The sequence below is a fragment of the Furfurilactobacillus entadae genome (assembly GCF_045862745.1).
GTDB classification, from domain to species: Bacteria; Bacillota; Bacilli; order Lactobacillales; family Lactobacillaceae; genus Furfurilactobacillus; species Furfurilactobacillus entadae.
Genome location: NZ_BQXN01000013.1, coordinates 1 through 57671, shown reverse-complemented (window position 1 = coordinate 57671; position 57671 = coordinate 1). Strand labels below are relative to the sequence as shown.

44 protein-coding genes and 2 pseudogenes (1 of these 46 running past the window's edge) are annotated in these 57671 nt (G+C 47.5%); 26 read left to right on the top strand and 20 right to left on the bottom strand.

Features of this window, described 5'->3' with window-relative positions:
- The 8 genes and pseudogenes from ACKTR5_RS06965 to ACKTR5_RS06930 form a co-directional block, all read right to left on the bottom strand.
- Positions 1–400, bottom strand: partial view of an MBL fold metallo-hydrolase gene (locus tag ACKTR5_RS06965; RefSeq protein ID WP_407880291.1) — the 5' end (the start) only. The gene continues 839 nt to the left of window position 1, outside the view; only the first 400 of its 1239 coding nucleotides appear in the window; its start codon is at positions 398–400; the stop codon falls past the left edge of the window.
- Positions 401–498: 98 nt separating this feature from the next.
- Positions 499–1767: an ABC transporter substrate-binding protein gene (locus ACKTR5_RS06960; RefSeq protein WP_407880290.1), complete on the bottom strand. Its 1269-nt coding sequence runs from the start codon at positions 1765–1767 to the stop codon at positions 499–501.
- A 96-nt stretch (positions 1768–1863) separates the two neighbouring features.
- A pseudogene (locus ACKTR5_RS06955) lies at positions 1864–2693 on the bottom strand (carbohydrate ABC transporter permease).
- Between the two features lie 12 nt (positions 2694–2705).
- Positions 2706–3603, bottom strand: a pseudogene (locus ACKTR5_RS06950) (carbohydrate ABC transporter permease).
- Positions 3600–4700, bottom strand: a complete 1101-nt coding sequence (locus ACKTR5_RS06945; RefSeq protein WP_407880288.1) for an ABC transporter ATP-binding protein — start codon at positions 4698–4700, stop codon at positions 3600–3602. The pseudogene ACKTR5_RS06950 and the gene ACKTR5_RS06945 overlap by 4 nt, the downstream one beginning before the upstream one ends.
- Before the next feature lie 557 nt (positions 4701–5257).
- Positions 5258–6829 carry an MFS transporter gene (locus ACKTR5_RS06940; protein ID WP_407880286.1) on the bottom strand — a complete coding sequence of 524 codons (1572 nt, stop codon included), beginning with the start codon at positions 6827–6829 and terminating at the stop codon, positions 5258–5260.
- 21 nt (positions 6830–6850) lie between these two features.
- Positions 6851–7402, bottom strand: coding sequence for a PadR family transcriptional regulator (locus ACKTR5_RS06935; protein ID WP_407880284.1), 552 nt, complete (start codon positions 7400–7402; stop codon positions 6851–6853).
- A 174-nt stretch (positions 7403–7576) separates the two neighbouring features.
- Positions 7577–8041 (bottom strand): GNAT family N-acetyltransferase, encoded by a 465-nt coding sequence (locus ACKTR5_RS06930; protein WP_407880282.1) that lies wholly within the window; start codon positions 8039–8041, stop codon positions 7577–7579.
- 39 nt (positions 8042–8080) lie between these two features.
- Between ACKTR5_RS06930 and ACKTR5_RS06925 the strand changes: the two genes are divergently transcribed.
- The 3 genes from ACKTR5_RS06925 (at position 8081) to cls (ending at position 11508) form a co-directional block, all read left to right on the top strand.
- A complete protein-coding gene (locus ACKTR5_RS06925; RefSeq protein WP_407880280.1) occupies positions 8081–8731 on the top strand; it encodes an endonuclease III in 651 nt (216 codons plus the stop codon).
- Between the two features lie 12 nt (positions 8732–8743).
- Positions 8744–9970: an ATP-binding protein gene (locus ACKTR5_RS06920; RefSeq protein ID WP_407880279.1), complete on the top strand. Its 1227-nt coding sequence runs from the start codon at positions 8744–8746 to the stop codon at positions 9968–9970.
- A 92-nt stretch (positions 9971–10062) separates the two neighbouring features.
- Complete coding sequence (gene cls, locus ACKTR5_RS06915) at positions 10063–11508, top strand: cardiolipin synthase (protein WP_407880277.1); 1446 nt, start codon at positions 10063–10065, stop codon at positions 11506–11508.
- A 72-nt stretch (positions 11509–11580) separates the two neighbouring features.
- On the opposite strand, the gene ACKTR5_RS06910 is transcribed toward cls, so the two are convergent.
- Both ACKTR5_RS06910 and ACKTR5_RS06905 read right to left on the bottom strand, forming a co-directional pair.
- The gene (locus ACKTR5_RS06910) at positions 11581–13041 is read right to left on the bottom strand and encodes a DUF4097 family beta strand repeat-containing protein (protein WP_407880275.1); all 1461 of its coding nucleotides are present in this window, start codon (positions 13039–13041) and stop codon (positions 11581–11583) included.
- Positions 13028–13384, bottom strand: coding sequence for a PadR family transcriptional regulator (locus ACKTR5_RS06905; protein ID WP_407880273.1), 357 nt, complete (start codon positions 13382–13384; stop codon positions 13028–13030). Before ACKTR5_RS06905 ends, ACKTR5_RS06910 begins: the two co-directional genes overlap by 14 nt.
- 720 nt (positions 13385–14104) lie before the next feature.
- Here ACKTR5_RS06905 and ACKTR5_RS06900 point away from each other — a divergent pair.
- From ACKTR5_RS06900 to ACKTR5_RS06890, 3 genes are read left to right on the top strand one after another with little or no spacing between them, the layout of a single operon-like run.
- Positions 14105–17713 carry a PD-(D/E)XK nuclease family protein gene (locus tag ACKTR5_RS06900; RefSeq protein WP_407880271.1) on the top strand — a complete coding sequence of 1203 codons (3609 nt, stop codon included), beginning with the start codon at positions 14105–14107 and terminating at the stop codon, positions 17711–17713.
- Positions 17700–21518 (top strand): helicase-exonuclease AddAB subunit AddA, encoded by a 3819-nt coding sequence (gene addA / locus ACKTR5_RS06895; protein WP_407880269.1) that lies wholly within the window; start codon positions 17700–17702, stop codon positions 21516–21518. Before ACKTR5_RS06900 ends, addA begins: the two co-directional genes overlap by 14 nt.
- 16 nt (positions 21519–21534) lie before the next feature.
- The gene (locus ACKTR5_RS06890; protein WP_407880267.1) at positions 21535–22710 is read left to right on the top strand and encodes an NADH-dependent flavin oxidoreductase; all 1176 of its coding nucleotides are present in this window, start codon (positions 21535–21537) and stop codon (positions 22708–22710) included.
- 132 nt (positions 22711–22842) lie between these two features.
- On the opposite strand, the gene gndA is transcribed toward ACKTR5_RS06890, so the two are convergent.
- Positions 22843–24285, bottom strand: a complete 1443-nt coding sequence (gndA, locus tag ACKTR5_RS06885) for an NADP-dependent phosphogluconate dehydrogenase (RefSeq protein ID WP_407880265.1) — start codon at positions 24283–24285, stop codon at positions 22843–22845.
- Positions 24286–24612: 327 nt separating this feature from the next.
- On the opposite strand from gndA, the gene ACKTR5_RS06880 reads away from it, so the two are divergent.
- Both ACKTR5_RS06880 and ACKTR5_RS06875 read left to right on the top strand, forming a co-directional pair.
- Positions 24613–25791 carry a thiolase family protein gene (locus ACKTR5_RS06880; RefSeq protein ID WP_407880264.1) on the top strand — a complete coding sequence of 393 codons (1179 nt, stop codon included), beginning with the start codon at positions 24613–24615 and terminating at the stop codon, positions 25789–25791.
- A 347-nt stretch (positions 25792–26138) separates the two neighbouring features.
- Entirely contained in the window at positions 26139–26585 is a 447-nt protein-coding gene (locus ACKTR5_RS06875) for a MarR family winged helix-turn-helix transcriptional regulator (protein ID WP_407880262.1), read from the top strand.
- Here ACKTR5_RS06875 and ACKTR5_RS06870 read toward each other — a convergent pair.
- Positions 26582–27007 (bottom strand): GtrA family protein, encoded by a 426-nt coding sequence (locus ACKTR5_RS06870; protein WP_407880260.1) that lies wholly within the window; start codon positions 27005–27007, stop codon positions 26582–26584. The two genes, ACKTR5_RS06875 and ACKTR5_RS06870, sit on opposite strands and share 4 nt — an antisense overlap.
- A gap of 234 nt (positions 27008–27241) precedes the next feature.
- On the opposite strand from ACKTR5_RS06870, the gene ACKTR5_RS06865 reads away from it, so the two are divergent.
- Both ACKTR5_RS06865 and ACKTR5_RS06860 read left to right on the top strand, forming a co-directional pair.
- Complete coding sequence (locus tag ACKTR5_RS06865; RefSeq protein WP_407880259.1) at positions 27242–28222, top strand: choloylglycine hydrolase family protein; 981 nt, start codon at positions 27242–27244, stop codon at positions 28220–28222.
- A gap of 239 nt (positions 28223–28461) precedes the next feature.
- The gene (locus ACKTR5_RS06860; RefSeq protein ID WP_407880257.1) at positions 28462–28686 is read left to right on the top strand and encodes a hypothetical protein; all 225 of its coding nucleotides are present in this window, start codon (positions 28462–28464) and stop codon (positions 28684–28686) included.
- A 77-nt stretch (positions 28687–28763) separates the two neighbouring features.
- Here the strand turns inward: ACKTR5_RS06860 and zwf are convergent, their stop codons facing one another.
- Both zwf and glpK read right to left on the bottom strand, forming a co-directional pair.
- On the bottom strand, positions 28764–30245 hold the full coding sequence (zwf, locus tag ACKTR5_RS06855) for a glucose-6-phosphate dehydrogenase (RefSeq protein ID WP_407880255.1): 1482 nt from the start codon (positions 30243–30245) through the stop codon (positions 28764–28766).
- Between the two features lie 300 nt (positions 30246–30545).
- The gene (glpK, locus tag ACKTR5_RS06850; protein ID WP_407880294.1) at positions 30546–32039 is read right to left on the bottom strand and encodes a glycerol kinase GlpK; all 1494 of its coding nucleotides are present in this window, start codon (positions 32037–32039) and stop codon (positions 30546–30548) included.
- Positions 32040–32244: 205 nt separating this feature from the next.
- On the opposite strand from glpK, the gene ACKTR5_RS06845 reads away from it, so the two are divergent.
- The 4 genes from ACKTR5_RS06845 (at position 32245) to ACKTR5_RS06830 (ending at position 39655) form a co-directional block, all read left to right on the top strand.
- Positions 32245–32781 (top strand): RrF2 family transcriptional regulator, encoded by a 537-nt coding sequence (locus tag ACKTR5_RS06845; protein ID WP_407880253.1) that lies wholly within the window; start codon positions 32245–32247, stop codon positions 32779–32781.
- A gap of 10 nt (positions 32782–32791) precedes the next feature.
- A complete protein-coding gene (locus tag ACKTR5_RS06840) occupies positions 32792–36034 on the top strand; it encodes an MMPL family transporter (RefSeq protein WP_407880251.1) in 3243 nt (1080 codons plus the stop codon).
- 382 nt (positions 36035–36416) lie between these two features.
- A complete protein-coding gene (locus tag ACKTR5_RS06835) occupies positions 36417–37760 on the top strand; it encodes an FAD-dependent oxidoreductase (RefSeq protein ID WP_407880249.1) in 1344 nt (447 codons plus the stop codon).
- Positions 37761–38014: 254 nt separating this feature from the next.
- Complete coding sequence (locus ACKTR5_RS06830; RefSeq protein WP_407880248.1) at positions 38015–39655, top strand: hypothetical protein; 1641 nt, start codon at positions 38015–38017, stop codon at positions 39653–39655.
- A gap of 125 nt (positions 39656–39780) precedes the next feature.
- Here the strand turns inward: ACKTR5_RS06830 and ACKTR5_RS06825 are convergent, their stop codons facing one another.
- Positions 39781–41967: a Tex family protein gene (locus ACKTR5_RS06825; protein WP_407880246.1), complete on the bottom strand. Its 2187-nt coding sequence runs from the start codon at positions 41965–41967 to the stop codon at positions 39781–39783.
- Between the two features lie 311 nt (positions 41968–42278).
- On the opposite strand from ACKTR5_RS06825, the gene ACKTR5_RS06820 reads away from it, so the two are divergent.
- The 6 genes from ACKTR5_RS06820 (at position 42279) to ACKTR5_RS06795 (ending at position 47142) form a co-directional block, all read left to right on the top strand.
- Complete coding sequence (locus ACKTR5_RS06820; RefSeq protein ID WP_407880244.1) at positions 42279–43016, top strand: VTC domain-containing protein; 738 nt, start codon at positions 42279–42281, stop codon at positions 43014–43016.
- Positions 42998–43675: a DUF4956 domain-containing protein gene (locus tag ACKTR5_RS06815; protein ID WP_407880242.1), complete on the top strand. Its 678-nt coding sequence runs from the start codon at positions 42998–43000 to the stop codon at positions 43673–43675. Before ACKTR5_RS06820 ends, ACKTR5_RS06815 begins: the two co-directional genes overlap by 19 nt.
- An 11-nt stretch (positions 43676–43686) precedes the next feature.
- Positions 43687–44256 carry a TetR/AcrR family transcriptional regulator gene (locus ACKTR5_RS06810; RefSeq protein WP_407880240.1) on the top strand — a complete coding sequence of 190 codons (570 nt, stop codon included), beginning with the start codon at positions 43687–43689 and terminating at the stop codon, positions 44254–44256.
- 16 nt (positions 44257–44272) lie between these two features.
- Complete coding sequence (locus tag ACKTR5_RS06805; RefSeq protein WP_407880239.1) at positions 44273–45742, top strand: CotH kinase family protein; 1470 nt, start codon at positions 44273–44275, stop codon at positions 45740–45742.
- Positions 45743–45761: 19 nt separating this feature from the next.
- Positions 45762–46505: a DNA/RNA nuclease SfsA gene (sfsA, locus tag ACKTR5_RS06800; protein WP_407880238.1), complete on the top strand. Its 744-nt coding sequence runs from the start codon at positions 45762–45764 to the stop codon at positions 46503–46505.
- A gap of 196 nt (positions 46506–46701) precedes the next feature.
- A complete protein-coding gene (locus ACKTR5_RS06795; RefSeq protein WP_407880236.1) occupies positions 46702–47142 on the top strand; it encodes a VOC family protein in 441 nt (146 codons plus the stop codon).
- Between the two features lie 235 nt (positions 47143–47377).
- Here ACKTR5_RS06795 and adhP read toward each other — a convergent pair whose 3' ends face one another.
- Entirely contained in the window at positions 47378–48400 is a 1023-nt protein-coding gene (gene adhP, locus ACKTR5_RS06790) for an alcohol dehydrogenase AdhP (RefSeq protein WP_407880235.1), read from the bottom strand.
- A gap of 291 nt (positions 48401–48691) precedes the next feature.
- Here adhP and ACKTR5_RS06785 point away from each other — a divergent pair, with 291 nt between their 5' ends.
- Positions 48692–49870 (top strand): MDR family MFS transporter, encoded by a 1179-nt coding sequence (locus tag ACKTR5_RS06785; RefSeq protein WP_407880234.1) that lies wholly within the window; start codon positions 48692–48694, stop codon positions 49868–49870.
- 231 nt (positions 49871–50101) lie between these two features.
- On the opposite strand, the gene nrdI is transcribed toward ACKTR5_RS06785, so the two are convergent.
- Complete coding sequence (nrdI, locus tag ACKTR5_RS06780) at positions 50102–50557, bottom strand: class Ib ribonucleoside-diphosphate reductase assembly flavoprotein NrdI (protein WP_407880232.1); 456 nt, start codon at positions 50555–50557, stop codon at positions 50102–50104.
- A 126-nt stretch (positions 50558–50683) separates the two neighbouring features.
- Here nrdI and ACKTR5_RS06775 point away from each other — a divergent pair, with 126 nt between their 5' ends.
- Complete coding sequence (locus ACKTR5_RS06775) at positions 50684–51514, top strand: HAD family hydrolase (protein ID WP_407880230.1); 831 nt, start codon at positions 50684–50686, stop codon at positions 51512–51514.
- Positions 51511–52089: a TetR/AcrR family transcriptional regulator gene (locus ACKTR5_RS06770; protein ID WP_407880228.1), complete on the top strand. Its 579-nt coding sequence runs from the start codon at positions 51511–51513 to the stop codon at positions 52087–52089. Before ACKTR5_RS06775 ends, ACKTR5_RS06770 begins: the two co-directional genes overlap by 4 nt.
- Here ACKTR5_RS06770 and ACKTR5_RS06765 read toward each other — a convergent pair.
- Entirely contained in the window at positions 52081–52914 is an 834-nt protein-coding gene (locus ACKTR5_RS06765) for an MBL fold metallo-hydrolase (protein ID WP_407880227.1), read from the bottom strand. The two genes, ACKTR5_RS06770 and ACKTR5_RS06765, sit on opposite strands and share 9 nt — an antisense overlap.
- Positions 52915–53039: 125 nt before the next feature.
- On the opposite strand from ACKTR5_RS06765, the gene ACKTR5_RS06760 reads away from it, so the two are divergent.
- Entirely contained in the window at positions 53040–53564 is a 525-nt protein-coding gene (locus tag ACKTR5_RS06760; protein ID WP_407880225.1) for a dihydrofolate reductase family protein, read from the top strand.
- A 258-nt stretch (positions 53565–53822) separates the two neighbouring features.
- Here ACKTR5_RS06760 and ACKTR5_RS06755 read toward each other — a convergent pair whose 3' ends face one another.
- Positions 53823–53924 (bottom strand): putative holin-like toxin, encoded by a 102-nt coding sequence (locus ACKTR5_RS06755; RefSeq protein ID WP_407880223.1) that lies wholly within the window; start codon positions 53922–53924, stop codon positions 53823–53825.
- A 264-nt stretch (positions 53925–54188) separates the two neighbouring features.
- On the bottom strand, positions 54189–55565 hold the full coding sequence (locus tag ACKTR5_RS06750) for a hemolysin family protein (protein WP_407880221.1): 1377 nt from the start codon (positions 55563–55565) through the stop codon (positions 54189–54191).
- 536 nt (positions 55566–56101) lie between these two features.
- On the opposite strand from ACKTR5_RS06750, the gene ACKTR5_RS06745 reads away from it, so the two are divergent.
- Positions 56102–56986 carry an aminoglycoside 6-adenylyltransferase gene (locus tag ACKTR5_RS06745; RefSeq protein ID WP_407880219.1) on the top strand — a complete coding sequence of 295 codons (885 nt, stop codon included), beginning with the start codon at positions 56102–56104 and terminating at the stop codon, positions 56984–56986.
- Positions 56952–57569: a TetR/AcrR family transcriptional regulator gene (locus ACKTR5_RS06740; protein ID WP_407880217.1), complete on the top strand. Its 618-nt coding sequence runs from the start codon at positions 56952–56954 to the stop codon at positions 57567–57569. The genes ACKTR5_RS06745 and ACKTR5_RS06740 overlap by 35 nt, the downstream gene beginning before the upstream one ends.
- Positions 57570–57671: the final 102 nt, after the last annotated feature.

Genomic DNA, 57671 nt, shown 5'->3' with positions numbered 1-57671 from the left:
AGTCACCGATCTGGACTGGGGTATCGTAATGAAACGAGTGAAAGTTGAGCCCCATTGGCTTAGCGAGACCGGCCGCGGCCAAGTGCTTGTAAAGACGATAGGAATCGGCTGAGAGGTAAACGGGGATGTCCGTTTTTAAATATTGGAGGGCTGCGGTGTGATCAAGGTGCAGGTGGCTGATGAAAATCGCCTCATGGCGGTAAGGACTTGGTTCAGCTGACCGGGTAAAAAGTTCGGGTAGATCCGGCAAGAGATGGTTAGCCATTAAGGTGTCTGGATCTGCGTCATCGCTGTTAACTGCAATCCCGAAGTCCGTGATAATTCGCGATGTGGCGGTTGTGATCTCGACAATATTGCCACCAATAGTGTTTAGGCCGTTTAGAAAACGAACGTTAGTCATAAAATGGCCTCCTTTTAAAAAGAATTAAGTGCTATGTAAGTAAAGCGGCTCCTGACACCGGACCGCTCTACAAAACCTAAAGTTGATGGGAAACGTGGTTACTGCTTTTCTGTGATTTGTTTCGTTTGAGTTGCTAATTGATCGAGGGCGTCCTTTGCGGAGGTTCCTTTGGTTAGCATGTCGTTAAAGGCATTTTGTTTATCATTGTAGTACTCACTGAATCCAACAAATGTTGGTTGCGAGAAGGCTTGGGGTAATGAATTAACGGCGGCTTTGTTTTCAGGATGGGCCTTTAGAAAGTCCTGATAATCCGTGGATTTGGTTGCGCTCTTATCTAGTGGAACGTAGCCAGTTAGCTTAGCCCATTTTGTGGCCGTCGTTGGCTTCAGCAGATACTTCATAAAGTCGTAGGCACCCTGCTGTTGCTTTTTGCTGGCACCTTTAAAGAGCACAACGTCGTTACCGGCAACTTCTGTGCCGCTTTTATCGTCATATGACGGTACAGGTGCTGTTGTCCAGTGAAGGTCCTTTGGTGCTTGCAATTTTGTCTGGGTCAACCCGGCAGAGGAACCAATGTAGAAGGCTGATTTACCGTTAACAAAGTTTTTGGTCCAGTACATATCTGATCCAGCGGATTTGGCAGTGCCATCCTTAACCATGTCGAGAACAAACTTAGCAGCAGAAACGGCCTTTTTATTGTTAACATTGACTGTTCCTGCGCTGGTTACGGGGGTGACACCGGCAGCATGGGTCATGCCGTCCCATTCCATGTCAAAACTCTTATCGAATCCGTAAGCGTAGATCCCGTCTTGTTTGAGTTTAGCACCGTCTTTTTTCAGGTCGTCCCACGTCTTTGGAACGGTCAGATTGTATTTTTTAAGAATGTCCTGGTTAACGTACATGATGCGAGTGGATTTTGATAATGGCGTTGAGTAATAGGATTTCCCAATCTTTGATCCGGTCAAGAATGCGGGATAAATGTCGTTGCGTGCCTTTTTAGACATGCTACTGTACATTGGATCAAGGTTATCAATGAAACCGTGACTCTTGTAATCGGGAAGGTTTGTGTAAGTTGTCATCCCAATAACGGGGAGGCTATGTGATTTTGCTGCGGCCATAACTTTTTGATTCATCTGGGCGTAATCACCCTGAGACGTTGTCGTCACGTGATAAGTTTTTTGCGACTTGTTGTAGTCGTTGACGATGGTTTCAAGGTTCTTTTGGTACGGTCCGGTTAAGCCACTCCAAAAGGAGATGTTTGTTGGTGTCGCGTGCTTTGATGCGTGAGCCGGTTGAAAAACGGTCATGGTTAATGTTGCGGCAACAGCAAGTGTTGCCAAAATTGCAAACCCCTTGTGGATCTTCATAATGGTGAGCCTTCCTTTCTACGATAACCAAGTATGTTAAGCAAAACGCCCCTCATTTGCGAATGGCAACACCCCTTTCGGTGAGGAATGTGTGAACTAGCCTTTAAGACCGGCGTGGCTAATTCCAGCAATAATGTATTTTTGAAGGATCAGGTAGACAATGATCATTGGTAAAACGACAAACGTGGAGGCAGCCCAGCCATAAGGAGCTGAAACTGGGTGCCTGCGTCACTTGTAAAGGCGTTTAAGCCGACAGGCAACGTGCGTAATTTTGCAGAGTTGGTGACAATGAGCGGCCACATGAAGGAGTTCCAGCTCCCAATGACCTCAAGGATGCCAATGGCGGTGATGGCAGATTTAGACAGTGGGACCATCATGGTCCATAAAAAGTGCCAGTCGGACGCGCCATCAATCTTGGCGGCATAATACAGTTCGTTTGGAATGGTGTTAAACGTTTGCCGTAACGTAAAGACCGCGAAGAAACTGGCAAGCCAAGGGATGATCAAAGCGCCGTAAGTGTTGATTAACCCAAATTTCGACAAGGTAACGAAATTTGGAATGATGAGCATTTCACCAGGAACCATCATGGTGGAGAGAAATAAGCCGAATAGCGCTCGCTGACCGTAAAAGGATAGTCGTGAAAAGGCAAACGCAGCGAGGATGGTCGTAAACAGCTGGCCAATGGTTGTTACGGTGGTTACGAAAATGCTGTTCAGAAAGTAAGTGAAAAACGGGGCTGCGTGCCAAGCACTGACAAAGTTATGCCACTGAAGGTGCTTAGGGAGCCAGGTTGGGGGAACAACCATTGTTTCCGGTGCGGTCTTCAGTGCGGTGGTCAGTATCCAAATAAACGGAATTAACATGGTCACGGCACCAAGAACCAGGATGGTGAACAATAATAATTGGCTTAAACGTTGTTTTGTCATTATGACGCTCCCTTACACATAGTGAACGTGCTTTTTGCCGTACCAGAGTTGCCCAAGGGTAACGAGGAGAATCATGATGAATAACACGACACCTGAAGCGGCAGCAATACCGTACTTCCATTCAGAATAGAATTTTTGGTACAGGTAAAAGACGATTGTTAACGTGGCCTTCCCGGGTCCTGGTGAACCCGAAAAGAGAACAAAAATTTCGTCAAACACCTTGAAGCCGCCAATAACGCTGGTGATGCTGACCAAGAACGTCATTGGGGATAGGAGTGGTAAGGTAATGTGGATGAAACGTTGCCATGCGTTGGCGCCGTCGATTTTAGCGACCTGGTCGTAACGTTGATTGATGTTGTTTAACCCGACTAAGAACAAAATGATTTTAAAACCAAGGCCCTTCCAAACAGTCATCATAATGAGTGCTGGCATGGCCCAGTGGGGATCGTTTAACCAATCAATGGCATGAATCCCAAAGTGAGCTAAAACAGCGTTAAACAGCCCGTATTGGCCGTTATAAAGCCATTGCCAAACGAGGGAGATTTGCGACGGTGCTGGTCACAAATGGCAAGAAGTAGGCCGTCTTGAGAAGGCCTGCCAGCCAGTGGACGTTGTTTAGCATCATCGCGATCCCCAGCGATAAAATGACAGATAGTGGAACGACCCCTAAGACAAAGATGAGGGTGTTTCTGACGGCAAGATGAAAGTCTGGATCAATCAAAATGAAGCGGAAATTATCGAGGCCAAGTGCGCTCACCTTGTCAGTGAAAAAGTCATACTTCGTGTAAAAGCTCATCGCAAAGGATTTGACGATGGGGTAGATGTTGAAAACGATGGTGATGATCAGCATTGGTGCTAGGTAGGCTAGGGCAATTAGCGTTGATTTTAAGGTGGGTCGTTGATTAATCATGCACCGGTTGCCTCCCTGGTTGAAAATGGTGTAATGGTGGCAGATTGAACCGGTGGCCAGATGCGTTGATCCGTTTGATCAAAGATGAAGGTCCCGGTGAGCGCAAGGGCGAATGCGAATGATTGTTGGGATCGATTATGTAGATCGGCTGGAAAACTGGTTGAGATGAGATCATCGCCAGCGTAGTTAATGCGCGTCATAATTTCACGGCCAAATTGGTGTGTTGCTAAGTGAGTCCCATTAAGAACAATATCGTGAGTTCCTGGTTGCACTGGTACCAAGCTTTCAGCACGAACAGCGAGGGTGCGGCCGGCTTTTAAAATGGCCTCCGGGATGTGGCCTGCAAGGTCATGTTGCGCATCGGCTAATGGGAGTGTATTGATGATTGGGGCGCCGATGAAACGGGCTACGAAAAGGTTGGCCGGTTGTTCATAAAGTCGGTTTGGGGTGGTGAACTGTTGAATTGCCCCTTCGTTTAAGACCATAATTTGATCCGCAATGTGAGTTGCTTCTTCCTGATCATGAGTGACAAAAACCGTTGTGATGCCCGTTTCCTGCTGAATGCGGCGGATTTCTTCACGCATTTCGACCCGTAGGCGCGCGTCTAAGTTTGATAAGGGTTCATCGAGCAACAGAATGCTGGGGGACTTTGCTAAGGCACGAGCGATGGCAACCCGTTGTTGTTGACCACCAGACAGCTCGCCGGGGTGTTTGTCGAGCTCATCAGTTAAATGAACTAACGCTGCCAGTTCATGCGCCCGGGCCAACCGGGCTGCTTTTGGCATTTTCATCATCTTCATGGGAAAGCAGATGTTATCAAGAACGGTCATGTGCGGATAAAGCGCATAGTTCTGAAAAACCATCCCCACTTTTCGGGCCAAGGCATCATGGTGCGTCACGTCTTGGTCGCCAAAGTAAATTTGGCCAGCAGTTGGTTGAAGTAAACCACTGATCAAATTGAGGGTCGTTGACTTACCACAGCCACTAGGGCCGAGGAGACAAGTCAACTGTCCTTCGGGGATGGTGAAACTAATTTGATTTAAAATGTGATGATGATTGTCGTAGGCCAGTGAGACCTGTTTAAAGGTAACGTCCACAGTAAAACACCCTTTCAAAGTAAACTAACGTCAAAGCTGGAAAGTAGGATCAAGGAACATTGACGGCAACGGCAGCGAATACCATTGCTGAGATTATGTTAGTGGTTCATTTAGAATTACCCGTTGGGGCTAGTATACACGATTGAAAACGATGGTCAATCATTTTAAGGTTCGGTTTTATATTCAAAAATTAATAAAAAAATCTATAAATAACGTAATATTACATAAATTATGAACATCAGTAATTGGGCACTTGCATGTAAAGCCATCGATAGTGCCGAAATAAAGGTGAAATTGGCGAAACACACAGGGCACTTATTGATTAGTTACCAGGTGGAATGCGTTAAGAAACGGGTGAAAAACAAGTTAGTCATTTTCTTATTTAAACGTCGGTTAAATTGCGAAAACTGGTGATGGCAAATGTGAAGCAGTCATGAAACTAATGATTATTTTAAAGTGGTGGCCACCGTTTCAGCGGTCGGAAAATCTGGATGAACGAAAAGGCGGCTGCCTTCCCTAAAATGGGAAGACAGTCGCCTTTTTCGTCAGTGAAATTGTTAAGAGTTCGCGGATGAATGGTGATCGCGAACCAGTAAAATTGCTGCGAAAGCACCGAGAAGTGCAAAGCCAATGGCTAACAGTAAAAGGTTTTTGAAACCAAGATCAAACGCCGAAATAACGAGGTGGTGAACGTTATGGTAAGCAGGAAGTTGGCGCAGTGGCCCTGCTTGTTTGCTGGCAAGCACAGCTTTGCCGGAAAAGGGTCCAGCAGCGAGGAGGCCATGTTTAATCCCACCAAGGGCCTGGGTTGGTAGCCCCGTATTTGCGAGGTGGCTAGTAATGTGGTCATGATAGGCATTGGTTAACTGAATGCCCAAGGTGACGACCCCAAAGCTAATCCCAAACTGACGGAAGACGTTAACGATGCCACTTGCCATTCCAATGTGCTTAGGTTCGACGGCGCTAATGGCCGCAGCAGATAGTGGGGGATTCACGGTTGCGTTACCAAGTCCTAAAAAGACGAACGCAATGGCGAAGTTTTCGTACGTAACGGTTGGCGTAATGGTGCGGTATAACAGGTACAGGCCGAGGATAATGGAGAGCATTCCGGCAAACATTAACCAGCGATTTCCCCAGCGGTTCGTTAAAATTCCAATGACAGGGCCTAAAATAAGGCTGAAGACACTGATTGTTAATTGCCGAATCCCCGTTTGCATAGCGGAGTAATCAATGTAGTTTTGCATGAGAACGGTGAGGTACGTGTACATTGCGTAGAGCCCGGCACCAAGGCCAAAGCCGACAAGGGTTGCCCCAACAAATGATGGAATTTTAAACATCCGCACATCCATCATGGGTTCCTTGATTCGCAATTCAAGGATCACAAAGGCAACCAGGAGGAGCAAACCACCACCTAATAAGCCAGCAACATGAACGTTAAGCCATGACCAACTGGTGTGATTTTCTTTTTGCAACAAACCAAAGATGATGCAGAAAATGGCAACGGTACTAATGACGATCCCAGCGATGTCGACGTGGCCATTTCGGTTACCGTAGCTTTCATCGACAAAGAAGAAGGCCATCAACAGGGCGATAATGCCGACGGGAACGTTAATTAAGAAGATGGCCCGCCATGAAAAGGCTTGAACCAGGATCCCCCCAAAGAGTGGTCCGATGGCCGTTGCCAAACCAACAACGGAGCTCCAGATTCCAAGGGCAACACCACGTTCTTTCCCTTTAAACGTTGTGGCGACGATCGCCATGGACAAACTGAGCATGGCGGCACCACCAAACCCCTGAACCCCACGGAAAATGTTTAATTGAAGGCCGCTTTGAGCGAGTGCTGAGGCGAGTGAACCCAAGGTGAAAATGAACAAGCCCATTTGAAAAATACGTTTCCGGCCAAACAGGTCACCTAGCTTAGAAATTAGTAAAAGGCTAACGGCGTAGACCATGGTGTACGCGTTGATAATCCACTGTAAATTGTTAAACGACTCGTTGAAATCGCGCTGAATGGTTGGCAATGCGACGTTAACAACGGTCACATCAAGAAGAGCCATGAACACGCCGAGACACACTGCCACGAGGGCAAGCCAGTGGCGAATGGCTGGTGATAATTTAAATTTTTGCATGATGTAGTGCTCCTTTAAAAGTTACTTGAGGTTAGTGAGTGCGCCTGCTGAAAGCTCACGTTGAACGGTGATTGCCCAGTCGATGGCGGCTTGTGCTTGGGCCAGTCGGTATTGACCAAGGGCGGTTGAGGTAAACTTGTCAGCGTCGTCCATGTCAGCCGCCTGAATGGCTGATTTGGCAGTCTGGGCGCTATCTCTTACGGCCGTTTTATAAGCAATAAACGTCTCAAGCAGGTCGATGGCTTCCGGCGTTGTCAGATGATGTAAATTATCAAGTTTGAAAAGGTACAGCATTTCTTCATTCTTACCTGGCGTGATTGGCTTTGCCATTAACGCTTTGAAGTGGTCGCGACCATGATCGGTGAGGTGAGCGACATTTTGCTGACGACCACCGTCGTGTTGCGTATTCACTAGGGTAATATCGCCCGCTTCTTCAAGCTTATCCAACAGCGGATAAATGATCCCCCAGCTGACCGTAAATCGGTCACCGATAACGTGACTAAGAATGTCACGTAATTGGTAACCGGTTAATGGGTTGTCCATCAATTCACCTAAAACAAATAGTGTGTACATGAATTACGACTCCTTTTATATCAAAAAGATATATATCTAACAGATACATAGCATACGCGCATTTACAGAGAAGTCAACAAAAAATAAAAAAGTGCCAGTAAGCACCACCCGGTAATGATTAGCCGAAAGACGAATCATTGTGAGGGCGGTGGTCACTGGCACTAAGCGATCAAACTAAATGGTGGCGTGGCGGCCTAAATTTGGGTATTGATCAAGGCGCGTGTCTTCTAACGTAATGTTTGGCGGCGTTGCGAGCACATCACGTTTTGTTTCACGGAAGTGGTGGTGGGCATAAAAGGCGCGGGCCGCTTCATTTTGAATGACAACTTTCAACTGTAACGGTTCAGTCGCAATTGTTCGTAAGCCACCTATGAGGGCGGTCCCGACATGCTGATGATGAAATGCAGGGTCAACGAATAATAGGTGAATAAAACTGGCTAAGCGGTAAAATGAAGTGAACCCTACGACCTGCTGATTTAACTCAGCGACTAAAATGAGTTCACCGCGGCTATCACGGTCAAAATCTGTGAGGCGCGGCTGATGAACCCATGGAAAGGCACGCTGGCGGGCCACGAGGTAAATTTGTTCAAGTCTGGGATAGTCTGCCACGGTAGCAGGGCGAATGGTGATCTGTGACATGATGGACGCCTTTCTTGGATCAATGATGAGGATAATTTGATGAAGTTAAAACCACTATACAACATTTTAGAAACGAATATGGGGCCACAAAACTGGTTGGCACCCGAAACGCTGTGGGCACAGTCACCCCTTCAAGTGATGTGGACAGCGATTCTCATTCAGAATGCGAGTGCCGCCAACGCGACAGCCGCTGCAAAGGCATTACTAGCGGCAACTGATAATGATCCGGCAGTCATCCGCAACCTTGATCCTGAAGCATTAGCAACGGTGATTAAACCGGCTGGATTGTACAGGATGAAGGCAACGTATTTAATTGCGGCCGCCGAGTGGTTAGGGCGTTACGATGATGATTTGCTCGCCATTGAACGGATGGATCGAAAAACATTGCAAACAGCACTTTTATCCGTCAAGGGCCTGGGAAACGAAACGGTGGATGACATTATGATGTACGGTTTTCATCACCCACTGTTTATTGCGGATACCTATGCCCGGCGGCAATTTGGTTGGCTTGGACTTGAAGTACCAAAATCATACCGAGCGTTTCAACAACTTGTGGAGGCGGATGCTGGGCTAACGTGGTTTGAGTTTCAAGAGCTTCACGCACTGATTGACGGTCTGGGCAAACAAATTAAGACGGCCACACAGTGGGAGGCCAGCTTTATGGGGTCGTTTAAACTAAGGGAACGTTAGGGAGGTCAACCGATGCAAGAACCAGACATTATGCTGACAGATTGGGCACTCAACAAGACAACTGGGCAAACGGTGAGCGTCTCGGCGGATGACCTGTTAAACCAACACTTATTGATTGTCGGCCAAACGAGAAGCGGTAAATCAACGTCAATGGTTGCCCTGTTAATGGCACTGCAACACAAGAGCCAAACGGCAATTATTTTAGACCCAACTGGTGAGTATGTGAACCTGCCAAACGTTGTGGTGGGTCAATTAGGGGGCAATGCCTTTCTTGACTACACGGCGTTAACGGCACCAGAGCTGGCCCAGCTGGCAGGCATTACGGATCATGAGGCGATTGAAACGCTGGGCGCGGCCATTGTCAGCTTACGAATCATGAAGAATGTGGTCCGTAAACAGGGACTTTACGTGAAGATGAACCGGTTGTGGTCGGATCATGAGGATGCATTAGCACGGTTACACGCGTATCCACGGCCCTACAACGGCGCGCTATTACCAGAGCAGTTGTTAGCAGAATGCGTTAAGCCGCTAGCGGGCGCCGCAGCCAATTTTGATGTAATCGGTCAACAACCTGATTTTGAAAAGCAGACCCGCCTCTATCCAGCGGTTGTGAAGCTTCGTCAGTGGTTAAGCAATCCGGTGTACCAACGCTTACTGCGGTTGCCGATGACGGATCAGATGAAGAAGCGGTTACCCAAAACACGGTATGATGTCGGCTACTTGATGCGGTTGTTTGCCGCCATGAAGGCCGACCACCGCCACCTTGTTATAGATCTCTCAGCATTAGCTGGTGATTTACGGACAGGCCGCTTGATCGTGAGTCTATTAGCCGCGCGGTTACTTCGGTTGAAACAAACCATGAGGCAGAGTGTTCCGGTTGTTTTGACCATTGATGAAGCACATCGCTACTTGTCACAATCGACGGAAATGGCCGATGACGGCTTATCACGGCTTGCACGTGAGGGGCGTAAAGTGGGTGCGTACCTCATGCTGACGACGCAAAGTCCGCTGGATCTACCACAACAGTTAGTGGGCGAATTTGGTCAGTTAATGATTCACCGGTTAACAACAGGGGCGGAATTAGCGTTACTGCTCGCCAATCCTGAGGTGATCGCTGAGATCGCGCAGCAAAAAGTGGGTGAGGCAACGCTGGCTGGGACGCACTTTAGAGAACCGGTGCCGCTTAAAATTAGCCCCGCAAATGTCGTCCATGAAACAGCGAGCCCACGTTTTCATTAGTTAGCAGAATCCAGGAGAAAATGGTCGCGGGATGGTTAAAAAATGAGTAAGATGAATGTAGTAAATGTTGAATTATTGGAGGACGTGACCTGATGAATTGGGCACACATTATTTTTGAAGTCGTGATTTACGTCAACGCAGTGTTAGCGTTCATTACGGTGTTCCGAGAGCCCCGTGATATTGCCGCTACCTGGGCGTGGTTACTGGTGCTAGTCTTTTTACCGGTGATTGGCTTTATTGCCTACGCGTTTGTGGGTCGGCGACTACCAAAAAACCGCCTGTTTCAAATCCAGGAACAGGAGCAGTTGCAACTGGACGAGCGGTTAGCGCTTCAACGGGCCGAGTTATCATCGGAACGAAATGAAGCCGATGGTGTGACTGCCCAGGCGCTGGGAACGGTTAATCTCTTTATTGAGTCAGATCAGGCGTTTTTAACGCGGAACAACCGGGTTCATGTCATTAAGGATGGTAAAGCCCTGTTTCACGAATTATTTGAAGACATTGAACGGGCCAAACAAAGCATCCACATCGAGTTTTATACGATTTACGCGGATGACATTGGTCATGACTTACTGAACCTCCTGATTAAGAAGGCAAACGAAGGGGTGGTCGTCCGGGTATTGTATGATTCATGGGGGTCCATGGGTGTTCGACCAAAGTTCTACGACCCGTTACGAGCAGCGGGTGGTGAAGCCTATCCGTTTCTACAGACACGGAGCGCATGGGCCGATTTCCGACTGAACTTTCGTGATCACCGAAAGATCGTGGTGATCGACGGGACAATCGGTTACACCGGTGGTTTCAACATCGGGGATCAGTATCTGGGTCGGAAAGAAAAGTTTGGTTACTGGCGCGATACCCATTTGCGGATCGTGGGTGCCGGAATTTACGGCCTTCAGTCACGGTTTATTCGGGATTGGAACGCAACCAGTAAAGTTAACCCGTTAACTGTTACAAATGACTTGTTCCGTGTGACAAAGGTTAAGGGGAACACCAACATGCAGATTGTGTCCTCTGGGCCTGATTCTGATAAAGAGCAGATTAAGATGGGGTATTTACGACTCATCAACTCTGCCCAAAAGCGACTGTGGATTCAGTCACCGTACCTCATTCCAGATGACTCTGTGTTAGACGCACTTCGGGTTGCCGCAGGGAGCGGTGTGGACGTTCGCATCATGATTCCGTCGATGCCAGATCACGCGTTCGTTTACCGGGCGACGGAATATTACGCAAAGCAGCTGGCACGTGAAGGCGTTAAAATCTTTAAGTATCGGAATGGTTTCGTCCATTCAAAGACCATGGTGGTGGATGATGGTGTGGCCTCTGTCGGCTCAGCGAACCTTGATTTCCGAAGTTTTAAACTGAATTTTGAACTTAATGCGTTTATTTATGACCCTGACATTACGGCACAACTTGCGACATTGTTTGAGGCGGACAGTCAGGTCAGTGAATTAACCACATATACGGACTTTGTTTCCCAATCATGGTGGCGTAAATTTAAACAAACGTTCTCCCGGCTCCTATCACCAATTTTATAGTGAAGGCACAAAAAGACCAGCTCCTCGTCAATGAGGGGCTGGTCTTTTATTTGGTGTAACTGTGCTGTGTCTTTAGGAGAGGCGAATGGTCCCTGATTTTGCTACGGCGGTTACGTAAAATTCGGGGTCTTCGCCCACAGCGCCATCCTTGAAGGCACTCGTCTTATGATCATAAATGGCTGTTCGTGGGCCACTAACGGCACCACTTTCGGCATCGAGGTCAAAATTATATTCAGTGCCAGGTGCAAAGTGCAGTTTGATCGTCCCGGAGGTTGCGGATGTATCAAGGTTGCCAGTTAGGCCAGAAAAATCAAGGTTGATGGTTCCAGACTTCGCCTGAATGGAACCGGCACCTGCAAGCGCCGTTCCGCGGACGATGCCTGAGTTTGCAACCAGATCAAACGTCTTCGCCTTAACATCATCCAAACGGGTTGAGCCACTGTGGACACGGGAACGAAGGAGGCCGTCAACGGTCAAATGCCGGAGTTTAACGTTGCCAGAACTATTTTCGATATCGAGATCCTTCATGTGGCCGCCGTCAACTTGAAGGGTGCCGCTGTTAATGACAGTTCGAACCTGGTTCAACATGGTTAGATCAGTCAATTTAGCAACCCCAGAACGGACATTGAGCAGGAGGTCACCAGTAAAGCTCATCGGAATCAGCAGTTGTGTCCGGATGCGTAACGGAAGGAGGTGTGGCCGTTTGCCGCTTTTGATCGTTAAGGTACCGTTGTTGACGTCTGTGTGGGCAAAGTAACTGGTGTTTGCCCGGCTCATGTATTCTCTGAGGATGATTGTGTCCGTGGTGTGGTTAGGGAGCACCCGGACACTTGAGTTAACGTAATCGAAGTTGATTCGGTCGATTGTTTCCGGTGAGAACGTCACTTCGTTAACCATTGATAAACGATCTACATAAATTTCAGTATCGGTTGCGTCTGTACGGTCAAAGCTCTTATCAAAGTTAGCAAACGTGGTGTCATCAGTTGTGGTTTTCTTTGGTGAAGTTGCTTTTTGGCTCGGCACGTCTTCACGGTGGAAGCCAGTGTCATCAATGACAAGGTTTCCTAAGCGAACGCCATCGCTCGTAAAACTGACCTGGCCGTTATTGATGTCCAACCCGTTTTCATCAATGTTAATGGTTTTACCACCGTTAACGGTTAAGCCATTTTCGTCGGCCTTAAACAGTTTTCCGCCGTCGATTGAAATTTGATTATCCGTGATGTCGATGTGGTGGCCATGATGGTGATAGTGGCCCTCATGCTTATGGGTCGTGGTGTCGTCATCAGTAAATGTGGCATCATCTTCAGGATTGGTCTGATTGATCTCGTCCACGAGATCATCAAGGTCACCTAGTTGTTCAAACGCATGATTGACGGCATCCGTCATGCTTTCGCCTTGGGCCTCGCGCTCATGAGCGGCTTCACTTAGATCGGCGGTAAGTTCTTCACGCAATTCGTGCATATCCGTTGTATCTGGGTAGTCAGCAAAGTAATTATCGAGGCGTTCTTTAACCATGTTATCAATTGTGTCCATTTTCATCGATCCTTCCTGTAATCAAATCATCAATGACATTTTTAGCAAATGCCCAGTTAGCAACGTTTTGTGCAAGGGTGAGGTTCCCATCTTCGGTCAGGCGGTAGTACTTTCGCCGGCCACCCTGGGTTTCATCGCCCCAGTAACTTTCAATTTCACCATTTTTTTCCATCCGCCGAAACGCGGTGTACAATGTTGCTTCGTTTAATTCATAAGCGTCGTGACTGAGTGTTCGAATGGCTTTTGCGATTTCATAACCGTAGCTGTCACCCTGACTCAGAATGTTGAGGATGATCGTCGTGGTGTGACCACGGATAATCTCCTTTGAAATTTCGGGCGTCATGAGTAAGCCTCCCTAGATTTTTCGTTAGTTGTTTTTGTGAACGGGTACAATGTATCACGTATTACTATTTGTGTCAAAGTAATATGCGTGGAAAAATTGAATCAACCACGATAAGGACCCAACAAAAAACGCCCATTCCTAATGGAATGGGCGTTTTAGACGATTCGGTCATCGCAAAGCCAGCGGTAACATTTTCGTTACGGTGGGGCTTGCTCACAAACCGTGGCCGGATCAACCGGCTATTAAACTGTGCAACTCCGGAGTTGCTTAATTGTGACGGATTCTAGGTTGCCGCCCGCCTGTTGCCAGCTGATGAACAACTTCATCCAACTGACCTTGCAGTGCCTAGGAAGGAATCTTTCTAAGGCCATCATTTTTTCGCTGTCTTGTGATTACTCATTGGCCATTCGTCTAATCATCATAATTGATTATGGGACGTTCGCTCCCGGACGATGTTTATCAGAACAAAACCATTTCACGATGAGAATCAGCCATAGACGCGAGTGCGCCAGCCATTCAGGTGATGTGCCTGAACTGTGCTTTCGATCATTAAAGGCCAACTTCCTTCCTCACTTATGAGTATAGCAAAAGCCATTTGAAAGCGCTACCATTTAGCCTAAAATAATTCATATCGCCAAGTTTTGATGGTGTTGATTCGGCATGCTTTCGAGTAAAATAAAGGCATTAGCAAGCGAAACAGGAATACGAAGGGAGTTCGTTTTGACACTAAACTTTATTTTGGGACAGGCAAAGATGGATCACCGCCAGGCCATGATGAACGACATGTGGGCATCGATGCAAAAGCATCCAAATGACCAATACTTCATCATTGTGCCGAATCACATTAAGTTTAATGCGGAAGTGGACGCATTAAGCGCGTTAAAAGCCATCAGTGGTCAAACGACACCGGTTTTTGCCAACGGGCAGCTACAGGTCTTTTCGTTCAGCCGGTTGGCGTGGTACTTCATGAAAAATACGCCAAGTTACCAACGGCCCCGGCTATCAAATGCAGGCTTAAGCATGCTGCTGTACCACATTATTGCCATGCACCAAACAGAATTGACCCTGTTTGCGGGTGAGCTGAACCAAACGGGCTTCATCAATCAATTAGTCCGGCAATTTGCGGAGCTGAAGGTTGGTCAGGTGAGCGCCGCAGACTTACAAAGAATCGCCGGGACACTTGATGTTGCAGACCAAGCAGATCTGGGTGGAAAACTCCATGATTTAGCAATCGTGTATCAAGCGTACACCGAATCATTAGGCGATTATGTCGATCAGGCAGACTTGGTTAACCAGTTAACCGATTTCTTTGGTAGTGGTTCGAGTTTAGAACATGCCCATTTTTATATTGACGGCTTTACCGGTTTTTCGGCACAGGAACAAGCATTAATAACGACAATGATGGTTAAAGCGGCGAGTGTCACCGTTTCATTAGTGTTGAATCAAGTGCCAACAAAACAGCCAGAATTAGGCGACTTGTTTTATGAACCGGCAAATACGTATCTTAAATTAAGTCAGTTAGCGCATGAAAATCACGTTGAAGTGCTCGCTGCCATTAACAGTAGCAGTGTCCGTGTTAGTGAGACGTTAGCCCAGCTTGATGACTATTGGGTGGCGAGTCAACCTGCCAAACGTGTTCCACCGGTTAAAAGTGCGCAACCAGGCCAGTTGCAGGTGTTTACGGCGCCAACGCGCTTAGATGAACTTAATCAAGTTGCCCGGCAAATTCGAACGTTGGTGGCAGAGCAACCTGAGCGGTATCATTACCGTGATTTCTTGGTGCTGAGTCGACACTTGGCACCATATGAAAACATGGTGGGCCCAGTCTTTGATCAAATGGAAGTTCCGTACTTTGATGACTCAGATAAACCGATGGATAAACATCCGTTGATTGAATTGATTGGCGCACTCTTTGATGTTCGGGCGCATTATTATCGTTATCAAGACGTGATGCGCCTGTTGAAAACGGAATTATTGATCCCAACGATTGATGAAACGCCAATGACCATTGCGGCATTTCGGCAGGCGTTAGCACTGACGGAAAACTGGGTGTTAAAGACGGGGATTGAAGGCCACCGGTGGGTGGAAACCGCTGATTGGATGTACTGGCGCATGCGTAATGTTGATGAAGAGACGCTAACGGACGCAGACGCGGAGGTCCAACGGCAGCTAAACGTTATCCATCATTACGTTGGTAGCATCCTACCTACGTTTTTCAAGCAACTTGAACAGGCTGGTAACGGAAAAGACGCCGCGAAGATTTTGTACGAGTTTCTCCTAACAACAGGGGTGATTGACCGTTTAAATGCATGGCGGACCACGGCCACGGAACGTGGTGACCTTGCCCGAGCAACACGTAACGTGCAGGCGTGGAATACATTCACGGGGATCCTTGATGAGTACGTGGCCCTACTTGGGACTGCTGATGGGTTTGACGTGAGTGAATTCGGGATGCTATTACTGAACGGTTTCGAAGGGGTGAATTACACCCAAATTCCGGCAACGTTGGATCAGGTCATTATCTCTGAAACGGGAATTATTCAACTCGCAGATTATAAAGTTGTCTTTTTAATGGGGGCAACGGATGATGTGATGCCAGATCAAGTCCGCGAAAGTACGATTCTAACGGATGGTGATCGGGATCGTTTGACGCCACGGTTAGCAGCGGATCAGTTTATTTCACAAAATGCGAGTACCCAGATGACCTTTGACCCGTATGTAAATTACATGGGCTTTTTGACGGGGACCGAGCAACTCGTGTTGTCCTATCCACAAGGGGGGGACGGTGAAACAGGTCTCCAACCATCACGCTATGTGACCAGTATTGTGGCTCACTTTGGCCTAACGGTGATTGATTATCAAACCACGCCAACATTGGCGGCAGAGCAACCTGGAGCGTTACAACCGTTTATTGGGTCACCGCGGTTTACCCTAACAAATTTAGTTAAAATTGGTTATCAAGCAAAGGCAGAAAAAGCACCGGTTCCGCGACTATGGGTGTTCATTTATCGGTGGCTGAAACAGTCATCAATGAACCGGTTAACAGATCAGCTGTTGGGCGGGTTGGACTACCGCAATGTGCCAGAACCACTCCGGCCGGATATTGTAAGTGGGTTATATGGCGAACAATTAAACACCTCGATTTCACAATTAGAGACCTTTTACCGCAATCAGTATGAATACTTTTTGAAGTTTGGCCTGCGTTTGGCCGAACGTGATGAATTTGAATTATCCTCAGCGGGCACGGGGGAATACTTCCATATGGCCCTAGATCAGCTGATGAAACTGGTGGTTAGTCGTGGGGTGGAACTCAGTGCGTTAAACGACGCAGCGTTGAATGATTTAATTGATGAAGTGATGCCGACCATTAATGCACAACCGCAGTTTGTTATTTTAGGTAGTTCACACCGAATGGGCTATGTACGGGACCAGTTGATTGAAACAATCAAACGAATGGTGGCTATTATCGGTCAACAGCAACGGCAAACGCCGATGCGGACGTTAGCCACCGAAGTGCTGTTTGGTCACGTTGGTGCGGATCAAGGGCTTCCCGCCTTATCATTTAAATTAGCGGGTGGTCGAAAGATCAACGTTCGTGGAAAAATTGACCGGGTTGATGGAATGAACGTGGACAACCGGGAATATCTGAGCGTTGTGGATTACAAATCTGGCCGGCGAACGTTTGACTTTGAACAGGCCTATTACGGTTTATCGATGCAAATGTTGACCTACCTCGACGCACTTCGTCAGGATGCGGATGCAGTGAGTCCAAGTCAGCTAAATGAACTGGCGGGGGCCTTATACCTCCACATTCAGAGTGCGGGCGTCTCACTTAATCAGCTAAATAAGGGGAAATTGTTAGACCTTGAAAACGCGGATGTGATCAATAATGCCCTGTTAGCTTCGCATAAATATCAGGGTGTGCTGGTGGCGGACCCAACGTTACTCACAAGTCTTGATGAAGCTATTAGTGAGGGGGGAACGTCGAAGATTTATCCCGTGGCCTTGAAAAAGGATCTGACGCTCTCTGCGACGGCGAAATCAGTGATTAAACCCACGGATTTGGCTAATTTGCTGGCCTATGAAGAGACGTTAATTAAAAACGCCGGGAACCAGATTTTTGCCGGGGCGGATAAACTGAATCCGTTTCAAGATGCGCGGAAGCAAACGGGGTTGCAGTACTCACCGTACACGTCTGTGATGCGATTTGACGCGATGTTACCAGAAAATCGGTACCACGTTTTGGATAAATTAAGCCCAGCGGAAGTGTTGAAGCGCGTGGCACCTGAAGTGGCGGATGTAGAGGAGGAAACACATGGCGACAACTAAATTGGCGTTCACACCAGCACAGGATGCAGCCATTCATCATCGTGGTCATGACGTCCTCGTTTCTGCCTCGGCAGGGTCTGGGAAGACACGTGTCTTAGTGGAACGTGTTATTTCTGAACTCCTGGATGAGCAAAACGAGACGGACATTACCAATTTACTGGTGGTGACGTTTACGAATGCGGCTGCTAGAGAAATGCGGGAACGGATTCAGACGACACTCCGGACGACCATCAACGAAACAACGGGGAGTGATGACGCCAGCGCTGCCCGCAGACGGCAGTTGATGCACCAGCTGAATCTATTGGCGAGTGCCGATATCAGTACGCTGGATGCCTTTTGTTTGCGGCTGGTTCAAAAGTATTACTACGTCATCAAGCTGGACCCAGTTTTTCGACAGTTAGCAGATGAAACGGAAGCACAACTCCTGAAGGAAGATGTTTGGGGTGACCTTCGTGAACAGCTGTACGCGGATGACCCCACTGGTCAGTTTGCGGAATTGACCCGGAACTTCTCAAATGATCGGGATGACCAGGGCTTAGCTGATTTGGTCTTTCGCTTAGCGACGTTCGCCACGGCTAAGGCGGATCCAGAGGCATGGTTGACGGCGTTACCGGATCAATACCGGTTACCGGCCACACAGTTATGGCAAAGCGACCTGGTTCAAACGGCAGTGGTCCCGGATGTTATGGATACAGTTCGCCAGTGCCAAAGTGATGTTCAAACTGCCGTTAATTTGAGTGCTGGTTTTTCAACGGATGAGTATCAGAAAAAGTGGCAGCCGGTGCTGGACGGCTTACAAGCGCAGTTTGCGGCCTTGCCAACGCAGCTTGAGACGGCCGATTGGAATCAGGTGCGAACACACTTAGCCGATGTTGAGTTAGGCCGGGCGCCTGGCTTGCGGAAGCTAGAGGACGATGACAAACGGTTGAACGAAGAACTGAAGTCATTACGAGCGGGGTTAAAGAAACGGCTGGATGGCCTGATTGACCGGTACTTTACGCTAAGTGAGGCCGATGTCCTGAACGTAAACGCCCATGCGCAAACGTTGGTGACGCGGTTAGCGACGGTGACAAAACAATTTATGACGGCGTTCGCCGCTGCAAAACGACAGCGCCACCTTGTGGACTTTGGTGACTTGGAGCACTTTGCCTACCAAATTTTGCAGGATCCTGGTGTTCATGAGGCCATTACGGCAAAGTATCATGAAGTTCTGGTGGATGAATATCAGGATATTAATGAGCTTCAGGAACAAATTTTACAGTCAGCAGCGCGCCATGATCCAGGAAATATGTTCATGGTTGGTGATATGAAACAGTCGATCTATCGCTTCCGGTTGGCCGACCCCACGCTGTTTCTTCACAAATACAATACGTTTGCCACGACGCCTTCAGAAGCGGGTGAACGGATCATCTTGGCCGATAATTTTCGGTCCATGAAAAACGTCGATGCGTTTACAAACCTGATTTTCACGCAATTAATGGATGAACGGTTGGGAGAAATGAATTACGCGGGGGACGCTGAACTACAGTATGGGCCTAAAGATTACCCCGAAGATAATGTGCCAAAGACCCAGGTGATGATTTACGAAAGTGGCGAGGAGACGCCGCTGACGGACGACGATGACGAGACGGTGACGACGGATCTTGCGATTACAGATCGGGCGGAAGGCCAAATCGTCATGGTCGCTAGCAAAATTCGAGACATGGTTGAAAACCACGAGCAGATTTTCGATCGTCGGGCCGGCATGGATCGGGACATGACCTATGGTGACGTGGCGTTACTGGTGCCAACCCGTAGTAATAACCTGTTGCTTCAGGAGCAGTTTACAAAGTTGGGCGTGCCACTTCAGGTTCGCGATACCGCTAATTATTTCCAAACGACAGAAATTCAGATCATGATGGCGCTCCTGCGGTTGATTGATAACCCGTACCAGGACATTCCGTTAGCGGCGGTGCTGCGATCACCAATTGTTGGGTTGAAAGAAAACGAACTGGCCTATTTACGGATTCAAAATAAAACGAGCGACTACTTTCAGGCGTTGCTTGATTTTGAAGAGCGGGTGGTTAATCAACCCGAACAAATTGGTGATTTTGGGATGAGGATCCATGAACGAGTGCGTCACTTCCTCGGCCAGCTAGAGCTGTTTCGTGACATTGCCCGGCAAAATCAGTTGGTGACGTTGATTTGGACGATCTATCAGGAAACCGGGTTTCTGGATTACGTGGCGGGGATGCCAAGCGGCCAACAACGTGTGAATAACCTGCACGCCCTTTATGCACGGGCTGCTGATTATGAAAACAGCAGTTTTAAAGGGTTATTCCAATTTGTTCACTTCATTACCGAAATGCAAAAGCACGACAAGGACCTGGCTGAGGTTACCGAAACGACCACTGAAAACGCGGTGTCAGTGATGACGATTCACGGGAGTAAAGGGTTGGAATTTCCGGTGGTCTTTGTCATGGACGCCTCACACGGTTTTAACTTATCAGACCAGCGAAGTGCAGTGATTTTGGATGACCATCTAGGAATCGGGATTACGTGGCTTGACCAAACACGCCACGTCAAGATCGATACGTTACAGAAGAAAATCGTCGCGAGCGCATCGCTGAAAAAGACGTTGTCAGAAGAGATGCGGGTGTTATACGTGGCGTTGACCCGGGCACAACAACGACTTTTCATTGTTGGAACGTATAAAGATCAGGCAGCGTTGACGCAACAATGGCAAAAGGCGGCAAACAGTAACCGGTTAACCATAAACACGGCGTTACGTGCAGAGGGGAAAACGTTTATGGATTGGCTGGGGATGACGCTGGTTCGGGTACCGCACATTGCTGACCAACTAGGCATTAGCCATTTGGTGGTGCCGTTACCCGGGGCCTCAGAACTAACGGAGCGGTTGAACAGCTTTGAGTTAGTGTTCCAGACCCGGGCGGCCTTAGAAGCATCCGGCGTGTTAGCAGAAACGGATGATGAAGCGACAAATCACCTTGAAACGTTACGGACGGCAGCAAGTCAAAGCCTCGGCGGGTCACTTGATGTTGACGCGTTGGAGCAAGTTTTGGCGTTTAAGTATGCAAACCACGCGGCAACAGAGACAACGGCGTATCAGTCTGTGTCAGAATTAAAACGGTTGTTTGAAGAACCGGATCAAAACCAGTTTGGTTTCCTCGATCTTGATGAACAAACGAAGGCAAAATCACGGCTGCTAACAACGGATTTACGAACGCCACAGTTTATGCAGACGGTCACGGCACCCAAGGCGACCGAGATTGGAACGGCCACCCACCTAGTTTTGCAGAGCATTGATTTGACTAACGGTCAGCCCACGGCAGCGGCGTTGCAAGCACAAATTGATCAGCTGGTCGCAGATCATGTGATGAATGATGCCGTGGCGTTAGCGATTAACATGGACCAACTGAAGGCATTCTTCGATAGTAAACTTGGCCAGCAAATTGTGGCCCACGGGCATGATGTGAACCGTGAAGCCGCCTTTTCATTATTAATGCCCGCGTATGAGCTGTATCAGGGCATCAATGAACCGGCTGATCCAACACAAGCGGAACAGATCCTTGTCCACGGAATTATTGACGGCTACTTTATTGAAAATGGTGAAATAACCGTGTTTGACTACAAAACGGATCATGTGAATCCGCAGGCTGTGGATGCCGGCTTGGCTGCGTTAGTCACGCGGTATCGTGGCCAGTTAAATCTATATGGGGCGGCCTTAACAAGCATGACGGGGCTCCCCGTCGCCCATAAAGTGCTGTTTTCGCTGAGTGCTGGGCGTGCCATTGAAGTGAACTAAAGGAGACGATGGAAACATGACAAACTATAAATTTCTTCAACCACTAACGTTGGCTAATGGGATTGTGATTAAAAACCGGATCGTGATGGCGCCCATGACCGAAATGAGTGCGTATGAATCTGGTGCAATTACCAAGGATCAACTTGATTATTACGGCATGCGTTCTGGCGGGGTTGGAATGGAAATCACTGCCTGCGCAAATGTTACACCGTTAGGAAAGGGCTTTGAGGGGAACCTTAGTGCTGCAAGCGATCGAATGATCCCGGGATTATCAAAGCTAGCCCAGGTCATGAAATCTAACGGGACAAAAGCCATTCTTCAGATTTTTGATGCCGGTCGGATGACTTCGTCAAAGATTTTGAAGGGTGAACAGCCGGTTAGTGCTTCTGCAATTCGTGCTGAACGGCCTGGTTTAGAAACACCGCGCGAATTAACGAGCGCTGAAGTGCTGGCTGAAATTAAGGCCTTTGGTGAAGCTGCTCGGCGCGCAGCACAAGCGGGCTTTGATGGGGTTGAGATTCACGGGGCCAACACCTATTTGATTCAACAATTCTTTTCACCAAACTCCAACCAGCGGACGGATCAATGGGGGGGAAGTGTCGAAAACCGGATGCGTTTTCCACTTGCGGTCATTGATCAGGTTCGTGAGGCAGCCGGTCAATATGCGGCCGATGACTTTATTGTTGGGTACCGGATTAGTCCAGAAGAAGTGGAGACACCAGGAATTCGGTTGGCGGATACCCTTACTTTTGTTGATAAATTAGCTGATTCAACGTTGGATTATTTACACGTTTCAATGGGAAACGTGTGGCGGACATCGTTGAATGATCAAGAAGCGACAGCCTCGATCCTCCCACAGATCAAGCAGGTGCTTGGTGACCGGTTACCGCTGATTGGTGTTGGTGGGATTGAGACGCCCGCTGACGCTGAAAAGGTGATGGACGCAGGTGTTGATTTTGCGGCAATTGGTCGTGAGTTGATCCGTGAACCGAAGTGGGTTCAAAAAGTCATTGCTGATGATGAGGACACCATTCGGTATGTCATTTCACCGAATGACATTGATGATTTAAACGTACCTGCTCCTCTGTGGGACTTCCTGAATGCGGTCTTTAAACCAATTGCCGGGATCTCAACGGAAGCGACACCCGAGGAAACGTTTGCTAACGCAGCGGCGCCGTGGGAAAAGTTTTAACGACCATAATGGGTTTAAGTCATGCAAAAAGCGTCACCGGAATTTTTTTCTGGTGACGCTTTTTGACGTCCTGCTTGTTTGGGCACAGAAAAAACGCTGCGACCAGCAGGCCACAGCGTTTTAAGAGTGAGTCTATTGTTCTTCGTACCAGCTGTAATGGAAGTTACCAGGACGGTCGACACGTTCGTAGGTGTGAGCCCCGAAGTAGTCACGCTGTGCTTGTAACAGGTTAGCAGGCAGAACTTCTGCACGGAAGCTGTCGTAGTAAGTGATGGCTGCTGAGAAGCTAGGAACTGGAACCCCAGCTTGAACGGCCATGGCAACGACGTCACGAACAGATTGTTGGTACTTAGTGGCAATGTCCTTGAAGTAGTCGTCGAACAATAAGTTCGTCAACTTAGGATCCTTGTCATAGGCATCCGTGATGTTTTGAAGGAAGCCAGCACGGATGATACATCCGGCACGCCAGATCTGTGCAAGCTGACCGAATTGTAAGTCCCAGTCGTAGGTTTCGGAAGCAACGCGAAGTTGTTCGAATCCTTGGGCATAACTCATCAACTTACTGAAGAACAAGGCTTGACGAATCTTTTCGACGAATTCAGTCTTGTCACCAATTTCAGCCTTACCTTGCATTGCAGCAGCTGGTAATGCCTTAGAAGCCTTAACACGTTCGTCCTTCATCATTGAGATGTAACGTGCATAAACGGATTCAGTAATAACGGATTGTGGGACTTGGATGTTCAAAGCGTCTTCTGAACTCCACTTACCAGTTCCCTTGTTGTTACCACGGTCTAAGATGGCATCAACGATTGGTAAGTTCTTGTCGTCGCCTAAGTCATCCTTACGGCTCAAAATGTCGGCCGTAATTTCGATTAAGTAACTGTCCAATTCGCCCTTGTTCCATTCCTTGAAAATGTCAGCCATTTCGTCAACAGAGATTCCGGCGACGTTACGCATGATGTTGTAACTTTCGTCGATCAGTTCTTCATCACCGTATTCAATCCCGTTATGAACCATCTTAACGTAGTGACCAGCACCGTTAGGGCCGATGTAAGTGACACAAGGGGTGCCATCTTGAGGTGCTTTGGCAGAGATTTGTTCGAGGATTGGTGCAACCAAGTCATAGGCGTCTTTTTGACCACCAGGCATCAAAGAAGGTCCTTGTAAGGCGCCTAATTCACCACCAGAGACACCCATCCCGATAAAGTTGATCCCGGATTTGTCCAGTTCAGCATTCCGAGCCATGGTGTCGTGGAAGTTAGTGTTCCCACCATCGATCAAAACGTCACCCTTGTCCAATAGTGGCAAGAGTTCTTGAATAACGGCGTCAGTTGGCATCCCAGCTTTAACCATCAGTAAAATCCGCCGAGGTGTTTCTAATGAGTTAACGAAGTCTGCAACAGTATAACTAGGAACCAGCTTCTTTTCGCTGTGATCCTTCATCATATCGTCAGTCTTAGACCGTGAACGGTTGTAAACGCCGACAGTGTAGCCACGGCTTTCGATGTTCAGGGCCAAGTTCTTCCCCATAACTGCTAAACCAACAACACCAATTTGTGCTTTTTGATCTGCCATGATAAACCTTCCTTGTTCTGTATTAGCATGAAAATTGTTGTCAATTAGACAAAATGCCGTCAAAACAACAATGTTCCATAATTGTGAAAAGCGACACGAGTACAGCTATTATGGTAGTTGATGTGCCCGAATTTTTCAACTACTAGGCCACGCTTTTGGGGTAAACCAATGAAATAAATTTTCTTTACAGAGAAACAGGGATGATTGACGTGTATTAAATGATAAAAGTCTGTAACGATGGTTAGTTAACCAATCAAAACAATTGCCGGGGTCGAAGACATCGGGTAGACTGAACGTTACTGAAAACATGAAGAAAGAGGGAACATCATGGACGAGGTTGTAATCGTTAGTGCAGTGCGAACACCGGTTGGTAAGATGGGTGGTCATTTAGCTAGTTTTAGCGCGGTTGACTTGGGTGTAATAGCGGCTAAAGCGGCCATCGAACGGGCAGGGATCGCGCCGGCGATTGTTGACCAGACCATTGCCGGAAACGTGCTACAGGCGGGAAGCGGTCAAAATGTTGGTCGGCAAATTAGCATTAAGGCTGGTGTTCCGGAGACCAGTCCGGCGATGACGATAAACGAAGTGTGTGGTTCAGGATTAAAGGCGATTCGTTTGGGCCAGGCAGCCATTGCCATGGGCGACGCTGATAGTGTTCTAGTCGTTGGGACAGAAAGCATGAGCAATGCGCCATACCTTGCGAAGGGCATGCGGTTTGGAACAAAGTTTGGTGATACGACGTTTGTCGACAGCATGGAACACGATGGCCTCACGGACGCCTTTAGCGATAAACCAATGGGAGTCACCGCCGAAAACGTCGCCGCAATGTACCACGTGACCCGTGAAGAGCAGGATGCATTTGCATTAGCGTCCCACCAAAAGGCAGCACGGGCTAGCGATGACGGGCAATTTGCTGATGAAATGGTGCCACTCACAGTTACTGAACGGCATAGGCAACGCGTGGTGGATCGCGACGAAACGATTCGTGAAGATACCGACCTTGAAAAGCTCGCCAAATTAGCACCGACGTTTGAAGACCACGGAACGGTTACAGCCGGGAACGCAGCGCCATTAAACGACGGTGCCGCAGCAATGGTGCTGATGCGGCGGGAACGTGCAGAAGAACTGGCGGTTCCGATCCTTGCAACCATCACGGGCTACCAAGAAGTCGGGGTTGATCCACAAATCATGGGGTATTCACCGGTTAGTGCGGTTCGCGGGTTACTGGCGAAAACAAAAACAGCCATTGATGACATTGACCTCTTCGAACTAAACGAAGCATTCGCAGCGCCAAGCGTGGCCGTTGCGCGTGAGTTGGGAATCCCAGCAGAAAAGTTGAATCCTAATGGCGGTTCCATTGCGATTGGTCATCCGTTAGGTGCAACCGGTGTTCGTATTGTGACCGGACTTATTTATGCACTTCGTCATGCGGAGCGTCACGTTGGTGTTGCCGGGTTGTGTATCGGTGGTGGCCTAGGCATCGCACTGCAAATTAACGTTAACTAAGGATTTTTGGGGCTCAATTGAGCTTATTTTATGATTATTAACTAAAAGGCAGCACTTATGAATGAATGCGTCATTCATAAGTGCTGCCTTTTTGGAATTTGTGGGTTGATCACATGTATTTTAATGTGAAACGTTAAACAAAGTGACGCTGTTTGCTGTTATTAGGCCCTTTCTAGCAAAACGTTTATCGCTGTTCAATTAGGTTATAAAAAATTTAAATCAGAAATTAGTTAATAATGTTTCTCAAAGTCCCACACTTTGAACGGATTTATGATAAGTGCTGAGTGAGAGAGATGGTATAAATATGGACAAGACAGAAACTTGTAAACTATTTAGGAGATAAATAAATGATTAAAACAGATTTAACGACAACAGCGATTTTACGTCAGGTCGACCTTGTTCACCGTGAGATTGATGATTTAGAAAAAAACGTTGGCCGGATTTGTCAAAAACACGACTTAAACGTTTTGGATTACCTGATTTTGGATGAACTAGGTGAAGTTTCAGAAGGGGCACGCAATGAGCAGTTAGCCCACAAGCTTCACGTGTCGTCTGCGCTATTTAGTATTCGTCTTAAGCGGTTATTAACTGCCAAACTGATTCAAATTGAAACAGACGTGAAGGACCGGCGGGTTCACCGCATCTTACTGACAGAAGCAGGGGAACTCTGCCTAGACGAAATTGCGAACCAAATTGAGGATGAGGCGCCATTAACGGCTGCGTTTGACGAATTACGTTCAGAATTCGAACTTGCAACTAAGGTTATCGATAAAAGCCATAACGCAATTGCTTAGTTTTTGTTGATGGGTTGCTGTTGATCGATGTGGTTGCTGGTTGTCTTAAAAACGAGTGCTTTACTAAGAAAGTAATTAACGACAATTGCGATGGCGTGGGCAATCAACTTGCTGACCGTGGCGTTGACCGTTAGTTGTGAGATTAAGAGCCACAAGAAAATGACTTCGATGACGTAAGTTAAGACACGTGTCAGGTAGAATGAACCAATCTCAGGCCACCATCCGGTTGCGTGTGTTTTAAAGACAAGGTATTTATTAACAACGAAGGCAAAGAAAACGGACACGACCCAATCGATCAAGTTGGCTAGTTGGTATTCAATGCCTAACTTTTTATCTAAGAAATAGAACAAGAGGACGTTGAACGTGACGGTAACGGCTCCCCATAAGGCATAACGCTGTGCTTCGGACGATTCATTGTTCATGATCTAAAGTGCTCCTTTATCTGAATGGTTAAATTTAGAATAGGGGACGAACTTTGGTTCACGTTCTCATGTTTTTCGATGGTTGGCGAAATTGTAATTATTAAAGGGTTTGGCGAAGGTGAAGCGCTCACAACGTTTTCTCACACAAACTGTAAAATAATGCGATTGTGAGAAGTTATTTGGTAGATAACTTTTAGAATTGGCGGTAATCGAAATGCAAAAGAGGGATAAATCATGTGTACAAGCCTGACCTTTGAAACAACCGATGGATTACACTTCCTAGCACGGACAATGGACTACGCTTTTGAATTGGGTGGCCGTCCAGTCTTCTTGCCCCGCGGTTATCGGTGGGAAAGTGCAACGAAGGAAGCCGAATTTGTTAACCAGTATGCCTTTTTGGGTACTGGGCGTCAGTTAGGGACCTACTTTTTCGCAGATGGGTTGAATGAATTTGGTCTGTCTGTTGCTGCGCTCTACTTTCCACGTGAGGCACAATACCAAAATCCAGATTCTAGCAAAAAGAACCTGGCACCTCATGAACTCGTTTCCGTGTTACTCGGAAACTGCCGTAACTTGGAAGAAGTTCAAGCTGAATTAGATTCCATTCGGTTGGTTAACTTTGAAACGCCGTTGATTAATGTCGTTCCACCATTGCACTGGATCGTGACAGACGCTAGTGGTCGGTGCTGCGTTATCGAACCAACTGGTGAAAAGTTAACGTTACAAGACAACCCGGTTGAAGTCATGACAAATGCACCTGAACTTCAGTGGCACATTAAGAACTTAAACAACTACGTCACGTTGCAGACAGAAGCCTACGGGAACAAACAGTTTATGGGTGTAACGGCCCATGCGTTTGGTCAGGGGACAGGAACCGTTCAATTACCAGGTGGTTACACGCCACCACAGCGGTTTGTTCGGACCGCCTTTTTGAAGGAAAACATCGAACAACCAACCGGTGAAATGGCTGGTGTGAACGCGATTACCCACATTCTTCATAACGTAGAAATCCCTCGCGGTGTTAACATCAAGGAAGGCGTTCCTGATTACACGCAGTACATTGGGATTATGGGGGTTACTTCAAAGAAGTATTACTTTATTCCATATCACAACCAGAGCGTGTTCCAGATTGAATTGTCTGATGAATTATTGCAACAGACAGAACCAGTTGAATATCCATTTGTGAATGATCAACAGGTTGTGAAGTTAAATTAAGCATGAAATAGAAAGCGGTGGGCGCAAAAAAAGCGGCCATCGTTTTTGTGTACAGTCATTAATTATTGTGACGATAATTTTGCGATTAAAAGTAATTCTTCTATTGCATAAAAATAATTTACAGATTAAACTAAAGTCACTCGATTCGGAGGCTTAACGGCCACTTTAGTTGTTTGACTTTATTTTTAACATAGTTAAATAATGATTAACGAATAACTTTAAACATAGGAGGCCAGACAGTGGCTGCAGAAAAATTACGTGCATCACTTACAAAGGAAACCAAAATGCGTCATGATCGTCAACTTGGCGATTACGTGATTACCGCGATTGAACTTGGAAGTGGGTACTTCCAGTTTGATGTCGACAGCATGACGTTTAACGGTAATTTTGTGGAAGCAAAACGTCCGGATGGTACTTTCGCCACGATGTTAAATAATGAAGAACGAATTATCGAACTTCAGTAGATGATCAATAAAATAAAATGGCGCCTTTCTCCTAAACAGGAGAAAGGCGCCATTTTTTATAACATAATTGAATTTGATTACCGGTTAAGTTTGTAGATCCATGACCGGTGATCACGTTGCAACAGTTCGTCTGATGCAGCAGGGCCCATTGAACCAGAAACGTAATTCGGGAAGTTAGGGGTTTCTGAATCCCAAAGCTTTTGAATAACGTCAACGAAGTTCCAAGCGTAGGAAACTTCATCCCATGAAGCGAAGTTTGTTTGGTCACCCTTCAAGGTGTCATGCAGCAAACGTTCGTATGGTTCTGGCGTTTCTTCCTTTTGGGCAACGTCTTGTTGGAAGTCCAAGTGGATTGGTTCCGTTGCAAATCCTTGACCAGCAGTCTTAGCGTTAACTTGCAGTGAGAAACCTGAGTTTGGTTCAACGTAAATGGTGAGCACGTTAGGTGCCAACGTGTTGTCACGGTTTTGTGGGAAGGCGAAGATGTCGATCAATGGCTTCTTGAAGACAACGTCGATCCGCGTGAACTTGTCAGCTAAACGTTTCCCAGTCCGCACGTAGAATGGCACACCGGACCACCGGTAGTTATCAAAGAGTAACTTCCCGGCAACAAACGTGTCGTTTGTGGAGTCCTTTGGTACGTTTGGTTCGTCACGGTAGGCAGGTTCTGTGTCGTTAGCACCGTATTGGCCACGAATGAAGTTCTTTGAGGCTTCGGCAGGGCTGTAAACCCGGAGTGAACGTAATGCCTTGATCTTTTCGACACGAACATCAGCATCCGTGAAGGAAACGGGTTGTTCCATGGCAAGTTGAGAAACGATTTGCATGATGTGGTTTTGAACCATATCACGTAAGGCACCAGCAGTATCGTAGTAACCGGCCCGGTCTTCAACACCAAGCTTTTCACTCAATGTGACCTGGATGTTGTCGATGTAACGGTTGTTCCATAGTGATTCAACCAAGGTGTTACCAAACCGAAGTGCTTGGATGTTTTGAACCATTTCTTTACCAAGGTAGTGGTCGATCCGGTAAATTTGGTTTTCGCTAAAGGCACCAGCAAGCTGGTCGTTTAATGTTTCAGCGGTCTTGTAGTCCGTTCCGAATGGCTTTTCGATGACCAGACGGTTTGAGCCATCGTCAGATAATAGGCCTTCTGACTTCAGGTTCAGGGCAACTTCACCGAAGAAACGTGGGGCCATGGACAGGTAGAAAATCCGGTCGCCACCAATACTATATTGTTTATCTAATTTTTCAAGCAAGTCCTTCATGACAGCATAATGGGCCTTATCAGTCACATCGTGTGCCAAGTAGTAGAAGTGTGATGTAAAGACTTCAGCCGCGTGCATATCTGCATCTGGTTGGTCATCACGAATGGATTGCGTGACAATTTCGCGGAACTTTTCGTCTGACCACGTGTCACGGGCCGTTCCAACAACGGCGAAGTGTTCGCCTAAGTTTCCACGGACATAAAGTTTAAATAATGATGGGTATAGTTTACGCTTGGCCAGGTCACCAGTACCGCCAAAGAAGGTAAACAATGAGCTGTATTCTGTTGCCACGTCTTTCACTCCTTAAATGCCTTTAATGTAAGTTGACGCAGTGATAGGAAGCGTAACCGCTTTCTATTATTGCCGTGGTTCATTATATAACATAATTTTGCGCTATGCACCCGCTTTGCGCAACCGTTTTCATTCAAATGAGGGGTGTGATGAGTGATGAAAACGTATCAGACCAACGATTAGCATTGTCGCCGTCAAATAAAAAAACTTGTGAACTTTTTTTCACGATTAAAAAAATGCTGTGAAAAGTTTTTTCCACAGCATTTTTCTTGTGTCTTAATGTTTTTTTCGACAATAGCATTATTTGAACAACTCGGTCGCCTTAACGGCCATCTGCCAACCGTGATAGAGGTGGTGGCGCCGCTCGGCACTCATTGTGGGCGAAAATGTTTTGCCGGGCTGGTAAATGGCTTTTAGTGCATCAACATTATCCCAAAAGCCCACCGCCAGACCCGCGAGGTAGGCGGCACCAAGCGCAGTTGTTTCTTCATCAGCTGATCGGTTGACGTTCATATTGAGAATGTCGGCCTGGAACTGCATGAGGTAGGTATTGCGCGATGAAGCACCATCGGCGTTTAACTGCGGAATGGTTAGCTGCGTATCCTTCTTCATGGTTTCGATGATGTCGCGCGTTTGGTAAGCAATTGCCTGAAGCGTGGCTTTCACGAAGTCATTTTGGGTTGTTCCCCGAGTGATCCCGTAAACAGCACCACGCGCTTGATCATCCCAATAGGGCGCGCCAAGGCCAGAAAATGCGGGGACAAGGTATACCTCATCGTCATTTGTTGAGGCCAGAGCCGCACGTTTAGCAGCGGGCTCGTCAGGAATCATGTGCATTTCGTCTTGAAGCCAGCTAATGGCTGAACCGGCGACGAAAATGGAGCCTTCAAGGGCATACTTAACGGTTCCGTTGGCTCCATAAGCAATGGTGGTCAACAACCCGTTGGTGGAAATAAGCGGGGTCGTACCCGTATTCATGATGATGAAAGCACCAGCGCCATAGGTGTTCTTGACGACACCCTTTTCAAACCCCATTTGTCCAAAGAGGGCCGCCTGTTGGTCCCCTGCAAGTGCTGCGATTGGAACCTCGGCGCCGAAAAATTGGTAGTTTTGTGTGTGCCCGTAAACTTCGGCCGATGATTTCACCGTTGGCAAAAGGGCACGGGGAATGTTCATGAGGTGAAGAATTTCATCATCCCAGTCAAGCGTGTGGATGTTAAACAGCATGGTTCGGCTTGCATTCGAGTAATCGGTAACGTGAAGCGCCGCACCCGAAAGTTTCCAGGCAAGCCATGAATCAACGGTCCCAAAGCACAATTCGCCCCGTTCCGCCCGCGCTTGGGCACGAGGAACATGGTCGAGGAGCCAACGGATTTTTGCGGCAGAAAAGTATGAATTGATGAACAAACCGGTTTTTTCGTGGATGAGGTCGTTGTAACCGGCCTTAATCAATTGTGGCGTGCGCTCATCTACTTGCTGTGATTGCCATCCGATGGCGGGCGCAATTGGTTCGCCGGTCGTTTTGTCCCAGATGATGGTGGTTTCACGTTGCGTGACGATGCCGACGCCGGCAATTTGGTCAGGGTGAATTCCGGTATTGATCAAAACGGTGGAAATGGCTGATTGAACGGAATTCCAGAGTAAGTTTAGGTCATGTTCCACCCAACCGGGGTGCCGGTTGATTTGTGGGAGTGGTTGTGACGCAGCTGTTACCCGGCGACCGTGTTGATTGATGATAATTGCTCGTGACGCGGTTGTCCCTTGATCAACGGCCAGGATGTAATGTTCAGTAATGAATGCCATGGTGTGCCTCGCTTTGCTTGACTTGCCCCGGGGTGAAGGCAGTTACCTGATTGACAGTTTACATTGTTGACAGTATAGCGAATAACTCGATGAACAACAAATGAGAAAAGTGGCGTTAAGGTTGATTTAATTTTATAACGGGATATCATTTATCCTGTTTAGTGATGGATATTGAATGTCGTGATTAGGAGGACACATGAAAGTTAAGGCGAGTTTGGAACAGGGAATCTGTATTTTGATGTTACTTGCAATTCAAGAGCAGGCGGTTCCGTTACAAAGCACGTTGATTTCACAACGGTTGGAACTATCTGATTCGTATACCAAGAAAATCGTTCAACGGTTGGCAAAAGCCGGGTTGGTTCGATCTGTTTCGGGGAAGGCCGGTGGGGTCGTTTTAAACCGGGAACCAGATCAAATTAGCATGCTGGATGTTTTTGACGCAATCGAAGGAACGGAGCCGTTTGGAATGACCTCAGGGTTAGCGGATCATGTTTTTCGGATTTCAGATGATCCATCGTTTGAGGCGGTTTATCACATTGGCAAATTGGATACAAGCCGGCCGCTGGGGGACGTTAAGGATAAAGCGCTTGCCGTTTTTGATCGTGCAGAACAGCAGTTTCGTCATGAACTGGCCAACTTTTATTTAGAATCGTTGTGTCCGCACCGTGATGGCAAACGGATTACGATCGATTGGACGCCATGGCTAACGTTAAAGGCAAACGAAGAGAATTGAGGCAGCGCTAATGAGTTGGATGAGAAGAAATCATGTGTGGCGTCTTGTGGGGTGGTTAGTGGTTTTAGTTGCGGCCATCCTGTTGACGCCGGATACAAATAAGCTGGTGGCGGAAAAGGGTCAAATTACGATCCCAAGTAGTTATCAAAGTCAGCGAGCAACAAAGCTTCAGGATAAGTGGGGGAGCTCACAAAAGAATACGACTGCGGTCGTTGCGGTGTTTAGTAATGGGGACCACAAATTGACGGCAAGCCAAAACAAAGCCATCGATAAAACCATTACGAAGCTCAAACAGGATAAAAATAAATATCAAATTAAGGCCATTACCACGGCGCAGGACAGCGCAACGGCAAAGGCACAGTTGGTTGCCAAAGATAAGACCACGCAACTTGTTCAAATGAACGTCAAGCTGAGCACAGCACACAGCCGTACAAAGATTCGGAGTGAGCTGACGAAGGCGGCTAAGACAAGCGGTGTGAAGACGTACATCACCGGGTCCGACATTTTAAACCAGGACTTTTCTGACGCCACACAAAAAGGGGTTCAGAAGACCGAAGTGATTGCGGCTGTGTTCATCTTTTTCGTCTTATTGCTAGTGTTCCGGTCACCCATCACACCATTGATTTCATTATTTACGGTAGGTGTTTCTGGACTGGTTTCAATCAGTGTTGTAACGAACCTGGTTAAGCACTTTGGCTTTCCGTTTTCTAACTTCACGCAAGTGTTCATCATTATCGTGCTGTTTGGGATCGGAACGGATTACAACATCCTGTTGTATAACCAGTTTCGTGAGGAAATGGCGCACGGTAAATCAGCACGTGATGCCAGCAAGAGCGCAATTAAAATTGGTGGACGAACGGTTCTTTATTCCGGGGTCTCTGTCCTCATTGGGATGACCGTGCTGGCGTTTGCCCGGTTTTCACTGTACCGCTCGGCCGTTGGAATTGCGGTTGGGGTCGTTGTGCTGTTAGCAGTGCTCTTGACGTTGAACCCATTTTTCATGACGGTTCTTGGCCCACGGATGTTCTGGCCAGTTAAGAAGTTTAGCGGCGAAGGGAACAGTCGGTTGTGGCACACCTTAGGAAGTACCTCCATGATTCGGCCGATTTTGTCACTCGTGATCATGGGCGTTGTGATGCTACCACTGGCGTTTGTTGGCCACGGCATCCTTGATTATGATGATACTGTGGAAATTAGTGACACCGTTCCGGCTAAGGAAGGGTTCAAATTAGTTCAAAAGCACTTCTCAAAGGGAACAGCTGAACCGACAACCATTTACATCAGTAGCAAGCACAAACTGAATAACGAAGAATCATTACAAATCGTGGATCGGGTCACCGGTCAACTGAAAAAGACCACCGGTGTTAAGACGGTGCTCTCCGCGAGTCAACCTGGTGGATCAGAGATTAAGGCGCTGTACGTTCGCAACCAGATGGCAACTGTCACCGGCGGCTTAACAAAGTCTCAACAAGGAATCAACCAAATCAACAGTGGATTAACCAGCGCCAAACAACAATTGGACGGCGCCAACATTAGCGGTGGTGTTTCCTCAGCACAAGAATTGGCAACCGGCTCACAACAGGTTGCTAGCGGAACAGCCGCTTTGAGTAGTGGAATTAGTCAGGTTACTACCGGTGTTAACGAATTGAATTCACAGCTTCAATCTAGTACCGGTGGGAGCCAACAAGCCCAACTGCAACAGTTGGAAACGGCCTTGCCACAGTTGAACGCAGCCATCAGCAGCCTGAATCAGCAGGTGAGTGCAGCGTCAACAGGATCAACAAGTGGCATTCAGGGCTCATTAACGACAATTGGTGATTCAACAAAGGACATCGGGACGCAATTAAAGTCTGTTCAAACGGCACGGAGTAGCATGACGACGCCGTCTGTGGATGCGAGCCAGTTAGTGGCGCAGATGCAGGGGAACGGGGCAAACTTAACGTCTGAACAACAGGCGACCGTTACGGCAGTTATTAACGGCGCACTGCAACAGCAGAGTAGCTCAACCGCCAGTTTACAAAAGCAGGTGAGTGATTCGCTAAGCCAGATTGGTTCCGATGCACAAACGATTGGGAGTAACGACCAGAGCGTTGCGACCCAATTGCAAACGTTACAAGCATCAACAAGTCAGTTACAACAAGCAATCAGCCAGTTGAATACGGCCTCAAATCAGGTGCTGCCAGCATCTGCGACCGCCATTTCACAACTGAGCGGGGGGCTGACACAGCTAACAAGTAGTACGGCACAACTGGCAAGTGCCATGGGAACAATCAACGGAAGTACCGGGACGTTAACTAGCGGTGCCAACCAAGTGGCAAGCGGCAACGTTCAAATGGCGTCGAAACTGAGCGAACTTGGCAACGAAACCCAAACGCTATCGGATGGATTAGGAAGCGCAACAACGGGCCTTGGGACAATTTCTGCTGGGTCAAAATCGGTCAACAGTTATCTGGGCGGATTAAAGGACTCAAGTGCAGCAAAGACGTACTACATTCCTAAGGAACAATTGACGAGCAAGACGTTTGCACCAGTCATGAAGACGTACTTCTCGCCAAGTAAGAAGATTACGAAAATTACCGTGATCCTTGATGATGACCCAAGCTCACAGGCAGCCATGAACCGCTTGCCACGGCTTGAAGCAATCGTTAAGGGTGCGTTAAAGGGAACCAGCTTAAACGACGCTGAGGTCGCCTTTGGTGGCACGACGTCGCAGACAAATGACACGAATGAAATGGCATCGAGTGACTTTAGCCGGACGGCCATCATCATGTTAGCCGGAATTTTCATTGCTTTGATGGTCGTTACGCGGTCACTGGTTCAACCAATTGCGATTGAGGCCACACTCTTGATTGCTTACAGCAGTGCAACAAACATCGTGTACTGGTTGGTTAAGACGTTCCTGGGACAAAGCATGCTGACATGGAACACGCCGTTCTTTGCCTTTGTAATGCTGATCTCTCTCGGGGTCGATTACTCGATCTTCCTGATGTCGAAGTACCGTGAGTTCCTGCATGAGCCAACCTCGACGGATGCAAGAATGTTGAAGGCAACAACGATCATCGGAACGGTGGTTATCTCTGTCGGAATCATCCTGAGCGGGGACGTTTGCCGCGTTGATTCCGTCAGGTGTCATGACGTTGATTCAGGTTGCGTTGGTCGTGATTGTCGGGATTATTCTGTTGATCATTTTGATTCCGATCATTATGCCAGCAGTTATGAAGATCACGTATCCAACCCCACAGTCACGAATTAACGACGAAAACGCACAGGCAACACGGAGCAAACAAAATAATTAGTTGACGAAAAACGTTGCCGGTTAGTGATCCTTAACCGGCAACGGTTTTTTTGAAAAATAAGCTTTACGATATTAATGGTTATTTTACAAAAATATCTACTAGATTGTGAATTATCTAGTGATAACTGAACCGTTGATATGACAATGGTTTAGCGGTGTTAATTCTCGTCAAAATGTAATAATTTCACAAAGTGTTGTTAAGGTGCTTTGGTGACGGGGGTCATCGCTTGTGAAGCAGTGAGGAGTAGCAAGTGTAAGCGTTGACAACAAAATTAAAGGGGATAGAATTAAAATTGTTTACAACTGAAATTAAATTTAGTGCCACTGGAGGAAACTTTTCATGAAAGTTATCGTTATTGGAGCTACGCATGCGGGGACTTTTGCCACGCAACAAATTTTAACGGAGCACCCGGATTATGATGTGACGGTTTACGAACGTCACGATAATTTATCATTCCTATCATGTGGGATCGCCTTATGGGTTGGGGGTCATGTGTCAGATGCTGACAAGATGTTCTACTCAAACCCTGACGCATTAGCACAGTTGGGTGCCAACATGCAGATGGAACACGACGTGACAGACGTTGATACAGCCAACAAGACGGTAACGGTCAAGGACTTGAAGTCTGGTGACATTACAACGGAAAGTTATGACAAGCTGGTTGTTACAACTGGATCATCGCCCGTTATCCCACCAATCGATGGAATCGATAACAAGAACGTTTATCTATGTAAGAACTGGACGCACGCTCAACAATTGAAGAATGCTGTTGATAAAATTAAGAGTGTTGTTGTCATTGGCTCAGGGTACATTGGTGCCGAAATGGCTGAACAATACTCTTTAGCCGGCAAGGACGTTACGTTGATTGACGGCTTCTCACGTGTGTTAGCCAAGAATTTTGATAAAGAAATTACTGACCGGGTTGAAAAACAGTTTACTGATCACGGTGTGAAGTTGGCCCTGGGTCAAATGGTAACTAGTTTTACTGGTGACGACCAAGTTACTGTCACCACTGATGCCGGCAGTTACACCGCTGACATGGCTGTTTTATGTACTGGATTCAAACCAAGCACTGATTTGATGAAGGGCAAGGTTGACATGTTGCCTAACGGTGCCATCACAACCGACGACTACATGCGGTCAACAAGTAACCCTGACATCTTTGCTGCCGGGGACTCAGCAACTGTTCATTACAACCCAACGCACAAGGATGACTACATTCCGTTGGCAACTAATGCCGTTCGTCAAGGGATCTTAGTGGGTCATAACATCGACAAACCAACCGTTAAGTACATCGGGACGCAATCCACATCAGCCGTGGAACTGTTTGGTCAAACGATCGCTGCCTCAGGGTTAACGGTTGAAGGTGCCAAAGCACGCGGCGTGGAAGTGGACTCAGTTGACTTCGAACAAGATTACCGGCCAGACTTTATGTTGACCACAACGCCAGTGCTTTGTACGTTGACGTGGGATCCTGAAACGCACAAGATCCTTGGTGGTTCTTTCTACAGTAACCATGATGTGTCACAATCAGCTAACGTTATTTCAATGGCCATTCAAACTGGGATGACAATTGAAACGTTATCCATGGTTGACATGTTCTTCCAACCAAACTACGACCAACCTGTTCACTGGGTTAGCGGGGTTGCGATGGCAGCCGTTGCGAAGGCCAACGCTAAATAGGTAACTCGATTACTGACTTTTAAAAACTGAACCGTTGATTAAGCAGAATGATTGCATAGTTGGTTTGCTTTTTTAAAGATCTTCGTTAACTCAAAATGATTGCTGGGCCTGGATTGGCTTAGCAATCATTTTTTTGATGCCCGGATTATTGGGCGGTTTGTTTAACGCGCAAGCACCATTTAAGCTGCCAATTGGTTTTAGAGATATGGTACGATGTTTTCGTATTTATCTAAGAGAGGAACGGTGACAAGACTGTGGATTATCATGAATCACTGGCTAATCAACAACAAGCATATCGTGAAACGGCCGGGTTTTACGGCTGGGTTCGGGATCATCGGCAAGTATGCTTATGGGTGACGTTTATTTTAGCGGCATTAGCCATTGAACTGCCTTTTTTACTAAACAACCATTTATTTGGCGGGTGGGATCAACAATTTCACGTAAACCGGATCGAAGAGTTGTACCTATCAGCAAAGCATGGGGTGTGGCATAACGCCATTAGTACCTATACCTTTAAGGGTTCAGGACTCGGGATTCAAATTTTTTATCCCTATGTGTTTCTTTACCCGTACGCATTGTTACGGCTCATCGGGATTCCCGGGATCACGGCCCTGTACTTAGGAAACGTGTTTTACATTGTCCTGAGTGCATGGGTTTGTTACTGGTGCATGAGAACGTTTTTACGTCTGCGGGGAGCGCAGCGGCCCGAATTAGGCGCGTGGTTCTTCAGCATGCTGTATAACGTGGCCGGGTACATGGTCTTTAATGACACCGTGCGTTTTGATCTCCCTGAATCGCAGTCCATGACGTGGTACGTGATTTTATTCCTCGGTCTTTACATGACGTTGACCAAACAGCGGCGCGGGTGGCTGCTGACGACCCTTGGTGCGGTCCTGTTGGTGTACACCCACGTGTTATCGGCCCTCCTTGCGGCTGGAATCGTTGTGTTGGTGCTGATCATCGCGTGGCGCCAATTGGATGACCTCCGGACGTGGCGTGATTTGATTTTAACTGGTTTGGTAACGGCGGTGATCGCAGCCCCCGAGTTAGTCGTTATGTTGAAAACGACCCACCAAGTGGTGATTGAATCACCACGGATCGGTTCCCTGTACACGCAAACGATTACGCCGTTTGTTGCCGTGTTTTATGGTTTGGCAAACGTAACAAAGACGGGACTTTTGACCCACGGCGTTACGTTAGGAACCGTTGTCTTGGTCGGAATGATTGCGACATGGTTTGGTTTTCGGCACCTAGATCATTTAGGGAAAACGTTGCTGATTTTAAGCACGGTGCTCTTTTGGGCGACTACGCGGCTCTTTCCGTGGCAACTGTTTGAAAAGACACCGATTCGCTTGATCCAACACCCATGGCGGTTGTATACGTTTATCAGTCTGTTTGCGCTGGTCGCGTTAACACTCCTTGTAGATCGAATTGACCTAACGTTCCGGTGGCGAAATTGGGCAGTGGGACTATCGCTGCTGTTAACGCTCGGTACTGGGTTCACCTACACCGCATTGGCGAAGCCACGTGTGACGCCTGCTTCTTACCAGACGTTTGCAACCAAAGCAGAGTACTTTGACTATGCACCGCAAAGTAGTTTGAAACATTTGAAGTCGATCTACCATCACGACGCCTTAATTCGGGCCCATGGGCATGTGGTTAAAACGATTCATGTGCATATGGCAGCTCAACCAAATGGGATGACCGTAACAGTGCCAACGAGCGCACGTGGTCAGGTGGTTGATCTCCCAATCTTTAACTACGGTGGGGGTTATGCAGTGACAACGAATCACGGGAAGACGTTAACCGCTCATGTTTCAAAACGGGGAACGGTTCAAGTGAACGTGCCGCGAGGGACAACAACGTTACGGGTTCAGTATCGGAGTGGTCTTTAACAGCACGGTTTGATCACTGGTAATGGAACGTGTCCCAATGATCAGAAATGTTGGTTTAAATTAAAGCGCCTGTCATCCCAATTGTTGTTGGGAAGACAGGCGCTTTTAGCATGCTTATTTTTAAACTAGGCCTCATTGGGGTCTAGCATGGTGAGCTGAATGCGCTGACGGACTTCATCAACGTCATCGACCCAAACGGTGACAATGTCGCCAACCGCGACAACGGCGGCGGGGTCCTTTACAAACCGTTTCGTCAGTTTGGAGACGTGAACGAGACCATCGTGTTTAACACCAACATCGACAAACGCGCCGAAGTCGACCACGTTGCGGACGGTTCCCTGTAATTCCATCCCGGGCTTGAGATCGGCCAAGGTGAGGACGTCATGACGCAGGAGTGGTGCGGGCATGTCGTCACGCAGATCACGGCCGGGTTTAGCCAGACTGGTCAAAATGTCCGTGACGGTGGCAACGCCGGCGCCCGTTTGTTGCGCGAGCTGATCGTGGTTGAGGGCGGCTAATGTCGTCGCAAGTGCCGGTGCGCCTAGTTGGCTGGTATCCGTTGCGGTCAGGTCGAGGATCTGTTTTGCAACCGGATAGCTCTCCGGGTGAATGTCCGTGTTATCCAATGGATTTTTCCCGCCGATGATGCGAAGAAACCCAACGGCCTGTTCGTAGGCTTTCGGACCGAGGCGCGCCACCTTCTTTAACTGGCGCCGATCGGTGTATCGACCGTTTTCATTTCGGTAGGTGACCACGTTGTTTGCGATGGTCTTGTTTAACCCTGAAATGTGAGCGAGCAGTTCACTGCTGGCCGTGTTTAGGTTGACACCAACCTGGTTAACAGCCGTTTCCACGACGTTATCTAACTGGTGGGTCAGTTCTTTGGTGGGCACGTCATGCTGATACTGGCCCACACCGACACTTTGCGGATCGATCTTGACCAATTCTGCAAGGGGATCTTGAAGCCGCCGGCCGATACTGATGGCGCTTCGTTCCTCGACGTGGAGGTCCGGAAATTCGTCACGCGCGGCTTGGCTAGCTGAATAAACGGAAGCACCAGCTTCGTTAACGATAACGTACTGAACATTTCGGTCAATGCCACGGAGAACTTCAGCGACAAACACCTCTGACTCACGGGAAGCCGTTCCGTTACCAATCGCAATCATTTCCACCTGGTAGGTCTCGATTAAATCGTGAAGTTGGCCAGCAGCGGCCTGCCGTTTATCATTTGAAGCGGGCTTATGGGGGTAGATCACGAGTTTTGTGAGGAACTTTCCGTTGGCGTCGATAACCGCTAATTTACAACCGGTCCGATACGCCGGGTCGAAGCCAAGGACGACTCTGCCCTTCATTGGTGCCTGCATCAAAAGGTGATACAGGTTTGTTCCAAACACCCCAATTGCATGGGTGTTGGCGTCATCGGTGAGGTCGCCACGAAGTTCACGTTCGATGGCAGGGCCGATGAAGCGTTTATAGGTGTCCTCATAAGCGGCTGTGATGATGGTCACGGCAGAACCTTGATGATGACCGACAATTCTAAACCGAAGGAAGTTCAAAATGGCAGCAGGGTCGACTGCGATGGTTACTTTGAGGACCCCAGCTTTTTCACCCCGGTTAATGGCGAGCGTTTGGTAGGTGGCAAGTTTTGCAAGTGGTTGTTCAAAGTCATAATACTGCTGGTAAACGCCGTCCTCATCAAGGGCCTTCCCCTTGGTCTTGACGCTTGTTGCTAACGTTGCGTGCTGGCGGGTGTAATCACGAATAAATTCACGGAAGGATGCTTCTTCACTGAAGGCTTCCGCAAGAATTTCGTGAGCGCCTGTAATAACGGCGTCAACATCCGGCAGTTCTTGGGCGGCGTCAACGTAGGCGGCCGCTTCGCTTCTTGAATCAGTCGTTGGAAACGTCAGTAACCACTTAGCAAACGGCATGAGGCCATGTTCTTTTGCAATTGTCGCCTTCGTTCGCCGCTTTTGTTTGTACGGAAGGTAGAGGTCTTCGACTGCTTGTAATGTTGTTGCGTGGTTGATTTGTTCTTTAAGAGCCGGGGTCAACGCGTTTTGTGCATCAATGGTGGTCAAAACATCGTGTTTGCGGTTCGCAAGTTTTTCCACGTGCGTCCATGTATCCTGGACCGCCCGAATCTGGACTTCATCAAGGCTCCCGGTCATTTCCTTTCGGTAACGGGCTACAAAGGGAACCGTGTTGCCGTCGTTTAAAAGGGTCAGGGTCGTGGTGATTTGGTGCCGGGTAATGTCTGGTAGTGCTGTGCTCACTTGATTGAGCAGTGTTTGATCGAGCGTAGTTGTCATGATTTCTCCTGTCAGTTCGTTAGGATTACATAGAGCTAGTATACGTGCTTTTGCGGGCGAAACATAGGTGACAATCGGGAAAATTCCCGTTATCGCACAGTGTTCGTAAAAACTGTTACAGTGTCGGAATTTCCGAAGATAATTACGATTGAAAGTCCTTAATGGTTAATTGAATGAATTGATTAAACGCCTATCTACGGGAGTTTAAGGAAACAATTAAAAAATTCAATTCGTGTTCGAAAGGCGGTGTACAGTGTTCGGCAATGATGATATACTTTACCGGTTAAATTATCGGAAAGCAGGTGAAAAATATGATTGAGACCCCGGCGGCACTTAAGACTGTGCCAATGGTGTTTAAACGTCACGAACAAAAGTATGTGATGGATCAAGATACCTATCAGCGGCTGTTGGTCGCACTTGAAAACGAAATTACGATCGATCAGTTTGGCCGACAAACCATTTCATCGTTGTATTACGATACGGATAGTTATATGTTTGCTCGACGTCAGCTGGATGACAGTAAGTACCGTGAAAAGCTCCGACTTCGTGCGTATGGCAGTGATGTGACGGCGGATCAAACTGCCTTCATTGAACTAAAAAAGAAGGTCTTAGGAATCACGTATAAACGGCGAATTGCGGTGCCGTACCATGAGGCCAAGGCATACTTGGCTGGTGAGGGTGGATTAACTGTCTCGGCCGACATGAACAAACGGGAAATTGACTTCTTCGTGCAGGATCATTCGTTGACGCGAAACACAGCGGTCATTTATGAACGGTCAGCCTATGCAACTGAGACGGGACTCCGGTTGACGTTTGATGAAAACATCCGGTGGCGCACAGAAGACACCGACTTACTAACAGGTACGACCGGGACGCCATTACTGGCACCTGGAATGGTCGTCATGGAGATTAAAATCCCACAAACCCTGCCGTTTGCGTGGAGTCATCTGTTTGCAGGACTAAAAATCTATCCACAACCGTTTTCAAAGTACGGATTAATTTATAAATATGGCATTCTGGGAGGACAACAATGCTTGTCAGCTATTTAGGACCAAAACATCACTTAATTACGTTTGAACAGGTTTTGATTACGACGCTGGTGACCCTGATTTTAGGGTTGATCGTGGCGTTTGTGTACATGTATCGCAATCATTACTCAAAACACTTTATCTTTGCAGTTGCGCTCTTACCAATTATGGTGCAGTCCATCATTATGACGGTGCACGGGAACCTTGGGGCCGGATTAACGGTGGCCGGTGCATTTAGCCTGGTTCGGTTCCGGTCTGCGCCGGGGAATGCACGGGAGATGGTGACCATCTTCTTTGCCATGACGATTGGCTTGGCGACAGGGCGGGGCTACTTACTGTACGCGATGTTCTTTACCATCGTGGTCAGTTTAGCCATGTTGCTCTACACGATTTTAGATTTTGGGGCAGGTAATCAAAACGTTCGGATCATGAAAATCACGATGCCGGAAAATTTAGATTATGAGCACGCGTTTGATGATATTTTTGATAAATACACTAAAGAAGTGACAATCGATAACGTTCGAACGACAAACCTTGGGAGTCTGTTTGAAGTTGAATATCACATTGAGTTAAATAACTTGGACCAACAAAAAGCGTTTCTTGACGAAATTCGTGAACGGAACGGGAACTTGGAAGTTTCCTTACGTGCAGACATGGTTAAAACAGGGAACATCATCTAGGAGAAATTGGCATGAAACGAACACCACTTTCACGTGAATTAATCGTGACTGAGGCCTATAAAATGGCCGAAAGTGACACGCTCGGCAACCTGTCGTTACGTGGGGTTGCCCGAAATTTAAACGTTCAGCCGCAAACACTGTATCACTACTTTCCTAGTCTCGAAGATCTTAAACTGGCAGTGGCCATTCAGGGACGCGAGTTATTGATGCGCCAGTTGTATGCAAACTTGGTTCCGGTATCTGGAATGGATGCGTTACGCGTTTTTGCGATGACCATCTTCCAGTTTGCGGAGGCCCACCCGTCGTTTCAAGAAATGCTAACGCGGGCGTTTACTGGTACTAACGCGGCATTGCCAATCACTTCAATTGAAAGTGCAGATGTTCGCCACGTCCTTTTAGACATTTTGACGCCAATGATTGCCAACCAGACGGAACGGGAGCGCACGGCGCGGGCCTTTTTAGCAACGCTGTTTGGCTACGCGAAGTTAAGCATTAACGGTTTTTTCAAGGACGTGGATGTTGAAGAGGATTTTCGAAACATTGTTGAGTTTTTAATTAAAGCAGTAGCGGGGCAAGAATAGGAGCAGTTGGGGGACCATGAAAAAAAGAAAACGCGCACTGGGATTAACGGTGATTTTGACGGTTGTCATCGTCGCATTGGTTGGATCATTTACATGGATTCACTTCAATACCACCCGGCAGTTGCCATTGTTATCAAGTCAAGAAACAAAGGATCTTCCTAAAGTGAAGGTGAGTGGTGCCGTTTCACAAACGGATAATGACGGGCCGGTCGTGAAGTTTGATTTTCATGATAAGAAGACCAAGAAGAAAGTCACGGCGTACGCCAAGATGGAATGGCAGGGGCAAAGTTCCCGCAAGTTCCCGCAAAAAAACTGGAAGCTGAAGTTTTACAAAGACAAACAGCTGAAACATAAGTATAAGTGGCGGGCTAACCCAGGTTGGAAGAAGCACAGTGTGTACGTGTTGAAGGCCAACTATGTTGACGCAACACAATCACGAAACGTTGTGAACGCAAACTTGTGGAGCCAAATGGTGGCCACTCGCCAAGGCGCACCAAAACAATTGGCAAGTTCGCAGAATAACGGGGCCATTAGTGGTTTTCCCGTTGAAATGAAGGTTAATGGTGATGACTGGGGCATGTACACACTAACCACGGCGAAAGAACCAAAACTGTGGGGAATGGACAAAAAGAACCCGAATAACATCGCAATATCTAGTAATCAGTGGACGCGCGGCGACATGTTCTGGTCAACCAACGTGGCGTACACCGAACACGGGTGGACTTCTGAACAGCCGAAGACGTGGACACCTGCACAGAAGCAGGCGTTTGAACGACTGGATAACTTTGTTGTGAACAGTAGTGATAAGGACTTTAAGGCGCATGCCAGCGAGTACCTAGATGTTAATTCTGTGATCGATATGTACCTGTTCACGAACTTAACACACGATCAGGATGGCCTGGGTAGAAACCTAATGCTGATCACCTATGACGGGAAGCACTGGAGCACGACGATGTATGACATTGACGCAACCTGGGGCCTGTATGAAAACGGGAAGAAGTTGTATCCTTCTGGACAGGCTGTGTCGCACAACTATCCAAACCACGGTGACATGGCAACCGCAGAAGGAAACCGCCTTCTTCAACGGGTTGCTGCCGCTTATCCAGACCGGGTTCAGGATCGGTGGAAGTCATTACGGAAGACAACGTTAACGCCTGATAAAGTGACGAGCCAGTTTTCAACGTACATGAATGATATTGGTGAACAAAATTACCAAAATAACATTCAGTTGAATCCAGGAATTCCATCGGCGAAAATCACAAGCTTGATGCAGTTGAAGCAGTCGATCAACAAGCAGTTTAAGACAAGCGACGCACTGTTCGATAATTACACGGAGAACGTCAAGAAGCTCGACTTTTCGTACCATGCACCAACCATGAGCGCCGCAGAATCAGAAAGCATCAAAGCAGCGTCCAAGGCCTCCCAAGCAGCGAAGGTAAAGAATTCGGACACTGAAAGTACGACCACTTCGACAGTTCAAAAGTAATGTTGTGAGGTAATCCATCTTGAAGTATGAAGGCGTTCAATTAGCATCGTATGTTGACCGGCCCTCTCGGTTCACCTGCCGGGTTGAACTAAACGGGGCGGTTGTTGATACCCACTTAAAAAATACCGGGCGTGGTGCTGAAGTGTTGATTCCAAACGCAACGGTTGCGGTGGTTCCTGCCAAGAATCCTGACCGAAAGACCTATTGGGATCTCGTTGCGATTGTTAAAGAGACGGCTCATGGGCGGTTTTGGATCAACGTAGATAGTTCAGCACCAAATCAGGTGACGAAAGAAGCCGTGACAGCGGGACGTCTTGTCTTGCCGGAGCTTGAGGGCGACATTATGGCGTTTCAACCAGAAGTTACATTTGGTGATTCGCGGGTCGACTTCAAGGGCGTGACGACAACGGGCCGTGAGTTCTTTGTGGAAACGAAAGGGTGTACGTTGGAAAATGAAGGAATCGTTGGTTTTCCAGATGCCCCAAGTGTTCGGGCGGTCAAACACGTTGTCAATTTGGCTGCGGCCGTGGCGGCCGGCTATCAGGCCTATTTACTGTTTGTCATTCAGATGGATAATGTTGACGTAATGACGTTAAATAAAACGATGGCACCGAAATTGACGGCGGCCATTCGTGAGGCTGAGACGGCGGGCGTTCATGTACTGGCATATTGCTCGACAGTGGATGAACACGGGATTACCCTACACCGTCCGACAACGTTTGATATTGACGCACCATTCACCAATCCACAGCTGAAATCATAAAGCGTTAATAACGGATGACCACTTTTCTCGTTTATAAGGGAAAGGTGGTCATTTTTAGCTAGTTCAGTTAATAAATAGTTGTCAAATTGACATAGTGGCGGGAGTTTCCTATACTTTAATGTACAGCTGAAATGGGGGACAAACTATCACACTCACATTACATCCATACGTTCACTTTCCGAACGCAAAGGAAGCCATGGCGTATTACCAAGAAATCTTTGGTGCCGACCACTTGTTTCGAATTCCGCTCACTGAAGACGCGGCTAACGAATTGGGGCTAATTGATTCAAACTTAGAAGAGACGACGATGCACGGTGGGTTTCAAATCATGGGGACACAAATTTTGTGTTCTGATGATTTTATGAATCAACCACAACATGCGACGAACATTGCCATCATGCTTGATTTCGATGCAGATGACCGTGATGACGCTGTGACGGCGGAAACCTTTTTCACCCGTGTCGCTAATTCACAGCGTGTTCGGGTGACGGCGCCGTATGCGAAAGCGTACTTTAGTGGTAACCGTGGGGAGTTCACCGATGAATACGGTGTTAACTGGATCGTTAGTTGCCGGCCACATGACTGGGTGACAAAGACCCCAGTTTTGGAAGACGATGAAACGATTGCCACGCGGTAAGTAAACTGATCAGGAAACGTAGAAAGCCACCAGTACCGGATGAATTATCCGGCATTGGTGGCTTTTGTTGTTGGTGATTAGGTTTTAACCGCGATGATTCGCACTGTTTTTGGTGTCGTGCTCACCCTCGCAAAAAGTTGCGCCTAATCTAAAACCAGCCATTGGCCAAGAACGCCAACAGCTGGTTTCCAATTAGTGTTCGCTTTTTACCGCGATGGTTCGCACTGATTTTTTATTACTTGTTATGCACGAAGTCCACGACGTTACGGCCAACAACCTTGTTGTCCTTTAATTCTTGGATCATGTCGTTGATTTCTGATAATTTACGGGTCTTCACGATTGGGTGAACCAATCCTTCAGCACCGAATTGGAATGTTTCAGCCAAGTCTTGGCGAGTTCCAACTAATGAACCAGCAACAACGATTCCGTCCAGAACCGTCTTTGCGATGTTCAATTGCATGTTCCCTTGTGGTAAGGCAACGGCAACCAACTTCCCGTCTGGGCGAAGTGAGTCTACAGCTTGGTCAAAGGCTGCAGTTGTAACGGCAGTAACCAAGGCTGCGTGAACACCACCAACCTTTTCTTGGATCTGTTTATCAACATCACCATCATGACGGTTGATCAATAAGTCAGCACCTGCTTCTTTGGCAGCTTGCAACTTGTCAGGGTTACCATCAACGGCAACCACATGAGCACCAAAGACATGCTTAGCATATTGGATGGCCAGGTTACCTAAACCACCGGCACCAACAACTGAAACCCATTGACCAGGCTTAACATCAGCGACTTTGATGGCCTTGTACATTGTCACACCGGCACAAGTCAGTGAAGTTGCTTCAACAGGGTCCAAACCTTCTGGAACCTTCACAGCGTAGTTAGCGTCAACGATAACTTGTTCAGCCATGGCACCGTCAACCGTGTAACCAGAGTTTTCAACGTTGCGGCAAAGTGTTTCACGGCCAGTCAGACAGTATTCACAGTGGCCACAGCCCTTGAAGAACCAAGCGATTGAAACGCGGTCGCCGACCTTAACGGCGTCAACGCCATCAGCAACCTTAGAAACGATCCCAACACCTTCGTGACCAATGATCCGGCCAGGCTTGTCACCAAAGTCACCGACAGCAACGTGTAAGTCGGTGTGGCAAAGACCACAGTATTCAACGTCTACTAAGGCTTCACCAGGTTTTAAATCACGTAACGTAACGTCTTTAACGTCAACAAACCCATCGATTGAATCTCTAACAACAGCAGCTTTCATGAAGCAGTCTCCTTTTTTATATCAATCATTTTTTGTCTACGTTTACATGATAGCAGGCAGACGCGATAAATGAAAGTGAATAAATGAGCATTTGTAAACTTTTTACATAATTTAAAGACTATTTCTTGATGGAAACACGGAAAAATCTCGGTATCAAGAATTTATGGCAATTATTTTCAGACCTTCTCTTGTGAAGACTTAATGCATGGGTGACTGGGACACGACGGCATTGCGTTGGCGTGATAGAATGGAGATAATAAGGCGATTTGCCTCAATTAAGGAGCGGATATTGTGACAAGCCAACGGCGAGAAGTAAAATTCGGCTGGCTGTTTGTGGCATCATTATTGAACAACACGGGGGCCAGTTTTTTATGGCCACTAACGACCATCTACATGCATAATTATCTTCATGAATCACTCACACTTGCCGGGTGGGTGCTATTGGGAATGTCGGTGATGATGATCATTGGTGATTCAGTGGGGGGATATTTATTCGACCACTGGAAACCATATGAAACGGGGATCATCTCGGCGGCCATTGCCACAGCGGCTGTGTTTGCCTTGATCTTTTGGCACGGCTGGCCCGTTTATGCGTTCTTCCTCCTCCTCGTCGGTTTTGGTGACGGGGTGAATATGACGATTTTAAATTCGTTGGCCACATGGTTACCGGGGTCCTCTACCCGGCATGTGTTTAACATGCTGTACGTTGCGATGAACATTGGGGTTGTTATTGGAACGTTGATTGTGGGTTATGCCATTAATTTTGGGATCACCACGGTTTTCATTATTGCCACCGTTTGTTACGCGGCGTTAACGCTTGTGGTTGCCTTGCATTTCAACGTGACGGCGCCTAAAGCACAGCATGAAGCGGCACGGCGTGATGGCAAACGGACAAAGATTCCTGTTTTGATCAGCCTGATTCTGGTCTTGCTACTTGCCATTAACGTTGCCTACTCACAGTGGGAAAGTGTAATTTCGGTTCACATGACAAGCCTAGGGATTCCGGTGCTAAAGTATAGTCTGTTGTGGACGTTAAATGGACTGATCATCGTAATTTGTCAGCCATTTATTACCCGGTGGAGTGAACGGTACCGCATTGAAAACGTTATTTTGGTAGGGATCACCTTGTTTGCGGCCTCATTTTTCATGTTGATTTTTGCGCGGACATACGCCATGTTTATTGCGACGATGATCGTGCTAACGTTTGGTGAAATGATTGGTCACCCGGCACTGCCAGCGTGGATCGCAGTTAAGGCGCCATCCATGCAAGCCGGGCGCTATCAAGGATTTGCGAACATGGCGATTGCGTTCGGGCGGGCAATTGGGCCCCTTTTTGGTGGTTTGATGCTGGACTATGCGACGTTTACGATGCTATTTATGGTGGTGGGAGTGGTTCAATTGCTCCCATTGGCGGCGGTGTACTGGCGTGCGCATGATGAACGAATGGCACAGAAAAAACGAAGAGAATAAAAAGAGAGCGAACCAAACTGCGGGAGGCTCCCTCATCTAACGTAAAGGACCACTTATGGACGATTTTTGTCCATGAGTGGTCCTTTACGTTAGATGAGTTGAAGTCTGCGGTTTGGTTCGCGTTTATGAAAGGGAAGAGAAAGGACCACTTATGGACGATTTTTGTCCATGAGTGGCCCTTTACGTTAGCTGAGTCGAAGTCTGCGGTTTGGTTCGCGTTTATGAAAGTGGTTATTTAGCGTGTTCTACCATAATGCTGTAAATTCGTTCTACATCACGATTTGTGCCGCGAAGCTCGTAATCGGCAATGAAAGGAAAACCATAGGCCTCTGCATACCGCCGCGCGGTTAAACAGTATTGTTCATTGAAGTTCCGGTTGCCAGAGCCAACGACCCCACGGCAAAGGGTCCGGTTGTCATGGTAAGCGATGTATTCGCCGAGTACGTTGGTCATTAACTCTTTGACCCCGTTGTCGATGCCGTTGCCACCATCTAAGTAGGTGGGCACAAACGCAAAGTACGGTGCAGTTTCATCGGCAAAATCAGTTTGCTCCGAAATTTCTCGGGCACTAATTGTGGGGTTGGCGGCATTTTGCTCATGTTGTGTGGCTGCGTATGCCGTTAAGTGATCAATGAAGCTTCTGGTGTTGCCTTCAATGGAGATGTAGCGAATGTTCAGTGGTGTCATGTCAGGTCCTCCAAGTCGGTGTTCAATATGGTGAGTGTACCGCAAAATTTCCAGTGAAAACAGGCTTGATAATTGCAGATTTTCAGAGGTCAACTAGCGTACACTGGTGGAAGGGGAGGGACGCTGATGGAACGATTTTTAATTGTGACTGACATTGATGGAACCTTGATCCCACCAACACAGAAGGTATCGACGTTGACGAAAACGGTGTTGACTCGTTTGCGTGATGAGGGGCATGAAGTCTACATTGCTAGCGGGCGGATGCTAGCGTTAGCGAAAGTCATCGCGGATCAGGTGGATGATGAGATGGGGATTATTGGGTCAAATGGAGCTGTAATCGCTGAAAATAATAAAGTTCAGGTGACCCATTTAGGGGCTACGGCCGTCACCACCGCACGGCAGGTGGCCGAAGAGTTTGGTTTAAGTTTCCGTTTGTTCACGCAAACAGCAACATACCATAATGTAACGGATGAAAATGTTTTGGCGCACATGAATAAGCTTCGTCAGAAAACGACCTCGCCCATGGTCTTTTTGGCAGATGGCGAAATGGTGCCAGGGTTGAATGAAACGGTAACAAACGGATTACTGGTGGACGATCACAATGATGGTCGTTTAACAAAGGCCCGGGCGGCGTTGGCTAGTGCCGCAAACATGGCACTATCGTCGTCAAGTCCGAATAACATTGAGTTAATTCCTAAGGGCATCAGTAAGGCAACGGGATTAGCAATCGTTCAGAACCAGGTTGGAATCGCCACTGACCGGACGATCGTGTTTGGAAACGGACATAACGATGTTCCGTTGTTTAAGAAGGCCGCAATTAGCGTTGCAATGGCGGATGCACCGGCTGAAGTGCGGACCGCTGCAAATCACGTAACGGTGCCCGCCGAGCAAGACGGGGTCGCCCATTTTTTGATGGACTACTTTAAACTGACGGACCTTTCGGGTGGTAATCAATGACTAAGCAGTACCTTCGCAGTCAACGAACAAAACGGCGCATCGAGCAGAGCTTACTAAAGCTGCTACAGGACGTGCCGCTAGGAAAGATTACGGTGGCGCAAATTTGTACGACAGCGACGGTGAGCCGGTCAACATTTTACGCGCACTATTATGATAAATATGCGGTGCTTGAAACGGTGGTTGCAGCAGAGACAGAGCGGTTTGCCGACCTACTAAAAGCGCGGTTTGCCGCTGGTCAGGTAGTTGATGTCCAAGCAACGGTGGGGCCCGTCTTTAAATGGTTGTTGGCCACGCCACAAGTCACCCAAACGTTACTCAGGATTCATGAACCACGCGCCGACTTTGGTGCTAACTTGCAGGCAATCCTAACCGCTCAGTTTGAACACTTTCTTGACGAACATGCGGATAAAACGAAGCTAACGATTCCACTGAATTATTTGGCGACCCAGTACAGTAGCTGGGTGATGACGGAACTCACTTATCAACTTAATCACCAAACAACGGCCGGGCTCCTCGCGTTTTCACAACGCGTTCAAAGTGAGTTGTTTAAAATGGCGGGCATTACGCTAACGTAACGTTTTTGTCGGGTTCTGTTTTACCCAGTCGTGAAGTTCAGCGGGATTGTGAGCACAGAATACGTGAACGCTCTGATCCGTTAAAATAAGGTTCCGAAGGGCGTTCACATTTTCAAGGCGTTGCGTTTGGTTCCACTGGTTAAACCGCTCGAAGCGCGCCAACTGTGGGGTCACGCTGGGTGTCTGGTTGTGAACTTCATGTGGATCAAAATAAGTATCGCCAGCATGAACCAACCAGCCGTCATCGCCGGTGTCAATGGCGACAGCACAGTGACCACGGGAATGGCCAGCGGTCGGAATCAACAGAATTTCCGGTGGTAACCCGGTTAGTTGTTGCACGTGATTGAAGCCCTTCCAGTTATCACCAACCTCGTTATACGTGTGCCAGTTGGGGCCGTATTGCCACATTGATTGGCGATAACGATGACTGGTTTTGAAGCCGCGCTCGCTCATCGCAGTTTCCCATTCCGTTTGAAAAACGTGGACGGTGGCATTTGGGAAATCGACGAGACCACCAGTATGATCAAGGTCAAGGTGGGTCATAACGATGTTACGGACGTCACGAGGGTCGTAACCCAGTGCTTTAATTTGTTCCACGGCGGCCAGGGCGATGTTGCCCTGTTGCGGTTTTGCATAGATGTGGGTGAAGGCAAACCCAAGTCGTGGCTCCGCGTTAAGCTGGTCCTTTCGACCGAGACCCGTGTCGACCAGGACTAAACCGTCTTTACCGGTATCAATTAACAGGCAGTGCATAACGAGCGCCTCGCCCTCATACTGAAGTCCTTGAACAAAGCCACAGTTGATGTGATAAATTTTAAATGCCATGATGGTGTTCCTCCCTAACGTTTTCGATGAGCTCATCATAAACGCTGGTTGGACGGGGAACAATAAACGATTTGCGACAAAGTGTTCGACAAAGTTGACTAAACGCAATGGTAACGGAGGAATGCATGATGCGAAAAGTGATTCTGTACATCGCAACAAGTTTGGATGGACGGTTGGCGGATGCAGCCGGTGAAATTGAGTGGCTGGAACAAACGCCGGTGAGTGGTGATACGGGATATTCCACGTTATTAGACCGCATCGATATGTTGATCATGGGACGGACAACGTATGATTATGTAGTGACGCATACAGATGTTTATCCGTATGCAGATAAGGAAAGCATTGTCCTGACCCACCAAAAGATGGCCCCGCAAGCAAACGTCACATTTTTGAGTGAGGATGTGGTTAAACTGGTTCGGGAGCGTCGTGAACAATCTGGAAAAGCGATTTGGATCGTGGGCGGTGCAGAAATGGTTCAAGCACTCCTTCAGGCGTCGTTAATTGATGAGATCCAGTTGTTTATTGCGCCGCATTTACTGGGTGCCGGGGTGTCACTTTGGGCAACCAGTGCAGTTCAGGCCCAGTACCGATTAGTGGGCGTCAAACAGCATGACCAGTTGGCAGAGTTAGATTATGAACGCTTGAATTAGCGAGAAGAACTAAAGAAGTAAACAAATTGTTTACAAATTGGAAACAGGCAATTATACTAACGTGGTAGTACCTTGGTACTAAGGTCATATGGTACTAAGGTCATATGGTACCAAGGTACTAACAAAAAACACCCCACTGGCATGGGGTGCTACGAATTACCGTTTTCAAAGCGGTGACTTGGTTTCGTGAATTTAACTCATATAGTACAAATTAAGCCCACTCGACTCGTCAAAGTTTTCGAGGGCTTTTTTGTACCATTATTTCTTGGTTAACGAAATAATTTCGATGATTACGCCGATTAATGCTAGAACAAACATAGCTGTTCCTAGCATTAACGTAAGCACATCTTTTGTACTCAACTTGTTTACCTTTCCTTGGGAAGCTCATGAGCATCACCTCTAGACTGAAAACAAGTCACCACTCTTCCAACCTTAATTCGATGAATTAATTATAGGTGCTGGATGTATTAATGCAAGTAAATTAGACATGTTGTTATGGGCAAAAAGGTATCAGGTAAGCCACGTGTGTGAGTAAAAGCCACTTTTAATTTAAAATAATGCTAAAAACAAACATGGCTTGCTCCCGGTAAAATACCAAGAGCAAGCCATGTTTGTTTTTAAGTGTTAATTTTGTGATTGTTCTGATTGATCCTGTGCGTCTTCGTCAGTCGTCGTGACTGGTTTACGAATGACTTCAAACCAATTAATGTAGGCATTCTCGTAATCCAGTGCGGTGAACTGAAAATCACCAATCTGGTAACTGTCGCCGGCTTTAATGTCAGGATCATTTTCGATGATGTAACCCGTTAATGTAACAACTTCGGACTCTTCAAACTTTTTAATGTCAGTTTGGAAGTAACGTTCAAAGTCATAAAGGGTCATCTTCCCGGAAACGTGGAATGAACCGTCATCCTGCTTAAAGATGTACTCATCGGAAACGTCATCGATTTCATCGTGGACCGTCCCAAACAGTTCTTCGTAAATGTCCTTATCCGTGACGATCCCAGAAGTACCACCGTATTCATCAACGACGACCACGATGGGGGTCTGTTTGTTGATCATTTGTTGAAGTACATCTTGAATTGGCATGGTTTCAGGCACGGTGATGATGTTCCGCAGAATTTTAGCAACGCTAATGCTGCTGTCCGTTTGGCTTTGACGAATCAAGTCGTAGTTGAAAACATAACCGAGGATTTTATCCTTATCACCGTCAGCAACAACCGGAAGGCGACTGAATTGCTCAGTCAGATAAACCTGGAGGGCGTCTTTAACGGTATCCGTCACGTCAATGACTTCGAGTTGAGTCCGGTCGATCATGATGTCTCTAGCAACCTTGTCGTTCATTTCAAACGCGCGTTGCATGAACACGTAATCTTCTTGATCGAGCTCACCACCAGAAACGGCGTTCCGTGACAGGTTCAAAATTTCCGCCTGACTGAACGCCTCGTCGCTTTCTGAGGCCGGTTGCATCCCGAGCATTCGGACGATTCCGTTCGCAGAGGTGTTTAATAACCATACGAATGGATAGAACAGAATGTGGAAGTACCGCAACGGTGTCACAACAGCCATCAAAACCTGAAACGGCCGGTCAATGGCGATGTTTTTAGGAACGATTTCTGTGACAACCACTTCAAAGTAGGTCAGGATGATAATCCCAGCCACAGAACCAATGGCGTGACCTAACGTGGCGTTAAAACTGAGGTGGGCGATGCCGAAGAAATCGATCAATAGTTCCGCGACCGTCTCTTCACCGATCCACCCAAGGATGATACCGGCTAATGTCGTCCCCACCTGAGTTGTTGAAAGATATTCATTTAAGTTGTGGACCATGTTCAGGGCCACTGTGATTTTTTTTGACTTTTTGTCACGCTTATTTTGTTCTTCTTCCAGAACACTTGGCCGTGTCTGCACCAGGGCAAACTCAGCGGCCACGAAAAAGGTGGCAAAGATGAATGTAATTAGCATGATGATCAAATTACTAATTATCTGACCACTATCCAACGAAAATTCCCCATTTCTTGGTTTAAAAACCTTACAACATTATACCGCGTCAGCATATAAGAACAAACTAAATTCGATGAGAATTGTTAAAATAGCCCATCAGAATGGGATTTATCGGCTAAAATGGTGCACAATTTAACGAATTAGTCCGTAAACTGTGGAAATTATTGAAGAATGATTGGCCATTTTAAAAACTGATGGTTGTTTTTACGAGAGGGTGCTTGCTGATTAATTCGCGTCGATTCTGATCAGGCGTATACTGGTAATGAGATGTCGTGCTTACCATCGCAAAAAGTTGCACCTAATCTAAAACCAGCTATTGGCCGAGTACGCCAATAGCTAGTTTCCAATTAGTGCTCGCTTTTTAACCGGGACGGTTCGCACTGATTTTGATGTTGTGCTTACCATCGCAAAAAGTTGCGCCTAATCTAAAACCGGCTATTGGCCGAGTACACCAACAGCTAGTTTCCAATTAGTGCTCGCTTTTTAATCGCGATGGTTCGCACTGATTTTGATGAAACGAGTGGAGGCTGACCATGAAACGGCGAAGTGCTGAAGAAATGATGACCATCATTAAAACGGTGGCTGAGGGTGATGACAACATTCGGGCGATTGGGATGGAAGGGTCACGCAATGACCCGACGGCTAAACAGGATGCGTTTGCGGATTTTGACATTACGTACTTTGTGAAGACACTCAATCCGTTCAGAAAAAACGATGAGTGGTTGGCTGTGTTTGGTGAGCGTTTGATGATGCGAAAACCAACAATGGCCCAAATTGCTGGGACGAAACAACCGGCATATCCCTACCTCATGCAGTTCACGGACGGAAATCGTTTGGACCTAAAGGTGGCTTGTGTGGAAGATCAAGCGGCCTACCTTGCTGCCGAACATGAAAACACCGTGATTTTTGATAAGGATCATCCAGTAAAAGCGCAACCGGAATTATCAACGTGGGATTTTCGAATTACAGCGCCCAGCACGGATGATTATCAGGAAAGCATTAACAAGTTTTTTTGGAACAGTTTGTACGTGGTCAAGGGCCTAAAACGCCATGAGCTATTGTATGCAAACGGCTCGTTTGAAATGGATGTTCGTCGCGAACTGTTAACGATGTTACGGTGGTCAGTCGGTATTGCAACAAACTTTCAAACGGATGTGGGAAAGCACGATGAACGCCTGAAAGAAGCGTTAGCCCCTGCCGATTATGACCAGCTATTAATGACTTATAAACTGGCTGATGAGGATGCAACGTGGGTGGCTTTACAGGTGGCGAGTCAGCTATTCTTAGTAACGGCACGGATTGTGGCCGACCAAATGGGCTTTGACTTTCCGACGTACCCACAGGCTGTGATTGCTTACGAAGAGACATTAATGGAGGCTGCCGATGGCACAAGCGCGGGATACTCGCCGACGAGGTGATCAGTTACAAAATGAAATCTACCAAGCAGTGTATGAATTATTGGATGAAAAAGGGTATGCCAGTTTAACACTGGCCGATGTTGCGGGACGTTCGAAAACGAGCCGCTCCGTCCTTTATCGTCACTGGGATAATATTTTCGATTTAACTTTGGACGCGATTTTGGCGGGAATTTCGACGGAAACGAACCCACTGGTTCAGGGAATTTTTGATCGCGGTAGTTTACGAGCTGACCTCTTGTATGTCGGTCAAACATTTATCCGCCTTTCAAATCAAGGGCCGAATAAGTATTTTCGACTATTGTTTGCGGAGGCGCCTGAAGCACAATTGAACCGGGAGAAAATTCTGGCAGCATCGGAGACAAGCAACCTGAAAATAATGGGGGTTGTCCTTGAAAACGGCCGCCGGCGTGGAGAGATTCATAAGGAACCACCAGTAATGACGCAGCTGATGCTGTTTCGGTCGTTGCGATACTTTGACTTGATTGGCGGCCGGTCAATGGCGGTGGCTTACCTGGACCGGATCGTTGATGAGGAAGTGTTGCCAGCATGGCGAACGTTTATAAAAGAGGAGAGCGTGACCTAACGCGGTTAGGCACCGTCATCTAAGCAAACAAGCGACAGTGGGTGGATTATGCCCGCAGTCGCTTGTTTGCTTAGATGAACTGATGCCTGCGTTAGGTCACGC

Bases quoted from the DNA above. Each gene is read 5' to 3' on its own strand.
- ACKTR5_RS06960 (WP_407880290.1), bottom strand. From the start codon at position 1,767: ATGAAGATCCACAAGGGGTTTGCAATTTTGGCAACACTTGCTGTTGCC.
- ACKTR5_RS06940 (WP_407880286.1), bottom strand. From the start codon at position 6,829: ATGCAAAAATTTAAATTATCACCAGCCATTCGCCACTGGCTTGCCCTC.
- ACKTR5_RS06935 (WP_407880284.1), bottom strand. From the start codon at position 7,402: ATGTACACACTATTTGTTTTAGGTGAATTGATGGACAACCCATTAACC.
- ACKTR5_RS06930 (WP_407880282.1), bottom strand. From the start codon at position 8,041: ATGTCACAGATCACCATTCGCCCTGCTACCGTGGCAGACTATCCCAGA.
- ACKTR5_RS06925 (WP_407880280.1), top strand. From the start codon at position 8,081: ATGAAGTTAAAACCACTATACAACATTTTAGAAACGAATATGGGGCCA.
- ACKTR5_RS06920 (WP_407880279.1), top strand. From the start codon at position 8,744: ATGCAAGAACCAGACATTATGCTGACAGATTGGGCACTCAACAAGACA.
- cls (WP_407880277.1), top strand. From the start codon at position 10,063: ATGAATTGGGCACACATTATTTTTGAAGTCGTGATTTACGTCAACGCA.
- ACKTR5_RS06910 (WP_407880275.1), bottom strand. From the start codon at position 13,041: ATGGACACAATTGATAACATGGTTAAAGAACGCCTCGATAATTACTTT.
- ACKTR5_RS06905 (WP_407880273.1), bottom strand. From the start codon at position 13,384: ATGACGCCCGAAATTTCAAAGGAGATTATCCGTGGTCACACCACGACG.
- addA (WP_407880269.1), top strand. From the start codon at position 17,700: ATGGCGACAACTAAATTGGCGTTCACACCAGCACAGGATGCAGCCATT.
- ACKTR5_RS06890 (WP_407880267.1), top strand. From the start codon at position 21,535: ATGACAAACTATAAATTTCTTCAACCACTAACGTTGGCTAATGGGATT.
- gndA (WP_407880265.1), bottom strand. From the start codon at position 24,285: ATGGCAGATCAAAAAGCACAAATTGGTGTTGTTGGTTTAGCAGTTATG.
- ACKTR5_RS06880 (WP_407880264.1), top strand. From the start codon at position 24,613: ATGGACGAGGTTGTAATCGTTAGTGCAGTGCGAACACCGGTTGGTAAG.
- ACKTR5_RS06875 (WP_407880262.1), top strand. From the start codon at position 26,139: ATGATTAAAACAGATTTAACGACAACAGCGATTTTACGTCAGGTCGAC.
- ACKTR5_RS06870 (WP_407880260.1), bottom strand. From the start codon at position 27,007: ATGAACAATGAATCGTCCGAAGCACAGCGTTATGCCTTATGGGGAGCC.
- ACKTR5_RS06865 (WP_407880259.1), top strand. From the start codon at position 27,242: ATGTGTACAAGCCTGACCTTTGAAACAACCGATGGATTACACTTCCTA.
- ACKTR5_RS06845 (WP_407880253.1), top strand. From the start codon at position 32,245: ATGAAAGTTAAGGCGAGTTTGGAACAGGGAATCTGTATTTTGATGTTA.
- ACKTR5_RS06840 (WP_407880251.1), top strand. From the start codon at position 32,792: ATGAGTTGGATGAGAAGAAATCATGTGTGGCGTCTTGTGGGGTGGTTA.
- ACKTR5_RS06835 (WP_407880249.1), top strand. From the start codon at position 36,417: ATGAAAGTTATCGTTATTGGAGCTACGCATGCGGGGACTTTTGCCACG.
- ACKTR5_RS06825 (WP_407880246.1), bottom strand. From the start codon at position 41,967: ATGACAACTACGCTCGATCAAACACTGCTCAATCAAGTGAGCACAGCA.
- ACKTR5_RS06820 (WP_407880244.1), top strand. From the start codon at position 42,279: ATGATTGAGACCCCGGCGGCACTTAAGACTGTGCCAATGGTGTTTAAA.
- ACKTR5_RS06815 (WP_407880242.1), top strand. From the start codon at position 42,998: ATGCTTGTCAGCTATTTAGGACCAAAACATCACTTAATTACGTTTGAA.
- ACKTR5_RS06810 (WP_407880240.1), top strand. From the start codon at position 43,687: ATGAAACGAACACCACTTTCACGTGAATTAATCGTGACTGAGGCCTAT.
- ACKTR5_RS06805 (WP_407880239.1), top strand. From the start codon at position 44,273: ATGAAAAAAAGAAAACGCGCACTGGGATTAACGGTGATTTTGACGGTT.
- ACKTR5_RS06795 (WP_407880236.1), top strand. From the start codon at position 46,702: ATGGCGTATTACCAAGAAATCTTTGGTGCCGACCACTTGTTTCGAATT.
- adhP (WP_407880235.1), bottom strand. From the start codon at position 48,400: ATGAAAGCTGCTGTTGTTAGAGATTCAATCGATGGGTTTGTTGACGTT.
- nrdI (WP_407880232.1), bottom strand. From the start codon at position 50,557: ATGACACCACTGAACATTCGCTACATCTCCATTGAAGGCAACACCAGA.
- ACKTR5_RS06775 (WP_407880230.1), top strand. From the start codon at position 50,684: ATGGAACGATTTTTAATTGTGACTGACATTGATGGAACCTTGATCCCA.
- ACKTR5_RS06770 (WP_407880228.1), top strand. From the start codon at position 51,511: ATGACTAAGCAGTACCTTCGCAGTCAACGAACAAAACGGCGCATCGAG.
- ACKTR5_RS06765 (WP_407880227.1), bottom strand. From the start codon at position 52,914: ATGGCATTTAAAATTTATCACATCAACTGTGGCTTTGTTCAAGGACTT.
- ACKTR5_RS06760 (WP_407880225.1), top strand. From the start codon at position 53,040: ATGATGCGAAAAGTGATTCTGTACATCGCAACAAGTTTGGATGGACGG.
- ACKTR5_RS06745 (WP_407880219.1), top strand. From the start codon at position 56,102: ATGAAACGGCGAAGTGCTGAAGAAATGATGACCATCATTAAAACGGTG.
- ACKTR5_RS06740 (WP_407880217.1), top strand. From the start codon at position 56,952: ATGGCACAAGCGCGGGATACTCGCCGACGAGGTGATCAGTTACAAAAT.